The 53,859-nt window shown below is 56.2% G+C and carries 66 protein-coding genes and 1 tRNA gene (2 of these 67 running past the window's edge); 38 read left to right on the top strand and 29 right to left on the bottom strand.

Annotated features, from left to right (window positions below; translation table 11 throughout):
- Window positions 1-1,270: the 5' portion of an IS21 family transposase gene (istA, locus tag KBY85_RS03320; RefSeq protein WP_254960133.1), read on the bottom strand. It extends 86 nt beyond the left edge of the window; only the first 1,270 of its 1,356 coding nucleotides appear in the window; its start codon is at window positions 1,268-1,270; its stop codon lies beyond the left edge, outside the window.
- Window positions 1,271-2,533: 1,263 nt separating this feature from the next.
- Between istA and KBY85_RS03310 the strand changes: the two genes are divergently transcribed.
- Together KBY85_RS03310 and KBY85_RS03305 are read left to right on the top strand one after the other, a co-directional pair.
- Entirely contained in the window at window positions 2,534-2,824 is a 291-nt protein-coding gene (locus tag KBY85_RS03310) for a hypothetical protein (protein WP_254960131.1), read from the top strand.
- A gap of 42 nt (window positions 2,825-2,866) precedes the next feature.
- A complete protein-coding gene (locus KBY85_RS03305) occupies window positions 2,867-3,763 on the top strand; it encodes an HNH endonuclease (protein WP_254960130.1) in 897 nt (298 codons plus the stop codon).
- A gap of 224 nt (window positions 3,764-3,987) precedes the next feature.
- On the opposite strand, the gene KBY85_RS03300 is transcribed toward KBY85_RS03305, so the two are convergent.
- Complete coding sequence (locus KBY85_RS03300; protein WP_254960129.1) at window positions 3,988-4,203, bottom strand: hypothetical protein; 216 nt, start codon at window positions 4,201-4,203, stop codon at window positions 3,988-3,990.
- 118 nt (window positions 4,204-4,321) lie between these two features.
- On the opposite strand from KBY85_RS03300, the gene KBY85_RS03295 reads away from it, so the two are divergent.
- The 5 genes from KBY85_RS03295 to KBY85_RS16045 all read left to right on the top strand — a co-directional run bounded on the left by KBY85_RS03295 (window position 4,322) and on the right by KBY85_RS16045 (window position 12,110).
- Entirely contained in the window at window positions 4,322-6,220 is a 1,899-nt protein-coding gene (locus tag KBY85_RS03295) for a type I restriction-modification system subunit M (protein WP_254960128.1), read from the top strand.
- Complete coding sequence (locus KBY85_RS03290; protein ID WP_254960127.1) at window positions 6,213-7,382, top strand: restriction endonuclease subunit S; 1,170 nt, start codon at window positions 6,213-6,215, stop codon at window positions 7,380-7,382. The genes KBY85_RS03295 and KBY85_RS03290 overlap by 8 nt, the downstream gene beginning before the upstream one ends.
- On the top strand, window positions 7,382-10,351 hold the full coding sequence (locus KBY85_RS03285; RefSeq protein ID WP_254960126.1) for a type I restriction endonuclease subunit R: 2,970 nt from the start codon (window positions 7,382-7,384) through the stop codon (window positions 10,349-10,351). The genes KBY85_RS03290 and KBY85_RS03285 overlap by 1 nt, the downstream gene beginning before the upstream one ends.
- Window positions 10,348-11,055 carry a M48 family metallopeptidase gene (locus KBY85_RS03280; RefSeq protein ID WP_254960125.1) on the top strand — a complete coding sequence of 236 codons (708 nt, stop codon included), beginning with the start codon at window positions 10,348-10,350 and terminating at the stop codon, window positions 11,053-11,055. Before KBY85_RS03285 ends, KBY85_RS03280 begins: the two co-directional genes overlap by 4 nt.
- A gap of 587 nt (window positions 11,056-11,642) precedes the next feature.
- Window positions 11,643-12,110, top strand: a complete 468-nt coding sequence (locus KBY85_RS16045) for an SHOCT domain-containing protein (RefSeq protein ID WP_396121806.1) — start codon at window positions 11,643-11,645, stop codon at window positions 12,108-12,110.
- 629 nt (window positions 12,111-12,739) lie between these two features.
- Here KBY85_RS16045 and KBY85_RS03275 read toward each other — a convergent pair.
- Both KBY85_RS03275 and KBY85_RS03270 read right to left on the bottom strand, forming a co-directional pair.
- Window positions 12,740-12,949 (bottom strand): hypothetical protein, encoded by a 210-nt coding sequence (locus tag KBY85_RS03275; protein WP_254960124.1) that lies wholly within the window; start codon window positions 12,947-12,949, stop codon window positions 12,740-12,742.
- Window positions 12,950-13,150: 201 nt separating this feature from the next.
- Window positions 13,151-13,402: a helix-turn-helix domain-containing protein gene (locus tag KBY85_RS03270; protein WP_254960123.1), complete on the bottom strand. Its 252-nt coding sequence runs from the start codon at window positions 13,400-13,402 to the stop codon at window positions 13,151-13,153.
- Between the two features lie 390 nt (window positions 13,403-13,792).
- Here KBY85_RS03270 and KBY85_RS03265 point away from each other — a divergent pair, with 390 nt between their 5' ends.
- The 4 genes from KBY85_RS03265 (at window position 13,793) to KBY85_RS03250 (ending at window position 15,124) form a co-directional block, all read left to right on the top strand.
- The gene (locus tag KBY85_RS03265; protein ID WP_254960122.1) at window positions 13,793-14,140 is read left to right on the top strand and encodes a hypothetical protein; all 348 of its coding nucleotides are present in this window, start codon (window positions 13,793-13,795) and stop codon (window positions 14,138-14,140) included.
- 127 nt (window positions 14,141-14,267) lie between these two features.
- On the top strand, window positions 14,268-14,483 hold the full coding sequence (locus tag KBY85_RS03260; protein WP_254960121.1) for a hypothetical protein: 216 nt from the start codon (window positions 14,268-14,270) through the stop codon (window positions 14,481-14,483).
- A gap of 9 nt (window positions 14,484-14,492) precedes the next feature.
- Window positions 14,493-14,741 (top strand): hypothetical protein, encoded by a 249-nt coding sequence (locus KBY85_RS03255; RefSeq protein ID WP_254960120.1) that lies wholly within the window; start codon window positions 14,493-14,495, stop codon window positions 14,739-14,741.
- Window positions 14,741-15,124: a hypothetical protein gene (locus KBY85_RS03250; RefSeq protein ID WP_254960119.1), complete on the top strand. Its 384-nt coding sequence runs from the start codon at window positions 14,741-14,743 to the stop codon at window positions 15,122-15,124. The genes KBY85_RS03255 and KBY85_RS03250 overlap by 1 nt, the downstream gene beginning before the upstream one ends.
- Window positions 15,125-15,140: 16 nt before the next feature.
- Here KBY85_RS03250 and KBY85_RS03245 read toward each other — a convergent pair whose 3' ends face one another.
- Complete coding sequence (locus KBY85_RS03245) at window positions 15,141-15,401, bottom strand: Nif11-like leader peptide family natural product precursor (protein ID WP_254960118.1); 261 nt, start codon at window positions 15,399-15,401, stop codon at window positions 15,141-15,143.
- Window positions 15,402-15,945: 544 nt separating this feature from the next.
- On the opposite strand from KBY85_RS03245, the gene KBY85_RS03240 reads away from it, so the two are divergent.
- On the top strand, window positions 15,946-16,122 hold the full coding sequence (locus tag KBY85_RS03240; RefSeq protein WP_254960117.1) for a hypothetical protein: 177 nt from the start codon (window positions 15,946-15,948) through the stop codon (window positions 16,120-16,122).
- A gap of 1,872 nt (window positions 16,123-17,994) precedes the next feature.
- Complete coding sequence (locus tag KBY85_RS03235) at window positions 17,995-18,342, top strand: hypothetical protein (RefSeq protein WP_254960116.1); 348 nt, start codon at window positions 17,995-17,997, stop codon at window positions 18,340-18,342.
- A gap of 114 nt (window positions 18,343-18,456) precedes the next feature.
- Here KBY85_RS03235 and KBY85_RS03230 read toward each other — a convergent pair whose 3' ends face one another.
- Window positions 18,457-20,145 (bottom strand): primase-helicase family protein, encoded by a 1,689-nt coding sequence (locus KBY85_RS03230; protein ID WP_254960115.1) that lies wholly within the window; start codon window positions 20,143-20,145, stop codon window positions 18,457-18,459.
- Between the two features lie 358 nt (window positions 20,146-20,503).
- Between KBY85_RS03230 and KBY85_RS03225 the strand changes: the two genes are divergently transcribed.
- Entirely contained in the window at window positions 20,504-20,701 is a 198-nt protein-coding gene (locus tag KBY85_RS03225; RefSeq protein ID WP_254960114.1) for an AlpA family transcriptional regulator, read from the top strand.
- Window positions 20,702-20,740: 39 nt separating this feature from the next.
- Here KBY85_RS03225 and KBY85_RS03220 read toward each other — a convergent pair whose 3' ends face one another.
- From KBY85_RS03220 to KBY85_RS03210, 3 genes are all read right to left on the bottom strand, one after another.
- Complete coding sequence (locus KBY85_RS03220; protein ID WP_254960113.1) at window positions 20,741-22,024, bottom strand: site-specific integrase; 1,284 nt, start codon at window positions 22,022-22,024, stop codon at window positions 20,741-20,743.
- Window positions 22,025-22,208: 184 nt separating this feature from the next.
- Window positions 22,209-22,293: transfer RNA gene (locus tag KBY85_RS03215), tRNA-Ser, on the bottom strand.
- Window positions 22,294-22,329: 36 nt separating this feature from the next.
- Window positions 22,330-23,301, bottom strand: a complete 972-nt coding sequence (locus KBY85_RS03210) for a ComEC/Rec2 family competence protein (RefSeq protein ID WP_254960112.1) — start codon at window positions 23,299-23,301, stop codon at window positions 22,330-22,332.
- Here KBY85_RS03210 and KBY85_RS03205 point away from each other — a divergent pair.
- From KBY85_RS03205 to KBY85_RS03185, 5 genes are all read left to right on the top strand, one after another.
- Entirely contained in the window at window positions 23,286-24,701 is a 1,416-nt protein-coding gene (locus KBY85_RS03205) for an AAA family ATPase (protein WP_254960111.1), read from the top strand. The two genes, KBY85_RS03210 and KBY85_RS03205, sit on opposite strands and share 16 nt — an antisense overlap.
- Before the next feature lie 207 nt (window positions 24,702-24,908).
- Window positions 24,909-25,340, top strand: coding sequence for a hypothetical protein (locus KBY85_RS03200; protein WP_254960110.1), 432 nt, complete (start codon window positions 24,909-24,911; stop codon window positions 25,338-25,340).
- Window positions 25,337-25,831 carry a hypothetical protein gene (locus tag KBY85_RS03195; RefSeq protein WP_254960108.1) on the top strand — a complete coding sequence of 165 codons (495 nt, stop codon included), beginning with the start codon at window positions 25,337-25,339 and terminating at the stop codon, window positions 25,829-25,831. The genes KBY85_RS03200 and KBY85_RS03195 overlap by 4 nt, the downstream gene beginning before the upstream one ends.
- A 458-nt stretch (window positions 25,832-26,289) precedes the next feature.
- Window positions 26,290-26,628, top strand: coding sequence for a hypothetical protein (locus tag KBY85_RS03190; protein ID WP_254960107.1), 339 nt, complete (start codon window positions 26,290-26,292; stop codon window positions 26,626-26,628).
- A gap of 19 nt (window positions 26,629-26,647) precedes the next feature.
- On the top strand, window positions 26,648-27,121 hold the full coding sequence (locus KBY85_RS03185; RefSeq protein WP_254960106.1) for a hypothetical protein: 474 nt from the start codon (window positions 26,648-26,650) through the stop codon (window positions 27,119-27,121).
- Here the strand turns inward: KBY85_RS03185 and KBY85_RS03180 are convergent, their stop codons facing one another.
- The 4 genes from KBY85_RS03180 to KBY85_RS03165 all read right to left on the bottom strand — a co-directional run bounded on the left by KBY85_RS03180 (window position 27,122) and on the right by KBY85_RS03165 (window position 29,276).
- Complete coding sequence (locus KBY85_RS03180) at window positions 27,122-27,790, bottom strand: hypothetical protein (protein WP_254960105.1); 669 nt, start codon at window positions 27,788-27,790, stop codon at window positions 27,122-27,124. It lies immediately after the preceding gene.
- Window positions 27,791-27,941: 151 nt separating this feature from the next.
- Window positions 27,942-28,151 (bottom strand): hypothetical protein, encoded by a 210-nt coding sequence (locus tag KBY85_RS03175; RefSeq protein WP_254960104.1) that lies wholly within the window; start codon window positions 28,149-28,151, stop codon window positions 27,942-27,944.
- A gap of 73 nt (window positions 28,152-28,224) precedes the next feature.
- Complete coding sequence (locus KBY85_RS03170) at window positions 28,225-28,677, bottom strand: hypothetical protein (RefSeq protein ID WP_254960103.1); 453 nt, start codon at window positions 28,675-28,677, stop codon at window positions 28,225-28,227.
- 263 nt (window positions 28,678-28,940) lie between these two features.
- A complete protein-coding gene (locus KBY85_RS03165) occupies window positions 28,941-29,276 on the bottom strand; it encodes a hypothetical protein (protein WP_254960102.1) in 336 nt (111 codons plus the stop codon).
- A gap of 296 nt (window positions 29,277-29,572) precedes the next feature.
- Between KBY85_RS03165 and KBY85_RS03160 the strand changes: the two genes are divergently transcribed.
- Complete coding sequence (locus KBY85_RS03160) at window positions 29,573-30,202, top strand: recombinase family protein (RefSeq protein ID WP_254960100.1); 630 nt, start codon at window positions 29,573-29,575, stop codon at window positions 30,200-30,202.
- Between the two features lie 284 nt (window positions 30,203-30,486).
- Here the strand turns inward: KBY85_RS03160 and KBY85_RS03155 are convergent, their stop codons facing one another.
- From KBY85_RS03155 to glyQ, 10 genes are all read right to left on the bottom strand, one after another.
- Window positions 30,487-31,017, bottom strand: coding sequence for a hypothetical protein (locus KBY85_RS03155; RefSeq protein WP_254960098.1), 531 nt, complete (start codon window positions 31,015-31,017; stop codon window positions 30,487-30,489).
- Window positions 31,018-31,307: 290 nt separating this feature from the next.
- Window positions 31,308-31,721 (bottom strand): hypothetical protein, encoded by a 414-nt coding sequence (locus tag KBY85_RS03150; RefSeq protein ID WP_254960096.1) that lies wholly within the window; start codon window positions 31,719-31,721, stop codon window positions 31,308-31,310.
- Window positions 31,718-34,471 (bottom strand): VapE domain-containing protein, encoded by a 2,754-nt coding sequence (locus KBY85_RS03145; RefSeq protein ID WP_254960095.1) that lies wholly within the window; start codon window positions 34,469-34,471, stop codon window positions 31,718-31,720. Before KBY85_RS03145 ends, KBY85_RS03150 begins: the two co-directional genes overlap by 4 nt.
- Complete coding sequence (locus tag KBY85_RS03140; RefSeq protein ID WP_254960094.1) at window positions 34,464-34,802, bottom strand: hypothetical protein; 339 nt, start codon at window positions 34,800-34,802, stop codon at window positions 34,464-34,466. The genes KBY85_RS03145 and KBY85_RS03140 overlap by 8 nt, the downstream gene beginning before the upstream one ends.
- Window positions 34,795-35,058 (bottom strand): hypothetical protein, encoded by a 264-nt coding sequence (locus KBY85_RS03135; RefSeq protein ID WP_254960093.1) that lies wholly within the window; start codon window positions 35,056-35,058, stop codon window positions 34,795-34,797. The genes KBY85_RS03140 and KBY85_RS03135 overlap by 8 nt, the downstream gene beginning before the upstream one ends.
- Window positions 35,059-35,060: 2 nt before the next feature.
- Window positions 35,061-35,378: a hypothetical protein gene (locus tag KBY85_RS03130; protein ID WP_254960092.1), complete on the bottom strand. Its 318-nt coding sequence runs from the start codon at window positions 35,376-35,378 to the stop codon at window positions 35,061-35,063.
- A gap of 341 nt (window positions 35,379-35,719) precedes the next feature.
- Complete coding sequence (locus KBY85_RS03125; RefSeq protein WP_254960091.1) at window positions 35,720-37,267, bottom strand: recombinase family protein; 1,548 nt, start codon at window positions 37,265-37,267, stop codon at window positions 35,720-35,722.
- Between the two features lie 23 nt (window positions 37,268-37,290).
- Entirely contained in the window at window positions 37,291-38,331 is a 1,041-nt protein-coding gene (locus KBY85_RS03120) for a ComEC/Rec2 family competence protein (RefSeq protein ID WP_254960090.1), read from the bottom strand.
- Between the two features lie 109 nt (window positions 38,332-38,440).
- Window positions 38,441-38,635: a hypothetical protein gene (locus KBY85_RS03115; protein WP_254960089.1), complete on the bottom strand. Its 195-nt coding sequence runs from the start codon at window positions 38,633-38,635 to the stop codon at window positions 38,441-38,443.
- The gene (gene glyQ / locus KBY85_RS03110; protein WP_106502163.1) at window positions 38,632-39,522 is read right to left on the bottom strand and encodes a glycine--tRNA ligase subunit alpha; all 891 of its coding nucleotides are present in this window, start codon (window positions 39,520-39,522) and stop codon (window positions 38,632-38,634) included. Before glyQ ends, KBY85_RS03115 begins: the two co-directional genes overlap by 4 nt.
- A gap of 493 nt (window positions 39,523-40,015) precedes the next feature.
- Here glyQ and KBY85_RS03105 point away from each other — a divergent pair, with 493 nt between their 5' ends.
- The 6 genes from KBY85_RS03105 to KBY85_RS03080 all read left to right on the top strand — a co-directional run bounded on the left by KBY85_RS03105 (window position 40,016) and on the right by KBY85_RS03080 (window position 43,966).
- A complete protein-coding gene (locus KBY85_RS03105) occupies window positions 40,016-40,630 on the top strand; it encodes a recombinase family protein (protein ID WP_315859961.1) in 615 nt (204 codons plus the stop codon).
- 148 nt (window positions 40,631-40,778) lie between these two features.
- On the top strand, window positions 40,779-41,153 hold the full coding sequence (locus tag KBY85_RS03100; RefSeq protein WP_254960087.1) for a hypothetical protein: 375 nt from the start codon (window positions 40,779-40,781) through the stop codon (window positions 41,151-41,153).
- 459 nt (window positions 41,154-41,612) lie between these two features.
- Entirely contained in the window at window positions 41,613-41,864 is a 252-nt protein-coding gene (locus KBY85_RS03095; protein ID WP_254960085.1) for a hypothetical protein, read from the top strand.
- 65 nt (window positions 41,865-41,929) lie between these two features.
- Window positions 41,930-42,541: a hypothetical protein gene (locus tag KBY85_RS03090; RefSeq protein ID WP_254960083.1), complete on the top strand. Its 612-nt coding sequence runs from the start codon at window positions 41,930-41,932 to the stop codon at window positions 42,539-42,541.
- A gap of 68 nt (window positions 42,542-42,609) precedes the next feature.
- Window positions 42,610-43,134, top strand: a complete 525-nt coding sequence (locus KBY85_RS03085; RefSeq protein WP_254960082.1) for a hypothetical protein — start codon at window positions 42,610-42,612, stop codon at window positions 43,132-43,134.
- 229 nt (window positions 43,135-43,363) lie between these two features.
- Window positions 43,364-43,966, top strand: coding sequence for a hypothetical protein (locus tag KBY85_RS03080; protein WP_254960080.1), 603 nt, complete (start codon window positions 43,364-43,366; stop codon window positions 43,964-43,966).
- Between the two features lie 10 nt (window positions 43,967-43,976).
- Here KBY85_RS03080 and KBY85_RS03075 read toward each other — a convergent pair whose 3' ends face one another.
- Window positions 43,977-44,192: a hypothetical protein gene (locus KBY85_RS03075; protein ID WP_254960079.1), complete on the bottom strand. Its 216-nt coding sequence runs from the start codon at window positions 44,190-44,192 to the stop codon at window positions 43,977-43,979.
- Window positions 44,193-44,460: 268 nt separating this feature from the next.
- On the opposite strand from KBY85_RS03075, the gene KBY85_RS03070 reads away from it, so the two are divergent.
- Window positions 44,461-44,934, top strand: a complete 474-nt coding sequence (locus KBY85_RS03070) for a hypothetical protein (protein ID WP_254960078.1) — start codon at window positions 44,461-44,463, stop codon at window positions 44,932-44,934.
- 31 nt (window positions 44,935-44,965) lie between these two features.
- Here KBY85_RS03070 and KBY85_RS03065 read toward each other — a convergent pair whose 3' ends face one another.
- Window positions 44,966-45,346 (bottom strand): hypothetical protein, encoded by a 381-nt coding sequence (locus KBY85_RS03065; RefSeq protein ID WP_254960077.1) that lies wholly within the window; start codon window positions 45,344-45,346, stop codon window positions 44,966-44,968.
- Window positions 45,347-45,768: 422 nt separating this feature from the next.
- Here KBY85_RS03065 and KBY85_RS03060 point away from each other — a divergent pair, with 422 nt between their 5' ends.
- Window positions 45,769-46,719 carry a hypothetical protein gene (locus KBY85_RS03060; RefSeq protein ID WP_254960076.1) on the top strand — a complete coding sequence of 317 codons (951 nt, stop codon included), beginning with the start codon at window positions 45,769-45,771 and terminating at the stop codon, window positions 46,717-46,719.
- Between the two features lie 419 nt (window positions 46,720-47,138).
- On the opposite strand, the gene KBY85_RS03055 is transcribed toward KBY85_RS03060, so the two are convergent.
- Genes KBY85_RS03055 through KBY85_RS03045 form a run of 3 tightly spaced genes read right to left on the bottom strand, consistent with a single transcriptional unit; the run spans window position 47,139 to window position 48,068 of the window.
- Window positions 47,139-47,342 (bottom strand): hypothetical protein, encoded by a 204-nt coding sequence (locus KBY85_RS03055; protein WP_254960075.1) that lies wholly within the window; start codon window positions 47,340-47,342, stop codon window positions 47,139-47,141.
- The gene (locus KBY85_RS03050) at window positions 47,335-47,568 is read right to left on the bottom strand and encodes a hypothetical protein (RefSeq protein WP_254960074.1); all 234 of its coding nucleotides are present in this window, start codon (window positions 47,566-47,568) and stop codon (window positions 47,335-47,337) included. The genes KBY85_RS03055 and KBY85_RS03050 overlap by 8 nt, the downstream gene beginning before the upstream one ends.
- Before the next feature lie 53 nt (window positions 47,569-47,621).
- Window positions 47,622-48,068 carry a hypothetical protein gene (locus tag KBY85_RS03045; protein WP_254960073.1) on the bottom strand — a complete coding sequence of 149 codons (447 nt, stop codon included), beginning with the start codon at window positions 48,066-48,068 and terminating at the stop codon, window positions 47,622-47,624.
- 445 nt (window positions 48,069-48,513) lie between these two features.
- On the opposite strand from KBY85_RS03045, the gene KBY85_RS03040 reads away from it, so the two are divergent.
- The 10 genes from KBY85_RS03040 to KBY85_RS02995 all read left to right on the top strand — a co-directional run bounded on the left by KBY85_RS03040 (window position 48,514) and on the right by KBY85_RS02995 (window position 53,074).
- Window positions 48,514-48,780 carry a hypothetical protein gene (locus KBY85_RS03040; protein WP_254960072.1) on the top strand — a complete coding sequence of 89 codons (267 nt, stop codon included), beginning with the start codon at window positions 48,514-48,516 and terminating at the stop codon, window positions 48,778-48,780.
- Window positions 48,773-49,078 (top strand): hypothetical protein, encoded by a 306-nt coding sequence (locus KBY85_RS03035; protein WP_254960071.1) that lies wholly within the window; start codon window positions 48,773-48,775, stop codon window positions 49,076-49,078. Before KBY85_RS03040 ends, KBY85_RS03035 begins: the two co-directional genes overlap by 8 nt.
- Complete coding sequence (locus KBY85_RS03030; protein WP_254960070.1) at window positions 49,078-49,365, top strand: hypothetical protein; 288 nt, start codon at window positions 49,078-49,080, stop codon at window positions 49,363-49,365. The genes KBY85_RS03035 and KBY85_RS03030 overlap by 1 nt, the downstream gene beginning before the upstream one ends.
- A gap of 50 nt (window positions 49,366-49,415) precedes the next feature.
- Window positions 49,416-50,036, top strand: coding sequence for a hypothetical protein (locus tag KBY85_RS03025; protein WP_254960069.1), 621 nt, complete (start codon window positions 49,416-49,418; stop codon window positions 50,034-50,036).
- A 242-nt stretch (window positions 50,037-50,278) separates the two neighbouring features.
- Complete coding sequence (locus KBY85_RS03020; protein WP_254960068.1) at window positions 50,279-50,536, top strand: hypothetical protein; 258 nt, start codon at window positions 50,279-50,281, stop codon at window positions 50,534-50,536.
- A gap of 32 nt (window positions 50,537-50,568) precedes the next feature.
- Complete coding sequence (locus KBY85_RS03015) at window positions 50,569-51,267, top strand: hypothetical protein (protein WP_254960067.1); 699 nt, start codon at window positions 50,569-50,571, stop codon at window positions 51,265-51,267.
- Complete coding sequence (locus tag KBY85_RS03010) at window positions 51,264-51,476, top strand: hypothetical protein (protein WP_254960066.1); 213 nt, start codon at window positions 51,264-51,266, stop codon at window positions 51,474-51,476. Before KBY85_RS03015 ends, KBY85_RS03010 begins: the two co-directional genes overlap by 4 nt.
- Entirely contained in the window at window positions 51,473-51,778 is a 306-nt protein-coding gene (locus KBY85_RS03005; RefSeq protein ID WP_254960065.1) for a hypothetical protein, read from the top strand. Before KBY85_RS03010 ends, KBY85_RS03005 begins: the two co-directional genes overlap by 4 nt.
- Before the next feature lie 19 nt (window positions 51,779-51,797).
- Window positions 51,798-52,268 (top strand): hypothetical protein, encoded by a 471-nt coding sequence (locus KBY85_RS03000; protein WP_254960064.1) that lies wholly within the window; start codon window positions 51,798-51,800, stop codon window positions 52,266-52,268.
- Window positions 52,269-52,864: 596 nt separating this feature from the next.
- A complete protein-coding gene (locus KBY85_RS02995; RefSeq protein WP_254960063.1) occupies window positions 52,865-53,074 on the top strand; it encodes a hypothetical protein in 210 nt (69 codons plus the stop codon).
- Between the two features lie 214 nt (window positions 53,075-53,288).
- Here KBY85_RS02995 and KBY85_RS02990 read toward each other — a convergent pair whose 3' ends face one another.
- Window positions 53,289-53,859, bottom strand: partial view of a tyrosine-type recombinase/integrase gene (locus KBY85_RS02990; RefSeq protein ID WP_254960062.1) — the 3' end only. Its footprint extends 728 nt past the window's final position; 571 of the gene's 1,299 nt are visible here — the last part of the coding sequence; its start codon lies beyond the right edge, outside the window — the gene reads right to left on this strand; its stop codon occupies window positions 53,289-53,291.

Genomic DNA, 53,859 nt, shown 5'->3' with positions numbered 1-53,859 from the left:
CAGCGACGGCACCGTTGCCGCTCTGGGCTGCATCGATCGCCCGCTGAGGCACCAGGCCGGCCCAATGGCCGGCGATCACCTGACGAGAGCGCTGGTTGGCGATTTGGCGGGAATGACGCGCCACGATGCAGCCCGCTTGGCGGATCACCACCTGCTGGTTGCGGATCTGCACCGTGACGTTTTGGCTCACCAGGGCCGCCGGCACGCTGTACCAGTTGCCTTCCACTTGCACGCAGCAGTCCCTGGCGACACGACGGCTGAATTCCTGCTCCGCCAGGTACGACGGCTTGCCGTTCAACGGCAGCAGCGCTGCTGCCTCCTCCCTCTGAAACCTCTCCAGCGGTCGCTCACCGGTGGTGCCGTGGATGCGCACGTCGGCGATCTCGCGGTTCCACCACTCCAGATGGCTTTCCATTTGGCCCCAGGTGTCAAAGCGGTGACCGGCCAGTCCGCCACGTTTCACATAGCCGACCCCGCGCTCGTCCTTGCCTTTTGTCTGCGGTCGGTGCGGCCAGCAGGCTTTAGGTGTGAACCCCCAGTGGCGTGCAAAGGCAGCAAAGGTGGGGTTGATCACCAGCTCGCCCGTTCTGGGGTTGTTGAGCGTGACCAGCGCCTTGGCGTTGTCGACCAGCACCTGCTCAGGCACACCGTCCCAGTAGCGGAACGCTTCCTCCAGCGACTGCAACCAATGGCGTTGCTGCTGGTGGCGAAACACCCGCACCACCTGGCGGCGCGAGTAGCCGAGGGTCAGTACACAGATGTGCACTTTGGTGCGCACCCCGCCAATCTCTACCCACAGCTCACCAAAGTCAGCCTGCAGCTGTTTGCCTGGCCGGGTTTCGTAGCGCACCGTCGCTTGACGGCTCTGGCGCAGCGCTTCTCGCCACGTCTGCACCGCTCGCTCGACGGTGCGCAGGCTCACCCCGATTCCCTTCTGTTTCAGCAGCTCTTGCCGCACCACCTCGGCGTTGCCGTGGTGCTGCTCAAACGGCTGCTGCAGCCACTGGCGATGCTCATCAAGTCGCCCTGGACGGTTGAGGGTGCTGTATGGCTGCCACTCATCGAGCCGCAGGTAGCGATCCAGCGTGTTGCGGGACATCCCCAGCTCCGCCGCAATCCGCCGCCTGCTCCAACCGCGCTCTAGCAGCTGGCGCATCACCAGCACCTCCTCCGGCGTCTGCATCGCACCTTCCAGGTCGATCAAACCCCGTGATGCATGGCCCTGCCCACTCAAGGCAACGCCAAAGCCCACACCCGCCGTTGATGGCACTGCCTTAGCCCGCTCCGGCTCGAGCGGAACAAGGACAACCCCAGGTGGATTAGTCGATGGATCGTCTGAAAAGTGGCTCAGTTTTCGTGTCGCCTCTGGCTCAGTTTTCGATGTCGCCTGACAGGTGTTCATGCAGACACACTCAAGGCACCTCACCCACCTTCAGGACACCAACCAACCGCAACCTCCTGCCGAGCAACCCACTGAGAGCACCGCTTGGTGAGGTGCTCCCCTTGAGGAATCAGACCCTGATGAATCGGACAGGTCAGCAGGGTGACGCAGTGCCTGCCCACCTCGTAGCGGAAGTGCTGGCAGGTAATACAGACGCTTGAGGAGCGGGATGGTTTGAGGACATTCCACTCAAGGAACTCCCACTCCTCAGCGGGGGTCGCAGGTGGCACAGGGCGGACAGCAGGCATCACTGGCGGGTAGATACACCTGTACTAATCGCGGTCGGGTGGCGGGGTCAAGGAGTCCATTGAGTCCCTTATCGCAAAGGCATTCGCCAACAGAGGGAAACATCTATACCATTCTCAAAAGACCCAACAAGACCAGATGAAGCGCCTGTTGCTACTCGCCCTAACCGTTGCGACGTTGCTGACGGGCACGACTGTTAGCGCCCACTGTGACGGCAAGCACGGACATCAGGACACCACGACGCAGGAGAGCGGGAGGCAGCGAGGGTGAGTGCCCCCAACCACCAAAACCTTCGGGGGCAGAACCTCCTATTCCGCTGCTTGGAAACGGGGTTCACTACCACCGCGCCTGCTCTTGCTCGTTACCAGCAAAGACGCGGGATTGACCCATCACGCAGGGAACTGGTGGGTGAGCGACCTGCCAACTGGGTTCGCTCCGCACCAACCACACCCTGTGAGCACTGCGGGATGGTCGTGAAGGGCAACCAGTGGGCATTCAGGCAGCACCAGCAGACCAAGAGGTGTCAGAGGGCGCAGCAGAGGGAGTGATGAGCAACTCCCTTTGAATGTTGATGCCACGCCGCTGCTCTGTGCCAGAAAGAAGTGGTGAATGATGGTTTCACCTCATCAAAGAAGCGAAATAGTCATACAGCGGTACCTGAGGCGGGGCATCGAGACCACTGCTTCGGTTAGGAGGGGCAGTGCCCAGGGAGGATCAAGAAACATATTGACAAACTACCGTCGCAGAATTAGTATCGAACATAGTTATAAACTAATAATGAAACTAAGATTTTGGTTGACAGGTCAGGCGCTTACTGCTGTCGTTGCAATCGCTCCAATTAGCGCCATGGCGGGAACCATTGCATACGTTGGAGGAGGACTACTTAGCGGAAGCGTTGAAGCATGCCTAAAAAATATGAAGACAGCAGGGGACAAGAATGGATTTACAGAATCACAAGAAACAATAATGAGTGACAACAAGAAGGAGGGAGATTTCCATGCTGATCACAAAGATTCGCCAATGCACTTCACTGGAAGTTGTGCTCCAAATGCGGGAGTTTGGTCCATAGGTGTTAGCGGTATTGACAATGATAAGACTTTTGAAATGTACGGCAAAGTATGGAAGGCAATTCCATGAATATTTTTCATCGATGACTGCGATTCGGGGCACCATTAGAGAATGACCAGTCCCGAAGCGATCCAGGCGGAGCGCCAGAGGCGTTCAGAGATGTGGGATGCCGTTCAGCGCATCCAGCAGGAACGCCCACTCACTGCTGATGAGGTCCGTGAAATCGGTTGCTACAACGGCGCTCGTGGCATCTGGCGAGACAAGGGATCCACTGCCCACCTGAGCGAATCAGGCAATGGTGTCTGCGTGGGTATCAGCAGTAGGGGCAAGTACGAGGACGAGATCGGGGAGGAGACGGGCACCTACGACTACCCAGCAACCCAAGCAACGACCTACGACAAGGGGGACATTGATGCGATGAGGGCGGCGTTGTTCTTGGGGATGCCCCTCTTCCTCATCCGTGACACCAATGCCAAGGGGGATCTGGTCCGAGGCAAGGGACCAAGGCGGCGGGTGGATCGGGTGGAGTTCGTTGCTGACGACCCGTTGAGCAGGTCTCTGGTCTTCACCTTCTCAACAGGGGGCAGAAGTGACTACCTACTGCCTGAGGACGAAGAAGGGTCGTGCTTTCAGGTGCGGGAGACGAAGCGAAAGCACAGCAACTCCAAGAAACGCAGTCAGGCAGCGTTTCGGGCAGCAGTCATCAATAGGTATGGGGAACGGCGCTGCTGCCTTTGCGATGCCCCGCCAGAGGTCATAGAGGCAGCGCACATCGTCCCTGTGAGCGATGACGGCAGCGACTGGGGTGGCAACGGACTCCTTCTCTGCCGCAATCACCACGCCCTGTATGACCTGGGGAAGTGGTGCCTGGATCCAGAGCAACTGGAGGTGGTTCCCGCTTCTGGTCAAGACCTCAGCACTCTCCAGGTCCATCGCTCCAATGTCCGCCACCTGAAACAAGGTCCTGACCCAATGGCGCTTCAGTGGCGTTGGGAGAAGTGGTCTTGATGGACCACCTGAACTGGGGATACATCCAACTGGGTCTGGTCGCCCTGGTCTTTGGCGGTCTTCAGGTCTGGTGGATTAGCAGCATCTTTTGGAAGCGTGACCTGGCAAGACCACAAAGCGGTGGGGAGTTTCGCAAGTCACTTGAGCGGATCTGGAAGAAGGAACAGCGGCAGAGGTAGCAGCGCAATGGTTGCGGGTCTATCTGGAGCAGAGGGAAGAAGAACTCAGGCATCTAGAGGGGCATAACTCCCTAACTCGCTCTCACAGTCCTGGATATCCGCCAGCAGGTCACCCAGAAGTATCCGCACACTGGGCGCCTGCTCTGGGTTCCTTGAGGCATTGAGAGCAAGCACCGTGATGCGAGTGCTGATCTGTTCCAAGGTCAGCAGGGCACTCTCAAGAACCTCGCTGGAGGGAACGGAGGCAGTGAGGGCGGTCATCGTCAGAAGCGACTACTTCTCAGTGTTCCCACAGGCATCCACCAATAACTATGCGGGAACCGCATAACGGGCAAAACCCAGTCCAGCAGGCGAGAATGGGCGGAAGTGACCAGACCGAGTGACCGACTCAGCGACCTTCGCAACCCCCGAAGCAGACGAAGAAGAAACGGATGAAGACCTGGGTGGTCTGGATGACCTGCTGGCATCGCTGAGGTCTGATGAGGCACCTAAACCGAAGCGGGGCAGAAAACCCAAGGGCGGTGGCAATGGCGTTGCCCCTGAACCGACCTTCCAGATCGGGCAGAAACTAACCCTCTCCCAACTGGAGTCGTTCCTTTGGAAGAGTGCCGACATCCTGCGGGGAAGCATGGATGCCTCGGAATTCAAGGACTACATCTTCGGGATGCTGTTCCTCAAGCGTCTGTCCGATGCCTTTGATGAGGCAAGGGAGGGGGTGATCCAGTACTACCTGGATAAAGGCAAGACCCAGGAGCAAGCAGAAGAACTCGCCGACGACAAGGACGAGTACGACAAGACCTTCTATGTGCCAGAGAAAGGAAGGTGGGAGAACCTCAAGGACCTTAAGCACGACATCGGTGCCGAACTGAACAAGGCAACCGAAGCGATTGAGGAGCACAACCCAACACTGGAGGGGGTGCTGGTCTCCATTGACTTCAACATTAAGAACAAACTCAACGATGGCAAACTACGGGACCTGCTCTCCCACTACTCCAAGTTCCGCCTGAGAACGGAGGATTTTGAGCGTCCTGACCTCTTGGGTGCTGCTTACGAGTATCTGATCAAGATGTTCGCTGATTCTGCGGGCAAGAAGGGTGGTGAGTTCTATACCCCTGGTGAGGTGGTGAAACTGCTGGTGTCCCTGATCAAACCTCATGCAGGCATGAAGGTGCTGGATCCGACCTGCGGGTCAGGAGGGATGTTGCTCCAATCAAGAAACTACCTGTCACGACACGGGGAGAACGAGCAGAACATTCAGTTGTTCGGTCAGGAGATGAACCTGAGCACCTGGGCGATCTGCAAACTCAACATGTTCCTGCATGGGTTCTTCAATGCAGACATTCGCAAGGGGGACACTCTGGGCGAACCTCAGCATGTGGAGAATGGCGAACTGATGCGGTTTGATCGGGTGATTGCCAACCCTCCATTCTCCTTGAAGAACTGGGGGCGTGAATCTGCCGAACACGATGGGTATGGAAGGTTCCGCTACGGCATTCCTCCCAAGGATGCGGGTGATCTGGCATTCGTTCAGCACATGATCGCCTCACTCAATCAAGAGGGTGTCATGGGTGTGGTGGTCCCTCATGGTGTCCTATTCCGTGGTGGTCAAGAAGGTGAGATCCGTAAGGGCATCCTTGAAGACGATCTGGTGGAAGCAGTGATTGGTCTGCCTTCAGGGTTGTTCTATGGCACTGGTATTCCTGCAGCACTGCTGGTGATCAATAAGAACAAGGCAGTGGAGCGAAAAGGTAAAGTGCTCTTTATAAATGCCGAACTTGATTGTCAAGAAGGCAAGAATCAAAATATCCTCAGGGATTTGGATATTGATAAGGTTGTGGGATGCTTTGACGCCTACAACGAAATCAAGAGATTTTCACGGGTCGTGCCGATTGAGGAGATTCGGGAGAACGACCACAACCTGAACATCCGTCGTTACGCAGACACCTCACCACCACCTGAACCCTTTGATGTCCGTGGCATCCTTCATGGTGGAGTGCCGATCAAGGAAACTCAGAGTGACTACATCCAGGAGATTCTTGAAGGATTTGATGTGAGCGTGGTCCTGGTGCCGAAAGACGGGGAGTACCTGAAATTCAAAGATGACATCAAGGAGAAGTCCCAGATTCGCCAGCATCTGGGGAATGCTTCTGATGGGGTGATTCAGCAGTTTGAGCGGTGGTGGGAGAAGTACGGGGTCTCACTCGCCCAGATTGATGCAGAGGTCAAGGAATCAGAAGCAGTGATGCACGGGTTCTTGAAGGAGTTGGGTTATGAGTGAGCAGTGGAAACAAACGGAATTGGGAAAAGTTTGTGAAATTATTCTCGGACAATCCCCAAGTTCTGACACATACAATCAAGACAGGATTGGACTTCCATTCTTTCAGGGAAAGTCCGAATTTGGCACAAAATATGCACAGGCAAAGACTTGGTGCTCCGAACCGCTGAAGATCGCAAACAAGAACGATATTCTCATTTCGGTTAGAGCACCAGTAGGGGAATCAAATCTTGCCCCAGATTACTGCTGTATTGGAAGAGGACTTTCTGCCTTGAGGGCAGATCAAAAAAACCTGCTCCAAGAGTTTTTATGGCACCAAATTGAATTCAAAAAGAATTATCTCCAAGGAATTTCACAAGGAAGTACTTTTGACGCAATTTCAGGCAAAGATCTCAGCGAATTGGAGATAGACATCCCCCCCCTCCCCGAGCAGAAGAAGATCGCCGAGATACTCTCTGGGATTGACAAAAGCATAAGAAGACTGCGCCTCAAGAAAGAGAAGGTCAAATTCGCCAAGAGTGCAACTTCACGTCACATCTTCAAATCTCCGAAGGATTCAGAGCAAACAGCGACACAGGTCTCAGATCTTCAGTCACTCGCAAGCATTCCCATCTCCTATGGAGTGCTTGTACCTGACAACGTAACCAGGGACGAAGGAGTGCCAATGATCAAGATCCAAGACATCAACCAGGGCAAGATACAGACAGAGAAATTGTCCTATATCTCAAGAACTCTTCATGATAAATATGCGAAGACAGAGGTGAAGACTGGCGACCTGCTGATCTCGCTGATTGGTTCCATTGGCATTACGGCAAGAGTGCCTGATGCCCTTCAGGGCGCAAATGTCAGTCGCCAATTTGCCGTAATTAGAACTTCCAGTCCAGGAATTTCCGATTACCTACATTGCTTCTTAGGGGGCGCAGCGGCACAGGAAAAGATTTCTTTTCTTTCTCAAGGAAATGCACAGAAAGCGCTCAATCTTGATTCGCTTAGGGGTCTAGAGGTTCCCCTCAAGTCCAATACTGAGATGGATAGGGTTGTTCGCATTTGCCAAGCACTTGACTTGACCATTGAATCAATTTCAAAGCAAATAGATAAGGCGGAGAAGATTCGCATTTCAGTTATATCTGACCTCCTTTCAGGTCGCAAGAGGGTCATCATCTAATGGCAGGAGACGAGCGCCAATTTGTAGAGGCACCTGCCCTTGAACAACTCAAGGGTCTGCGATGGTCTCATCTGGATGGAACAACGCTTGTCCCTGAGAAGTCAAATCACCGCTCATCACTCAAGGATGTGGTGCTCACACCCAACCTTGAACAAGGAATCCAACGCATCAATCCCTGGATCAGCGAAGACAACCTCCGCAAGGTCGTCCGAGAAGTCACCCTGATTCAGTTCTCCACCTTGATGGAGTCAAACAAGTGGTTCTGGGAACGACTTACCCAGTACTTCAGCGTTGATCAAGACCTGGGCAGTGGTCGTCGTGGTCAGACCCTCAAACTGATTGACTTTGACAACCCAGAGAACAACGAGTTCCTCTGCGTTGATCAGTTCAAGATCCAGGGACCATCCCAGAACATCATTCCCGACATCCTGCTGTTTGTGAATGGATTGCCTTTAGGGGTCATTGAGTGCAAGTCGCCATTCGTGACCGATCCGATGGCAGAGGGGATCAACCAACTACGCCGTTACGCCAACCTCAGAAATCCAAGCGACACAGAAGGGTGCGAAAAACTCTTCCACTACAACCAGGTGATGATCTCCACCCATCGGGACGGAGCAAGGGTTGGGACCATCTCATCCCCAGTGGAGTACTACCTGGAGTGGAAGGACCCATACCCCACGGATGCCAAGGAACTGGGGTCCCCTGCCAATGCCCAACAACTCCTGATCCAGGGACTGCTGAAACCTCAGAACTTCCTGGACATCATCCAGAACTTCACGCTCTACGAAACAGAAAGCGGTCGCACGATCAAGAAGATTGCCCGTTACCAGCAGTTCAGGGCAGTCCAGAAGACCATTGAGCGTCTCAAGGCACCAGGCGAACGCAAGAGCAAGGGCGGGGTCATCTGGCACACCCAGGGTTCAGGCAAGTCCCTCACCATGGTCTTCCTCACCCAGAAGATCCGTCGTGACCCACTGCTACGGGACTACAAACTCGTCTTCCTGACGGACCGCACCCAACTAGACGGGCAACTGACTGCCACCTTCCGAAACGCTCAAGGAGAATCTGTCCTCAACGCTTCTTCGGTCAGTCACCTCAAGGAACTGCTTGCGAGGGACGCTTCTGATCTGGTCACCGCCACGATTCAGAAACTGCAGGAAGGGGACTTTGGGTACTCCTGTCTCAACGACTCAGATCGGATCATCGTGCTGGCAGATGAGGCACACCGCACCCAGTACGGAACCTTGGGTGCTGCCATCAACACCGCCCTACCCAATGCCCCCAAGATTGCCTTCACGGGTACTCCCCTGATCACCACAGAGAAGACCACTGGGGAGTTCGGGACCTACATAGACACCTACACGATTGAGCAAGCGGTCGCTGATGGTGCAACCTGCCAGATCCTCTACGAAGGACGGGAAGCAACCACAAAGGTCACAGGCGATTCGCTGGATGCCCTGTTTGATCGCTACTTCCAGGGCAAGACCCCAGAGGAAAAAGCAGCGATCAAGAAGAAATACGGCACCGAACGGGCAGTGCTGGAAGCACCCCAACGAATTGAGTGGGTGGCACTGGATTTGGTGGAGCACTACCGCAAGACGATCCTCCCCAATGGATTCAAGGCAATGATCGTGACCTCCAGCAGGGAGGCAGCACTGACCTACAAGCAGAAACTGGACCAGATACCAGGAGCACCCGAATCAGCAGTGGTGATTTCAGGTGACCACAACGACCGCCTGGAGATGCAGAAATGGACCAATCCTGCTGATCACAAGAAAGCAATTGAGAACTTCAAGAAACCCATATCAGAACACCCGCTATCCATCCTGATCGTCAAGGACATGCTGCTCACGGGGTTTGATGCCCCCATTGCTCAGGTCATGTACCTGGACCGCAAACTGACCGACCACACCCTGCTGCAGGCAATCGCACGGGTGAATCGGACCAAGGCAAATAAGTTCAGCGGGTACATCGTTGATTACTTCGGTCTGACCGACTACCTCGCTGATGCCCTCAAGGTTTTCTCCTCCACCGATGTCAAAGGTGCCCTCAGGAACCTGAAGGATGAGATCCCGAAACTTCAAGCAGCACACACCAGGGTCAAGCAACACCTCAAGGGTCTGAACCTCCAGGACATTGATGCCTGCATTGAGGCGATGGAGGACGAACTCAAGCGGCAGCAGTTTGAAGCGGATTTTCGGACCTTCTCCAAGCAGGTAGAGATCGTCTTACCTGACCCAGCAGCAACCCCCTTCCTGCCTGACCTCAAGGCACTGGGCAAGGTGGTCATCGGTTGCCGTAACCGCTATCGGGACGAGCAATTGAACATCGTGGGATGCGGGGAAAAGGTCCGTGCCCTCATTGAAGAGCATGTCCGAGCGACGGGCGTTGATCCACGAGTGCCGCCCACCAAACTCTTTGATGTGGAGTTTGAGCAGGTTCTCGCCTCCCAGACCAACGACAGAGCAAAGGCGTCCGAAATAGAACATGCCACAAAGCAGGTCCTGAAGGAGCGGATGGACGATGACCCCGAGTACTACCAGTCCCTGGCACTGCGTCTGGAGGAGATCATCCAAAAATGCCAGCAGAAATGGGAGGAACTGGTCCAGCAACTACTGCTGTTCCGTGACGGGATGGAGCAGGAGAAGACCCAGCAGAACGAGGACCTGGGACTGAGCGAGATAGAGGGACCCTTCTACAGGTCCCTGATGGCAGAAATCACCAAGGCATCAGGGGACGCAACCATGGACGAGGAAACTCACCAAAAGGTGCTGGATCTCACCAAGGAACTGGTGACCAAATTCCAGGAGGCAACTCAAATCGTCGGGTTCTTTGACAAGTGGGATGAGGTGACCCGAATCAAAAAGCAGATCAAGCACTCCATCCTGGATCAACCCTTTGGCGACAAGGCACTGGTTGATGCCGTGACCGAAAGGTTCATGGTCTTGGGCAAGAGGCACTTCAGGTGAGTGCTATCCCTGACGAGGTGTTAGGTCTGCGGGTGGAGGTTGTCCGATCCATCAGGCGGACTGCTGCTCTCCACATAATTGGAAGAGACTTGCAGGTGAGGGTCCCTGATCATGTGGGCGATGAACGGGTGGCAGCGTTCCTCAAACGGAAACGCCCCTGGATCAGAAGCAAGGTCGCAGAGATCCAACTCCTCCCCCCACATCGCACCAAGGAACTGGTCAGTGGTGAATCCTTCCCATACCTGGGACGGAACTACCGCCTCAAAGTTCAAGAGGGTCATCAGGTGGGGGTATGCCTCTCAGGTGGTTACCTCAGAGCAACTATCCGCCCAACAGAACAGGATGAGCATCAGGCACTAAGGATTCAGCAATATCTGCAAAACTGGTATCGGTCCAGGGCACTTGAACGTCTGCAAGACAAAACCAACCGCTATGCCAAGCAGATCGGGGTTTCACCAGCAGGAATCAATGTCCGCAACTTCAAGTCCCGTTGGGGGTCCTGCGACAAAAAGGGAGAGGTGGTCTTCAACTGGAACATCATCAAGGCACCGCACAGCATCGTGGATTATGTGGTGGTCCATGAGTTGTGCCACCTCATCCATCCGAACCACTCCAAGGACTTCTGGCAGTTGGTCGGTCGCTTTGATACGGACTACCTTGGGCACAGGCAATGGTTGAAGGAGAAAGGGGCGGGGTTGCTGTGAAGAACATAAAGAGCGTCTTCGTTGTAATGCGAGCATTATTATATTTTTTGTGTGCAATCCTTTACCTTGCCTTCTCTGGCAGCATTTCCCCCTGGATCCCAGCAATCACATTGCTGTATTGGTTTTTTAGAGGCACCTACGGACGACTTCGTGACGGCACTGGATATATCGCAACTACTTCTTATCAGATCGCCAATGCATCCGTAGTCTGTGCTAACGCAATTGTCTTGGCAGGTGCAATACATTCCGTCACCGAAGGACAATTTTACCAGAAGATGATTACAAGTATTCCCAATTACTGGGGCAGTCATCAACACATTCTAGGGTATCCAGCGGAAGCACTTGTCTTGACCTGTACTATATTGCTTCCATTTTCAGCAATGGTATTTTCAGGTGGTGCCATCACTTTTGTAGTCAAGTGCAAATGGTATGCGTCGTGGAAATTTAGGAGAGCGAAATCCAGATTTTTCAGGTACTAAACCCAAGCACTGCTTGAATCACAGCAATCCAGGACAGGGCGATCAAGGCAGGAAGATCAGTTCCAGATCCTGTAAGATTACGGGGAATACCTGTAATCTGCAATCGGCATGTTCACCCCATTACAACGACGAGCACTCTGCAACCCATTGCTTATAGGAATTACATCTGGATTGTGGGGTCCAATCCCAGTGTATTGGGGGATTCGTTTAAGGTCTTGGAGAATGTCGTTAATCCCACTTGCATTAACTTCACTATGGATTTTTTATGTTAATTCTAATTTTACCGAAATAACTGCGGAACAAAAAACCATATACCTATCCTGCGGTCTTGTAATATCAGGATTTTCTTCTTATATAGTTGCTCGCAGGATCAAGAATGAGTCATTCAAGAATATAGAGAGTAAATCCCCAAAGCAAGAAATGACACATTTAAGTCAAGTTGAATCAGGAGGCAGTCCCACATCATTGATTGATAAAATCAGTGTTGATTTAGAAAGAGTTCAAGAGATGAAGGACTCGGGACTAATTACAGATGAAGAATATTCTGCTATGAGATCAAAGATACTAGGGATTTAAGACTACAGAGTTTTTTATTAAACCTTCTTTGATCGGAACCTCGACTACTCTCAGTGTTGCACCCCGTTCTGCTGATGCAACCACTGTCAGAACCCACTACTGATTCGGTTTTATCCGAGAATCCATCAAGTCCTTGATGGGATCCAGAAAATCCAGCAGGTTCCCAGATTCATCAACGAGACGGTGAAGGGGACTGAAATTGACTGGTCCATATCGTGTATAATCGGAATATTATTCCATTATTCTTGCAAAATGACTTCAACTATCAAGGCATCAATTGGTTTTGCTTTAGCAATTGCTGGTCTGGGTTGAATTGGAGTAGGTCTATTGTGTCGCATAGGACCTAATACTAGTCCTTTGATTTTTAGGGATCCTGCTTTCTCACTCTTGCGTTCATTAAATGGGGTCTATTCATCACATTGTGTAAATCAACAGAACCAATAGAAATACAGGAAACCTTAAAGAATCCAGCAAGTCCAGCATCCATCCATCAGGATCCACCAATCGGTGCCTCTTGCCAGTGGTCTTGGCACGGTTCTGTGCCGTCTTAAAGGCACTTGGTTGGTGATGCGTTGAGGAGTAGTGATGCCACCAACCGAATTGGTCTTGGTATTGGATGCTTACTTTCATTATTGATTTAAGTCCAAACTGAATATCTCCATTTCATCTCCTTCAGGTTCTAACCATTCTGCAAACTCTTGAACGATGGCAAGGATGTCTTCCTCATCCAGCAATCCATCAATAATTCGTGAAATACTCCAATCCACGATTTGAGAAACAATCTCTTCCGTTGTGGGAGGGGTTTGCTTCCATTGCTTGCTGGAGAGAGGAGATTCCATCGTTCAAGCAGCAGGTTAAGCAGGATTTGGAGACCTTCTCAAGATTCTGGTGATTTGCACTAGGTGGAAGGCACCTCCGTTAGAGGTCTTAATACCTGTACCGATCCACACCCCCTCTGTGAACCGTCCTGGAGTGATGGGTGGGATATTTCCGAATTTCGGAATAGATGGGATTTGATAGCGGATAAGTTGCTGTCGTAACTACTCCTCAACAACCTCAAGCAAATCCTCAATCCCACAATCCAGCACCGAAACGATCTTCCCCGCCAGATCCAAGGAAAGTGCTGATGCCGCCTTCTGATCGTTCCGTGCCAGTCGGGTAATGGTCGTTGCTGCCACTCCTGCCGCCACTGCCAGGGCATTCATCGTGATTGCCTTCTCACCCGCCTCCGCACGACGCAGATTTGCCTTGGCGAGTGCCTTGGCGAGGGTAAGACGAACTTGCTTTGCCATAAGGAGCACAATACCTCAAGCACCCTGAAAGGGCAAAGCAGTGCTTGCTGACTATACTCCCGTGCCAGGCACAGTTACCAGAGTGTCAGGCACCAAACCTAAGCACTGCTTGAACCACGACAAACCCCACCAGAGCGACCAAGGCAAGAAGCGATGGAAAACCAGTTGCGACCATACCGACTCCGCTTACGACCCCATTTCTAAAGCAAATCTGAAATGATGCCGTATCGATACATACATTGGAATCCATCGGGGCATTTCGCAGGTTTCTGAGCGTAAAGCACCTCTTGCTCAGTTCCTTGTGCTATGATTACTGCGTTGAGAGCAAGAGGTTCATCAGAAACCCGCCCTCTCAACCCACTCACCAGCAACCCACAGAGGTTCAGACCAATGCCAACCGATTTCTCCACCATTGACCTTGCGACCCTCAATGCCGCCCAGGGCGTAATGGTTGCTGCTCTTCGTGACCGCTGCTGTCAGTGGGAACAGGATTCTGCTGATGCTGCTGCGGGCGGGAACCTCAGTGCTGCCTCAATGATTCAGCACTGGGCGTTTGCTGCTGACCTGCTTTCCACCACCATCAGCACTGAATTCACGAATCTGTTCTCCCAGGCACTCAATGCCCGCTTTGGTGACCTGACCCCGACCACTCACCGCTCAGTTGCCGATCAGGTGCTGGATGCGGTTGCCCTGGAGGTGGCAGCAGCACAGGAGGTGCCAGAACTGGTTGCCGTTTGATGATTTTCAAGTACTAAGCACCACACCTTGCTGATTTGGTGCTATGATTTCAGTGTTGAGGGGCAAGAAACTCAAAGCAGTTCGCCCCTCCAACCCTTTTCCAAGAAACCCACAGAGGTTCCCTCCGATGCTTCAGCAATCCATTCCCCGCCACTGGCACTTCACAACCCCTGAGCACGAGGGTCTTTCCATTCGCCTCTCACGCTTCACGGGTGAGTTTGACCTTTCCCGCCGAACCCAGGTTGATGAGATGTGCTGGCAGACAACCATCCTCTCCAGTCACCAGACCCTGGAGCAGGCAGTCACCGCCGCTGATAAGCAGGTGCTGGTGGCGTCACGATGAAAACCTTGAGTGCTGCTGGTGCTGGTGGAATCCCCTGCCACACTTCATTCACTCGCCCCAGCACAAATGAACGACCATCCCGATGCTCCCAAGCAGTTCGGCATCCGCCTCAGTGAGGACACGATGAAACTGGTCTCTGAAATCCAGCATCACCGCCAACGCACCAATCAACCCATCACCCTCGCTTCCATCGTGGAAGACGCCATTCAGTGTCACTACAACCGCTTGGTGAATGAGGGTGCCATCAAAAATGACTGATGACTCCACCGATCTCACCGTCTGACCTTCAGCGGGTTCTCAAGACCCTGCCGCCAGGAGCACCAGATCCATTTCCCCACTTGGCAGATCTCAATGCCGACCAACTGATTCAGCGGCGGGTGGAGGTCGCAAGCACCATCAAGACCCTGGAGCAGGAGCGGCAGGTGATTGACGCCGAACTGCTGAGCACCTTTGGCGATGCCGAACTCCGCTTTGGTGTTCGTGCCCCTGGTGGGTGGGTTCTCAAGCAGCGGTCACGAACCAGTTGGGACTATGCCCCTGAAGTTCGGGATGCCATCAAAGGTCTTCAGGGTCAGGCACAACGGGATGGGAGGGCACAACCGCTTGTGAGCACCTATCTCTGCCTGACCCAGGAGACCTGAAACTCACTGCCGAGGATTAGACGCCAAAGACCTGCTGCAGGTGGGCGATGGGATTGGCACCCTCCTCGCCACCAACAACCCAAAACTCAGTGCTGCCGCTTCTCAGCAGGGCACGGAAGTCATCAGCGTCAATCAAAATGCCGCAGTGCTCCGCTAAGACGACCATCTCTTCTGGGGTGGTGGCGGCATAGAACTCACGCCCCAACTCTGGGTCACTATCCATCCGATAGAGGAAGTGATCCAGGGCATCCAGTAGCGGTGAAGCGGAGCAATCCACTCAGGGTGCTCAAGAGGTAAATCCATTCTGAGCGAAGGCAGTATTTGGCAGCGAAAAACTTCACGGTACCAGCGTTAGACACTATAATTACAGTACTGAACTCCATAGAGAGTCGCTCTAATGCTCAAGACATCCAGCAACGGAACTCAGGCACCGACTGCCATCAAGTTCTCCCTGCGACCCACTGCCGAAACCCTGGCGGACTTGTCCCGTCCCATTGACCCACGGCACCTCAAGACCAGGAAGCAGGGGACAGCGACCCTGACCTACTGCCCTTGGAACACCATTGCCCGTCACCTTCACCATCGTGCCCCTGGTTGGTGTTGGGAGGTTCAGTCGGTTCAGGAGGTTGGCGGTGCTGTGGTGGTCACTGGGCGATTGACGATCCCTACTGCTGATGGAGATCTACTCCACTACTCAGCGGTTGCTTCGGAACCATTGGAGTCGGCATCCAAGGCACCTGCTGCTGAGGTTGCTGCTTCCTCTTGCTTGAGGAGGGCGGCAGCATTGGCGGGTCTGGGGTTGGAGTTGTGGGGTTGAACCAATGAGTATCAAGATCATCATCCAGTGGCAGGACCAGTTCGGCAAATGGCAGCAGTACCAGACCGTTCACCACGAAGGCAACGCCTATCAGATCGCAAAGCAACGGGCACGATCCACCGGTAAGCGACATCGACTGGTGGATCAATCAGGGGCACTTCTGGACTTGATTGATCCATAAGACCCCGTAGAGATGCCTACAAGGTGCTGAGGTGCCCTGCAGTCATGCCCTTGCCCGCTGTGCCCGAATGCCATCTCTCATGCCTATATGCCTCTTCTGGGGCAGAATTGAGGGTACTAATCAGACCGCTGAAATTCATCACTATTTCATGATAAATCATGCTACGCATGATTCACTACGTGAGAATTTATTATTCAGTTTTCAAGTTTCACAAGTCTATTGTAATGCAATTTACCGCTAATGTCAACACAGGACTTGACAAGATCTCATTTTGGCAGTAGAATAGGTTTGTTCCCGTTGAAGATAAGGACTGCGTACTTAAAGAACTCTAAGATATGCTAAGACTCTTAGGGACCAAATACCTCAAGATGCAATAGAGGAATGCCTAAGGCAATGCTCGAAGAGCATTCTATAGAGTTTTGAATAGAATCAAGACAGAATCAATCCAGAAATAGCAACCAAATAATAGTCCCTGGAAATGCAATATTCCGATTAATGCTAAGCACGATAAGTCTGTATTGCATCGTCAAGTCACTCAAATACTCAGGTTGCCTATATAATCTGTATAGACAAACTTATCAGACTCACTGGATTCGACAGAGGGAGAATCAAGTCCCTGGTATTTCATAAGACTGGTAGAGGTGGGTCTAATGCTCTGAGGAATAAGGAGTGCAAAGAATTCGCTGAGTTTCAAAAAACTCAAAGACCTCCAAGACTCAATACAACCCCAGAGACCGCTACAAGACCTCCAGTAATACTGAGACTAACCAGAAGACAGGAACATACAAATGACACTAACTACAACGAGGATCAATCATAAGCGACCTGCGAAAGCAGATTCCCGACCGAAGGGAGGGAATGCTCAACAACCTCTTCAGGATCATCAATACCGTAAAGCACTTGAGACCTACATTCAGTCCCAGTGGAACAATCAACAACCCGATTGGTTCATCACTATTCAATGGACGCCAGCACCTTATACCTTTATGCTAACATCACATCACGCTAGACACTTCAGGAACATCTTCTTAACCAGTATTTACTCCTGTTCCCTGAAGAAACTTCCACGACCAGAAGATCGCTGCAGATTAATATGGTTCCATGAGCGAGCAGAAGATCCTGAAGGTCGCCTAATTTACCACTCCCATCTGCATCTTATCGACCATGTAGAGACCAACTTAACCGCCTTGGATATTCGTTGGATCATCGATACAAAAGTGGCACCAGGGTTCAAATGCTTCAAGAACCTCCACCGTAGCAAAAATCCAGCGATCAAAATTAAACCTTGGAACAGGAGTCGTCACGGTAACTATAACCTTAAGGACTACTACACCTATAAGTACAACCAAGATGCTGATCTGGTCTTGGACTACGAACTATCAGACCTTATCACGACTAAATAGAAGCACACCAGCAATTCATCCTATGAGCAACCGAAATACCAATGCCCCTTTTGAAACCGTTAACTTCTATTTTGGCGAACAGCATCTTGACACCCTTGAGGAATTTGATGAACTCTCTCGCGTACTCAAGCGATCCAGAACTGGCACCTTACATTATCTCCTGACCCACTATAAGTGGTATCACAAGCACAACCTAGTCTCATTAGGATAAGACAATGCGGTCAGAAAAGGAACATATAGAGGCAAGCATCAACTTCATCAAACAGCAACTGGATTCACTGGAGCACTACCTGCCAGAGACATATTCATATCTCATGGAGGAAATGGACTCCCAGCAACGGAACCTAATAGAACTAAAAGTTAAAGACTTTTACAAGAACCTATCCCTTGAGCACCAGAACCAGAACCCTGACTTGCCGAATCAATCAACAAGTGACTCCAGTGCAAAAGACCCCTATGAGGTTAATAAATGAAACCATCATCACTCCAGCGGATTCTGGAGATTTACCGCAGTTCCCAATACCGTACCACTGGATCAGGTCGTAAAGTTCAGTGGGACGAACCAGGCGAAGATGATACTCCTGAAGTCCAACAGCACAATGCCTTCCTGGCGAGGAGACTTAAACAGAAGCAGGACGCAAAAGAACGCCTCAAATCCAAAGGTGCTGTGCCCTCCAGAGATGGTAAACCAATTTTTGAAGGCAGTGGGGATGTCCAGCAGTTCACACTATCCTTTCGCCGTCATTATTACTCAAGTCGCCCGATGAGGTTTAAGGAATGGATTGAGGTCGTGGCAGAGTTGCTGGACGACCTCTGAGGTTTATTCGTGTTTGGCAGTCAAAATCGAACTAGTATCATGAGTCTACAAAAGTAGTGTCACGGGTTCAAAAAATTCTGGCGGGAAATTTTTTCCGCCAGAACCTCATTCAATTCAGGATTGCTCCATCAAGAGTTCCAGTGCATTCTTCTCTACTGCACCACCATCTTTACTGACCCGGAAGACCGTAACTCGATCATCCTTTTGATAAGACCCGCCGCTCTTCTTGATGCTCTGATCGAGTCCTAATGCAACCCAGCGATTCCATCGTTCACCACTTAACCGCTGCTTATCAATAAGACCGTGCTTATGGGGGTTGAAGAGGTAACCATTCTCTTCGGCGATTTCCTTCAACAATCCCAAAAGCATTGAATCTGTCTGTGGTGCCCCTGGAACACGCTCTCGCACCTGGGCATAGAATTGCTCACAAAATACTTCTTCACCACCTTCTGACGCCTCCTGGAGCACACCCAGCAGCATATCTAGTAGATCCTTTCGACCGCAACGACGAATCAAGTTAACTCGCTTGTGAATCTCACTCTCCTCGTCAAATTTAGGCAGACTCTGCTTTAGATAAATCTGAATGCACTCAAAGATGAACTGGTAGAACTCGCTCCAGTCACTATCACTCCAATCTTCACCGCAGAGTTCCATACCGCCGTGAACATCAGCAGGCGTTGTGCCATCCTTCTCCAGCAATTCACGGTAGAAGGGCGATACCTCCACCAGCACCTGACGACGGCGATGAGATGTATCTGAACCAGGGATCGGATGGTTAGTTGTGATCACAATCTTCGGTGCCCGATGTCCTGGAATTGAGGTTGGGTTGTGCCCCAGTCGTCGAATATGAAAATCTCCCGTGATATGCGGGAAGATGTCATCGAAGGTGAAATTCTCAGCGGCATCATCGAAATTTACTAGTTCATGTGTTTCATCAACTTTCCCGAATGCAAAGCGATCCTGTGTTGATCTCTTGAATGCCTTTCCATTCAAGTTGATCGTGCGAACTACCTCTGAGAGGCATCGAACTAGCAGACTCTTACCTGTGCCGCCGTGACTGCCGCCGATCAGATTCTCATCGTCCAGACGGTCAATCAGAATGACGCACTTACGCTGGGATTCACGATGGCAACGATGACAGAGATACCCTATGACTACCTGTAGACGCTCAAATGATCTCTGGTCAATCTCACCATTTGCGTCACTGGAGAGATTAGCGACAAAGGATCGAAAGTGATGGGATCCAACGCTGCTCTCACTCTGGATGTACTGCCTGGTCGAGATGCTGTTATTCCAGACAATTGAATTGTTCGGCAATGAAGCATAAGGAACCGCTGTTGTCACCTTGTCACTTGTGACTTCAACATATCCATTGGAGAATAATCTGTAGGACGAATCCTTGGAATCTTGCAGAATCTTTTTCCCATCAAGATACGGCACGGAGGTCAGGACACTCTTGCCAAAGAACCGTGCCTTTTTGAAGTGAATACGCTGGTACACATTTCTATATCCTGATTCTTCCAATACCTTGCGGATGACAGTTTCAAACTGCTGCTCATCAATCGCTTCAACGCGATTCTCAAAGAAATAGATCAGTTGGTGTCGAGGTACACCCTTCGACTCCTGATCTGGAAGACTAAAAATCCCAGTAGCAGGGAGGAAGTCATTCAGATAACGAACGATATTGTCTTCGCCAAGTTCTTGGAGATTGCCGTCCTCATCTTCGTCCCAGAAACGAATAGCAGGATTTGTTCGAACACGCTCAGCGATGTCGCGAATTTGAGAATAAAGTAGTGTTTTCATTTAATAATATTTTGATCAACCAGTCGATTATATCCTCATTGGTTGCTTCTTGTCAAGCGGAGGTTGACCATCGTGCGACCTTATGGCACTTGGCGGATTACGGAATGGCAGGTGACAAGGTGACCAGGTGACAACCATGCATTGGAGACTGCATTGGATACTTATAGGTCTATTCGTTTCAACATCAAACCAATCACCTGGGCGAATCTGTGCCAGCGTCCTCTTTGCAGTTGCTTCTTCTTGAATAAAGCGATGGCAGGTTCGCCATAGCATTTTCCATCCTAAGTGCCAAGAGTATCTTGCTGCTTTACAAATTACCCTTCTTGGGGTATAATAAACCTATCAGCATTCAATAATCATGAAAAATTTGCAACAAAAACTACTCCGACTCCCTGAGGTCAAAGCAACGACAGGACTCTCCAAATCCTCCATCTACTCCCGCATTTCCGAAGGCACTTTCCCGAAACAGATTCCACTTGGTCCACGCCTTGTGGTCTGGGTGGAGTCCGACATTCAAAACTGGATTTCTGAGCAGGTTTCAGCAGCAAGGGGATAGTATCCAACTTTTTATGCCTAAGTCGGGCAATAGTGAAAATCAGACATTTAAACCCTGAGCGAGAAGAGCATCTGACCAGGCATTCATAAACTTTCGCCTTTCATCCAGAAAATCGTGCCTGTCGTAAATGCCTTGTATTTTGTCCTTTACTTTCCATCCACCTTGGAGTCGAATCACCTTCTCGTCAAATCCAAGTACCTCTTGTCCATAGGTCAGGAAGCACGTGCGTAAACCGTGGGCACGAAAAATCCCTTTGTACCCAAGGTCTATGAAGTGGTTATTGATAGACGAGGTATTTATATGCTTCGACTGGGTACGTGGAGAAGCAAAAACAAAGTCAGTGCCACCATTTAGTTTCTCCATTTCTTTCAAGAGTTCCTTGATGGGTTCTGTAAGTGGAACCAGGTGGTTTTTTTCTCCATTATCCCAGGTCTTCATACGAGAGGCAGGAACTAACCACAGGTTCCTTTCTGAATCAACCTCATCCCACCTCATTCCTGAAATCGCACCAACTCTCAACCCAGTCAAAAAAGTCAACAAGCATCCAGCACGAGTAGTGGATTCACCATTTGCTTTGTTTTGGGCAAATACCTCAAAAAACTCAGGCAGTTGCTCCCAGAAGGGATATGGGTGGTGCTGAACCTTGTGGGATGACTTGTCCTTAGGACTGGTGACATTGAGAGCAGGGTTCTGGTCCCTGCCCATCCATCCCTTACGAATCGCATTCTCAAAAACCCCCTTGAGCACCATCTGTTGCTTGGTTGCTGAAGTAGGTGCTTTTCTTCTGATCCTGCCCAAGTAGTCAACCATCAACTCGCGACTGGTCTTTCCTCCTGGATGCTGGTAGTCCCAAGCAAGTTGTTCCACAGGTGTCTTTGCTCCGAACTCAGGCAGGACCTGATTCCAGAGGAGATTCCTGTATTCCTTTTTCCCCTGGTTGTTTGCCGAGGTCCATTCGGAGAGGTAGGACTCACACGCCTGCTCAAAGGTGGGTGAGGTTGTCCTCTGAACAAGTGCCTTTTTCTGATCCCTCTTCCTGTCCCTTGGGTCTCTGTTGTGAGTCTTGCTCCAGATCTTGATTGCTGACCACTCATCCTTTGCTTCCTTAAGGGACCATTTCCCTGGACCTTTCCCGTAGACCCCAATACGGACATCAACAACTGGGTTGTCTCGTCCAGGTGGGAACCTCATTCGTCCAACAAAGGACTTGCCACCTCCTTTGCTGATGGGTTCTACCAGCAAGCACAACGAGTCCCCACACGATGGTTTCTGTCTTTTGTCCGTTGCCTTGAGAGCACGAATCTGCGAGTCTGTGAGAGGCATTTCAGGATTCCACCCACACAGATTTTATCCACCCACACAACCCCTATTTCCACCCACGCTTCCACCCACACATTGTGCGGACATCACTGGTTCTAGGCGGATCCACCTGGACCGCCTACCCTCCATAAACCCAGATACAGCAAAGGGTCTGGACGAACCAGACCCTTTGAAAACTCTTGAGAAGCGGAGAGGGTGGGATTCGAACCCACGGAAGGTTTCCCTTCAAACGATTTCGAGTCGTTCGCTTTCGACCACTCAGCCACCTCTCCAAAGACCCGCTGGGTCTTGATCACTCTAAGGACCGGTCAGCCGAGGGTGGCCTGCAGGTATCCACTGGGACCGCTGGCCGCCCAGGCCGCTGGCAAGCCCGCCGGGACAGCGCCACTGAGCCACAGCCGCTTGGCGCCAAGCTCCTTGAGGTGGTGGCGCTCGCGGGCGGAGGGCGCAAAACCCAGCCAGACGCCATCAATTCGGCCGCGCAGCACGCTTGGCTCTGAGCCATCAGCGGCCAGCTGCCGCCAGGCCCAGAGCGCCTGGCGGTCGGGCAACAGCAGCCAGCGCCAACGGCCCAGCTGCAGCTGGATGGCCCGGCTCTCGATCGCCACCGGTGCGGCGCTCAGCCCAGGGCTAGCCAGCCTTTGACCAGGCTGAAACGGCAAACTGCCATCGGCACTGGCCATCACCAGGCCCGCCTGCCCCTGCCAGCAGTTCGGTTGCTCGGGCGCCAGCGGATCTAGCAGTAGGGCCCAGTCGTAGCGCTGCACCCCCAGGCCCCGGGCCAGCTGGCTGGCCTGGCTGCAACTGAAGCCATCACCAGAACTGCTGACCAGCACCGCCCGGCCCTGGTGCCGCGCCACCAGCAGATCCAGCCGCCCCTGGTGCACCAGCAACAACTGGTCGCCGCTTAGCAAGCTGAACTGCACCACCACCACCAGCGCAAACAGGGCACCACCCAAAAGGCGCCAGCGCCGGGCCAGGGCAGGCCAGGCCAACGCCAGCAGCGCCACAGTGAAGAGCAGCACCAGGCCCGGGGCGGGGCGCCCCAATTGCCACTGGGCCATGGGCAGCGCCGCAAACACCTTGACCACCGCCACCAACACATTGGTAAGCCAGGCCACGGGCGCGGTGGCCAGCGGCAGCAGCGGCGGCAGCAGCACCGCCAGGCAGGCCAGGGCCATCGCCCCGAGGGTGAGGGGGGTGAGCAGGGGTGCCACCACCAAATTGGCGGGCACCGCATAGGTGCAATGTCCAAACAGCCGAAATGGAAGCCACCGCATCAGGGCCAGCCCTCACAGACGAGCAGGCCGCGACCGTCGATCAGCTGTTGCCGGCCCTGCGCAGGGGTGAGATCGGATCGTTGATCGGTCCGGCCGGCAGTGGCAAAAGCTTCACCCTGGGCTGGCTACTGCGGCAGGCGGAAGCCGAAGGGCTCCGCTGTCTGGTGGCCACGCCAACGCACAAATCGGCCCGGGTTTGCCGTGAGTTTTTGGCTGGCGCCGGCGCCGAAGCCAGGGTCTGCACCGTTGCCTCGCTGTTGAAGTTGCGGCCGTCACTGGATCGGGATGGCCGGATGCAATTCGCCACGCGTGGCGCCACTGAAGCGGCCGATGCCCTGCGGGGTGAAGCACCCCAGCTGGTTGTGGTGGATGAAGCGTCGATGCTGAATAACGGCACCGCCAACGATCTTTGGGCCCTGGCCCAGGAGGTGGAAGCCGGCCTGCTTTTGGTGGGTGATAGGGCCCAGCTGCCGCCGGTGAACTCGGCCATGGCCGCCCTGTTTCTGGATCCCCCCGGGGTGCGCTCTGAGTTGGTCACGGTGCGGCGCAATTCCGGCTCGGTGTTGCGTCTCGCCACGGCGCTGAGACAAGCCCAGCATCCATCCCTGGTGTGGCCCACGGCTTCCAGTCCTGCGGCCCAGGGCGGCAGCCGGATCGTGCTGCATCAGTGGCAATCGGGTTGGCTGGCGGCCGCGGCCAGGGCGATCTGCAGTGAAGCCTGGGATGCCGATCCAGACGGGGCCCGCGTCATTGCTTGGGCCAACAGGACCGCCGCATCGTTGGGCCAGCGGCTGCGGGAACAGAGGTACGGCACCGCTTCGGCCCGGGATTGGCAGATCGGTGAAATCCTGATTGCCCCGGGCGGCATCCAGTCCGAGGGCTCAGCATTAGCGGCGCCCCAGGCGGCGGCCTGCAGTGAGTTCAGGATCCTGGCGTTGGAAGCCCCCACCAGGCTTGAGCATCTGCTTAGCGTCCATCCCTGGCTCACTCCTACCAGGCAGCTGGAACGTGAGCTGGAGGTGGCGGCCGGCACCGATGCCCAACGTGCCCAGATCGAAAACATCGTTACCGGCGATGAGCTGGAGGTCTGGCTGGAACCCCCCGGCGGTGTGGCCGAATCCTGGGGGCATCAGTGCCGGGAGGTGCGCAACAGCATCCGCCAGCACCTCGATGGGGGTGATCGGAAAAAGGCCCTGGCCGAGGTGGCTGATCTGGAATCAATCGTGCCGGTGCTAAGGCAGGCGGCGTCCCTCACGTGTCATTCCAGCCAGGGCAGCAGCTTCCGCTCGGTGTTTGTGGCCGACGATCTCCGGCGCTGCGATGGGCCCGAGGCCCGGGCACTCAGCTATGTGGCCTGCAGCAGGGCTTCAGAGCAGCTGCATTTATTGCCCATGCCCTAATCCGCAGATCGCATCGCCGTTGCTGATGTCGCCCCCCTGGCCAGTGCCTGGTGGGGTTGCCGCGGTGGGGTGGCGAGGAAGGAGGTCGTTGGGCTCAGTGCTGAGGCATCTTCTGCGAATTTGATCTAGGCGAGTGTTTATGGCTAGATGTAACCAGGCCGGTGGCGATACCTGGGGGTGGGGGTGGCTCAGCGCAGAATCGCAGCTATGAGATTCCTGCCCATCGCTGCTGTTGCAGCCCTTGCTATCGGAGCTGGTCCCGCCAGAGCAGAAGAGACGTACAAGATCCGCCTATCGGGTCAAGGCGATGTATTCGTATCAGGTGGGAGCAACACCTATGCCGTGGTCAAAAAGCAGGCAGATGGCTCCTATTCGATTTATCACACAACCCTGAAGTCGAACTATTGGACCGGCGCTGGTGTCTGGTACGACCACGAGACCACGGCTTCACGCGCCTGCCCTCCAGTAGCTCCGGGCTGGGATAAGCCGAGCAACTGCATCGAAGGGAAGGGCGGGACTATCCGCCTTCCCGAGGGAGCAAAGCTGAGCGACTACACCCTTGAGATCAAGTACCTGGAGAACGGCGCAGAGCAGTACGTCAAGTTTCGGGTCGAGCAGGCCCCAACTCCTAAGTCATGAGATCCCTTCCCATTGCTGTTGTTGCAGCAATTCCCCTTGCGCTTGGCATTGGTGCCATCGCCAAGGCGGACTTGGGCGGAGCGGACATCACAGGGCCTTCTGGTCAAACCACGACTGGGCAAAGCTACGCAGCTCGGTGTGGACTAGATAAAACGGATTGCACGGTTAGTTTTGCCGGTGAAAAACTTGTAGTGAATGGAAGCGGTGGAATCCTCCGCGATCAGTACATCAATGTTGTCCTCAAGAAAGAGTGCAAGCAACGTGCTCTGTTGATGCCGTGGGTCACAAGTTGTTTCGCGAACCAACTCGACTGGGATTTCACTATTACCTATAGGTCCTCTGATGGAAACACAAAGGCAGCATTGATTTCATTTATGCCGCGCTACCTGAGTACGGGTGCTACTGATCGTGCGCAGGATTTCGAGAGAGACCTGGAGATATGGGCTCAGAAGGTACTTCGCCCTGTCGGGCCGTCAATAGAAGTGCGATAACTATTCTTTCAATTATTAATCCTTCCACCTAGTAATCGAGTCACACCATGAACAAGCTCATCGCCCCCTGACAAGCTCAACAACAACCAAGCATCTATTTTCCGCAGGAAACTTAACTTATGGCACTCACACCAGAACAAAAGCAAGAAGCCCATCAAAGAGGTCTGCGCCTAAGGGCTGAAAGAGAAGCGCGGGGAGAAAGTCAGAAGCCAGAGATAGTCTCCAGAGGTGTTGAATACGACCGTTTCAGGCGAATTGGACTAACTCACGAAGAAGCACTCCAGGAGGTTGAAAAGCGTCGCATCGCTGAAGAGATTTATTTGGCTAAGGGGGGAGGCAGTCTTGGCACTAGCAACGACAAGACCTACATAGGTCCTCGTGGTGGGCGCTACAGAATGAACAGCAACAATCGGAAGTCTTACGACGTTCGCTAACACCAACACACACCGAGGCACGTCATGAGAGTCACCCCCTACACCTATGCCACCGCCGCCATCCTGGTAATAGGGGCACTGGTCGCCCTATTCCCTCAAGCGTTCGCCCCAACGCCTCCACCAGCGCCAGTGGTGACTAGCCCGGCACCAGCGGCCACCAGTACCGGGCCAGCCCCTGACTCGGCGATTGAGCGTATAAAGAAGTGCGCCCGTGACCTCAAGGTGGAACGGCAGCGTTGGTATTTCGAGGAGACAGGTATGACCACCACCATCGATTCAGGCGCGGCTCAGGACTACGCAAATCTCCTAGAAGCCCAAGGGACTGCACCGAAACGGCCTCTTCCGTTCCGTCTCTGCGAATAGACAACCCACCTCCCTATTCATGGACAACAACGAACTAGCAAACCTGCAGCGTCAGCGCATTTCGGGGCGTCCAGGTGGTGCCGACTCTCTGTTCCGAGTTGATCGGAAGGGGGTGATTCGCTTTGCCACTGGTCAGAGGGCCCGAGCGGCTGAGATCCAATCGGTTGATGTCTCCATCCGCCGTAACACCGGAAGCTCGGTGCCTCTTTGGATGGGTTGGCTGTTGGCTGGCGTGATTGTCAATGGCGCCATGGGCGCGTCTACCGCTGGCAAGGAGTACAACGCGCTTCAGGGGTTTATCTGCGGGGTGGGCCTGATTGGAGGGCCTGTGGCGATCCTTGTCTGGCGAGGCCGTAAGGGAGTGTTTCTCGACGTGGAAGGGAGTGGATCCCGGATTGCATCGCTTGAGGTTGGGTCCCGGACGGCTGCAAACGAAGCGAGGGCCTATGCCCTGGCAGACGAGTTGATCGGAGTGGCTGAGGACAACGCTTGATCAGCTGACAGCCAAATGCCCCAGCCGCTCGGTTACCCACTGCTGGGGATTGAGGCCACCGCGCTTGGTGCTTGCCTCGAAGTCTGCTGCCAGGTCTTCACCGAGGACTAGGCGACGGGTGATGGGATTGCAAGCCTTGAGGAAGTTGCCAGGGGCATCTGCCTGGGTGGTCTTGATATCGAAGGCGGCCTTGAAATAGCAGCGGCCTGTTTCCTTTTTGCTGGTCTTGCTGCTGTAGAGACGGGCACCCTTGATGGCCTCCAGCTCCTCTCTGGTCTCGGCAACCATCACCGTGGTGATGAACCCTGGATCGCCGTCTTCTTCTTTAAGGAGCTGGGCGGTGGCGGTGATGGGCAGCACTGCGATCCGATAGCCGTAGCCCTCAGGGATGGCTGGCAAGTCCTCCCTCCTGGCGGCTTCCATCCCGTAGATAGCCAGCTCGAAGGGGGTGGTTTTGAAGTCCAGCCTCACGTCAAACCGCCAACCGCGGATCACATCAGCGCAAGCTTCATAGAGGGCCTCATTGCTCTGCCTCACGTCCTCATCGGTCGCCTCACTGGCGAGCTTGTCCACGCCAAACAGCTTTGAGCCTGGCGGCGGGGTGAGGGTGGCTTGAGGAGCTGGTGGCTCCTGTCGCTGTCTGCCCAGGAGGAAGTTGAAGAGGCCCATTGGGGTTCTGGGTGAATTGCTTGGGGGTTGGTTGCTTGGGCTGGTGCTGCCGTTTGCAGTGAGCTTCACCCAGCTGCTAGTCGAGCAGTAGCACGATGTGCTCCTCAAGACCAGGGATGGCTGGCTTTACTGCTCGTAACAGCTCAGGAGGTCAAGGCAGGTCAAAAAGCGCCAGGTCCGTCTCCGCCTGGTGGATCACCCCCACCAGTTCCTCGAAGACCAAGCGCACCCTTGGGGTGTCCCCAGGGCGATGCGCGGCGTGGAGGGCCAAGACCGTTATGGCAGTGGTCAGCTGCTCCAGGGTCAGCAGGGCATCCCGCTGGAGTTCCTGTGTGATGGCAGCGGTGGTGAGCTGGGACATCGAGTGTTGTGCGACTACCTACAGGGTTCCCACACGCTCAAGGGTTGCAAAGAAGGTGCAGGCCACCAATGCACTAGTTGCACAAAATATTGAAAACTGCTGTGAGCCGCCTATCTTCTTCCTTGGTAAATGCTACATAATCGTTGTGATTGCTTCCACTATTTTTATAGCTTTCTCGGGACCACTTGTACCTATCCCCATCCTCTAAATGCCCTTCGTGCCACCACTCACCTCCGACTTTCTTGTATGTGGCACTGTCACTTTCCCTGATCAAGCTATTAATGCACTGAGCACTGTAGACGTGGATTTTCCCTGACGTATTTCTCTCTACCAACCAGTACCGAGCATTAGCATAAGTCCATTTATTGTGATCAACAATTGAAGACATATCCACCTCAAGCTTTCGTGTGACATTGTCTGGCTCCTGTTCGGGATATCGAGTATAAACAGGCATCCAAGTCTCGGCCTTGGAGGGGGATACTGGGAGCAGGAGAGCTGCTGAAATAACTAAATGGAAGAGCTTCATGGATAGATGCAGTCGAAACACCACACATGCGCACAGCAACAGCAGCCATTTGGGGCGCTAATGGGCTAGATGTACCTGGCTAACTGCTGGGTAATTAGACAAATAACACAATAGGTGATTTTGGATTATGCGACTAGATGGCTATTTCTATACGTGGGCGCAGGCGTTCCCCCCTATGCCCGGGTGCGTTTTCCCTGGTAGCTGGCGGCCGGGGCGATGGGGCAGGCCCGCTTGCTTCTGACTGGGGTGGGGCAGGCGGCTGACTAGCGGCTCTTCGCCCTGCTTGCGGCCAGCCAGCCCAAGAGAGCCCTGAACACCTCAATCGGAGAAAGCCACCAGGGCGCCTCGGGGCTCGGCAGTGGCATAGCCCGCCGCTTCTCAGCCAGCAGGTTTTGCAGCTCTGGGTCGGTGGCCTGCCCGCCTTCGCTAACTGTTGCCTTGCGGCCATCCAGGTGGCTGTACTCGTACCAACTCAGTGGCTCGCCCGTGGTGGCGTCCTGGCCGTCGTACAGGGCGCTCGTGTACCAGCCGCCCAGTCCCTCGGCTTCGGCCATCCACTGGCGCCGCCCTTCGATCTGCTCTGGGGTGAACCTGGCCATGCCGGTCAGTGTCGCCCAGGGTGAAGGTGGCCGGCCCTGATCGTCGAGCTGCGCTCTCCTGGTGGGGTGATCGCCGCGGCCAGGGGTGCTGCCGAAGGGGGCCACTACAAGCGGTCGCAATTGGCGGCCTCCACAACCTGCCCACCTGCCACCGCCACAGCAGGGCTCAGCCACCCGCCGAAAGGGTCTCCTGCCGTAATCCGCCACAAGGTCCTGGGTTGTGGTGGTGCTAGGAATGGGGTGGGCCAGCGGCGTACCACCGCCCTGACCCGTGACCGATCTGCTGATACAGAGCGATGAGTGCAATTCTGACCGGGCCCGCCGCGGCCCAATCCCCTGCTGGTTGCCCTGCTGCGGCTCAGGGGCGTTCCATTGGCCTGGCCCGCGTGAGCACCAGGCACCAGTCCCTCGAAGCCCAGGTGGCCCAGCTACAGGCTGCCGGCTGTGAGCAGGTGTTCGCCGAGCGCATCAGCACCCGCGTGGCTGAGCAGGACCGGCCACAGCTGCAGGCTTGCCTGGCTGAGCTGCGCACCGGCGATGAGCTGGTTGTGGTGAAGCTCGACCGGCTGGGCCGCACCCAGGCCGAGGTGGTGGCCCGCCTCGCTGCCCTCCAGCAACAGGGCGTCCACGTGCGCACCTTGGACGGCCTCCTGAATACCAGGGCCCTCGGCACCATGGCGCCCGTATTCGTGGGCCTGCTCACCGGTCTGGCCGAGGTGGAACGGTCACTGATTCGTGAGCGCACCAGGGCCAGCGTTGAGCACCGCAGGGCCACAGGGGGCGATCTGGGCGGCCGGCCCCGCAGCTACACCGATGAGCAGGCCGAGCAGGTTCAGCGGCTCGCTGCCGAGGGGATGAGCGTGGCTGCCATCGCCAGGGCTACCGGGCTCAGCGAGACCACAGCCAGGCGGCTCACCAGGGCCTGATCGCCACAGCTGATCGCCGCGGCCATGGCCACAGGCTTCAGGCAATGCCCACCACCTGCCCGCTGCTCGCCCTCCTGGAGCCTGTGGCGGGCCTTGTGGCGTTAGGGGCAAATGCTGCGGCCAATGCCCTGCAGGGGGCTTCCTGGCCTTCCTGAGGACCACAGCCGGCCATCCCGTCACCAGGGGCGGCAGCGTTAAACGAATCGCTCAGGGGTAGGTAGGTGGCTGCCCTGCTGGTGGTGCGCTTCAGGCTCGACGCTCAGGAGATCCGTCGGCGCCAACGATCAGGCGGCTGCTGCCCTGGCGGCCTGTTCCCTGGCCAGCTCACCAAGGCGGCGTCGGCGAGTGCCGCTCACTCGGTCATCAGGCCGGCCACCTGCATCAAGCAGTTGTTGCCACTGGGCCCACCGCATCCGCTCGGCCTGCTGGGTTGTGCGCCCGTCGCTCACCAGGCACGGATGCAGGGCCCAGAACCACCAGCGGGGGCAGTCAGCGTGCCGACCCACCGCCAGTAGCTGGGCCTGCATCAACCGCTCGGTGGCGGCCATCACCGATTCCTCCGGCATCCCGGTGGCGTTGGCCAGGTTCGGCCACTCGGCCCAACACCGGCCGCCCTTCCACTCAAAAGCCTGGCGCAGGGCATCCAATACGGCGAAGTCCTGGGGCTCAATCTCCCCGGCTCTCAGCGCCTGCAGGGCAGGGCCACCACCAGGCAGTAATGGCACCAGCGCAAACGGCGGCCGGCCATTGGCTGTGGGCCGGCTACCGCTGGGCGAAGGCTTTTGACGCGGTTCCCCGGCCGGTCGAGCCCCCATCTCAGGCCCTGCCAATGGTGGTTTCACCCGTTTGGGCGATCTTGGCCTCCACCGGATGAGCGATAGGAGGATCCCCGCGCAACCTTCTCACCAGTGGGTAGCCGGTTTCTGTTGGGGGCAGCGGGCCACCGTTAGTTGAATCGCCGCGGCCAGGGTGTTGGCGGTGCTGGCGGACGGATACAGGCGCGGCCGCCCACCAGTTCCCCGGGCTATAGCTCTGGGGGTTACCCGAAAAGCGAGCTGGTCCCTTTTTGTGGGAAGGATTCACCCAGTCGCTTCGGAGGGGGGATTCAGGGGTCATTGGGCATGGCCCCCAACAACGCCGTCACCAACGCGGCACCCATCGGGGCGAGGCTGACGAGCTTGGTGCTTCCACAGCCGGTCTTCTGCAGGTGCAGCGCATTAGGGATTGGCGGCGGGCAAACCTTCAACGGCCCCCCTGGTGCTGTTCTGCGGACCCTCCCAACGCTGAGCTGGCGGATGGCGGCCCAGGTGGTGCTGGGTGGCCATCCACACCGGGCGGCCAGTTCGGTAACGCTGCAGCTGCCAAACCTGGCCAGGTTCACCAGCAGCAGGGTGGTGCGGGTGCTGCCTGTTTTGGCCAGCTGTTGCAGTGCCAGATCAACGGCTTCCAACTGGCGGGCCTGCGGGCCGTCCACCAGGGGGGCATGGGTCGCTGCAGAAACGAAGGCTGAGCTGGTCATGCGGCTTCACCGTGCTGGGCCAGCAGCTCAACGATCTGTGGCTGAGCCAGGAACGTTTTGATGGTTGCCCCATTGGCACCTCGGGGGAGTTCGCCCTGGGGGATCAGGTTGATCAACGCTGCAGGCGCAGCTGTGGGGTTGGCCAGCTTGAGGGTGATGGCGCTCTGTTGCCAGGGCTGGAGGGTGGCGAGGTCCATTTCGGCGGTGGCGATGGGGTCTGAAGGGGTGTTCTGAGGATCTCCTGTCCCGACCCGAATGGGACCGGAGTGTTCCAACCGTTCCATCCGTTCCGACCCGTTCCGAGCGGGCGTTCCAACCTCATCGGCTGCAGCGCAAGGGGTTTGCCCCCCGTACCAACCTGTACCGACACTTTCGTCTGGAGTGATCACAGCGCCACCGTCACCGTGTTCCACCCCTTCCACCCCCTCTTTATTACTTTTACTTCTACTTAAAGAAAAGGTTGGTACAGGTTGGAACGGATTGACCAGTCGCCTGTCAAGCCAAGGCGTCTCAGCTGTTCCAACCGGCCTCAAATCGGTCGGAACGTTGGCCCTGTCGGTTGGGTCAGAGGGCGAGGTCGGATCAGAGAGCCCTTCTGCTGCCGGCCTCTCCTTCAGTGGCACGGGCACGTAGCCAGACAGGGCCCTGCCGCCGCCATAGCGCCGCCGCTGTTGTTTCCATCGCACAGTGCCGCCATGGGTCAGGAAGGCTGAACCCGTAACGACCCTGGTCACTCGCATTTGGACGTCGCGATTGAAGTCCTCGATGCGTATCTGTAGGGCCTGCTCAATCAGTGCCTTCTGGGGGATTCCTCCATCGGAATCAATAGGGCGCCTCTCCAGCACGGCTGCAATGGCGCCTTCCCAGGGGTCGGAAAGGTTGGCTTCCTCAGCGCGGGCCGCGGCGGCGATGGCCAGCTCGTCACCAGGAGAGAGCCAGTTCTTCAGGCCCCAGTCGATCCAGGTCAACACCGTGGCCCAGATGCTGTCGCGGTTGGCTGCGATCCATTCAGGATCGAGCGGGCGATCTCCGGTGTCGATGAGCCAGACGCGGCGGTTGCCGGTGCTGTCATTCAGGAATTCGCTTTGGTTCGATGTGCCGAACAGGATTCCTCGGCGCTCGTGTGGCGTTGCCTGCTTTTCATACTTCTCTACATAGACATCACGTTCGCGGGTAATAAATCCCTTGAACTCTGCTGCTGTACTTCTTTGCAGCGTGTGCTCACATTCATCAAACTCGAATATCCAGGCCGAGTTGATCTTGGCCAGCACATCTTTGCTTTCCAGGTCTGAGACCTTGGTAGCGGAGTCGCACCAACCCGGAGGTGACAGGGCTTGAATGGAACTCGATTTGCCGTTGCCCTGCGCGCCGGTAAAGGCGACTATCTGGTGGTGCTTGTGCCCAGGGTTGAGACCCCGCAAGACAGCGCCGGATAGGTGGGCGGCGAGCATGTACTGGGAAAGGCTGTCGGTCGGGAGGATCGCAAAGGCCCGGCCCAGATCTTCCATCGAGATCAGACGCAGGCCAGTCCGTTCTCGCAGGCCCAGCAGATACCGCCGCACAGGGTTGTAGGGATTGGACTTGGCTACGAACTCAAAAGAATCAGCCGCGGCCTGCTTTGAAACTTCCAGCCCGTGCTGTTGGGCCAGGAATGAATCGGCCAGATGTAATCGGCTGCCCATAGGCGTCCCGTCGATTTCGCAATCTCGGGTCAGTTCGTTGAACTCCAGCCGATAGGCGTCCTGCAGGAAAGCCTGAAGCTCAGCCTTGGTGAGTCGAGACGGCTTATCGCCCTGCTGTTGGGCGAGCGAGTCCTGGTGCTGGGCGATGGCATCAGGGATGGCCTGCTCGATGGCGGCCACCCGCTCGGCAGGGGTGCCGGGTGCGTCATCAATGGAACCCAGGCCAGGGACGCCGGGCCATGCGTCACCTGCTGATAGCGCCAGAAGGGGAAGGCCAACAGCTGCCGCGGCCTGCTGAGAAAGGGCGGCACGGCGGCGCCCTTCGGCATCGTTATCGGCCAGGTAGATGATGCCGCTGATGCCGGCCTGCTTCAGGGTCAGATAGCGGGGCTGAATCTGCTCGGGTTTGTGCGCATGGCCGGGCTGGCTGATGGCGAGCAAACCGCCGGCCCTGAGCCAATCGGCGCATTTCTCCCCTTCGGCTTCTGTGACCCAGTGGCCGCGGCCATGCTGCAGAGCTTCGGCCTGCCGCCACAGGGGCCATGGATCGGGGCCTGCACCTTTTGCCCAGACAGCGGTGTCGCCGTTGCTGGCGAGGTGCTGCACCGGGAAGCCCTTCCCACCATCGGGGGTGCGCTTCACCGTCACCCGCTGGGCGGGGCTGTAGTCGAGCCGATAGTCATTGGGCAGGTGAGCTGGCGGCGCCGCCGGCAGGGGGCCAGGAAGCCGGGCCAGGTCAATGGATCCAGCAATGGCGGCCATAGCGGCAGGAGCCTCAATTCGGAATGGATTCGGTCGGTGGTGGGGGTGGTTGTTGTTGCTGTGGGTGCCGCGGCCGGCCAGGGCAAATTGGATCCAGCTGGGGTCGGAAGCAGGGCCGCGGCAGATCCATTGGCCGCCGTCTTTCCCTGTGACCTGGGTGCCGGCTTTTTCTGTTGGCGGGCTGAAGCTGCCCCCGATCCGGCAGAGGATCAGGTCATCGGAGATCCGGCAATCGCCATCTTTTGAGCGGGCACAGATCGGGCAGGGATTGCCCTTTCCGCTGTTGGCAAAGGTGCGGTTAGCCATCGGCCTGGCCTCCCTCTTGCGCTTCATTCGCCACGGGTGGCGGGTTGGTGATTCCGGTGCGCAGGAAGCTGCTCGGCGGCCGGGCTGCTGGCTGTGGTTCGAGCATCACCACCCCCGTCAGTGCGCACACGGTGCAGCTGATGTGGATAGGAGCCGGCGGGCCAGCGATTAGTGGGATCTCATCGGCCTCCAGTTCGAGCACACCGGCCGCGCCACACCGTGGGCAGTGGAATGTGATCGAGCCGGGCTTCCCCGTGCACCGCAGGGAGAAGGCCCACCACTGCGAAATCGCTGGCGGTGTGGGCCTGGGGCCGTAGCGACGGTCAGCCATTGGCGGCCACCTGCTGCTGCATGGGGGCCAGCACCTGCAGCTTCCAGCGGCGAATCAGCAGCTCGTAACGATTGGAGCCGAGCACCTCGGCCAGGTGCTGGAGGCTGCCGGCGTGATCGTGATCCCACTGCAGGCGAGCCAGCGATTCGGCCGCGGCCGCCAATGGGTAACGGTGCTCTAAGGGCGTTAGGGTCAGGCCAAGCAATTTCGGACCCTGCCCCTCTGCCCCGGTGGAGGGCTTTTTTATGGGGGCCATGGTCAGCTGGCCTCCGCGGTGGCGGCCTGCTGCTGCACGAGACGGGTAGCCTTCCGCCCCCTGATTTCGTTGGTGATGGTGGCCAGCTGGGCCAGGGATTCGGCCGCGGCCGCGTCGGTCAGGAGGGTCTTCTGGGTTTCGGCGAAATGGGCAATCGCCGCACGGAAGAAGTCAGAGCTGCTGGGGTATCCCAGGGCATCGCTGACGTAGTGAATGTGGGCGGCAATGGATGGACGGATGGTGGCGCCGATGTAGCTGCGGCCTTCTGCCGGAGCCTGTCTGACGGCAACACCAACCGGCCCAATAGCTGCAGAAGCCATGGGGGTGGGGTGATGAAGCCGCTGCGCCCATTCCGTGACCAGCCCATCCCACAGCGAGTAAGGACGTTCGGTATCAGGGAATCACTGGCCCCTGGGATCAGGGCGTGAAACCAACGGGGCATTGCTGCTGGCCGTAGTCCTGATTGGATATGAATACGCTACAGCTTGGGGCAGGGTGATGCAAGCCACCCACCAATGGCGCCCGCCACTATCTGCAGTGCGGGTTATTGGGGGTGGTTCGTTATTCCAGAGTCGGCGTTCTGGGGTGCTGGGCTGAATACCCCAGGGGCTGGCTCGGTAACCCTGATTTTTCAGTGATTCCATCTGCGCCGCCCAACCAGTCATCGCTCGGCTGAGGGCTCGCCTTCCACCATCGGGCCATCGGGCCCCCAAACGGCGATTCGCCACCTGATCTGTTTGATCCAAAGGTGACGATCCCGGGGCACGGTGTCCACCAACAGCCCACCGGGCTCGATCAGCAGGGCTAGGTCCTGATGCCGTTGTTGTTCGCTGCGGTCCATCCCGGGTGCGTCAGTCCAGCCCCAGCGGTCGGAGTGAATCTGGCCATGGAACGCTTCACCCCAGCCAGAGTCGATGGGTACATGGCGCAGGCGTTCATCGAGCAGGGCTACCAGTGCAGGGTCGGGCTCCACCGGGGTGCGCTGTTCGGCGGCGATCAGCTGGCGCAGCTCACGGATTCGCAGCTGGTCCTGATCGGTGCGGAATTGGGATGGCAGCTTTTCCCGGGCAGCCAACTCCTGCCGCAGTTCGATCAGCTTTGAGCTGGGGATGTGGTGATCGTCATCTGCCGCGGCCAGCGCCAGGGCGATGTGGCCCAGGTGATCGCCAAGCAACTGCACCACCAGGGCCTGTTCCAGAGCATCGGCACGGATGCCAGCCCTTCGGCTTGGGCATTGCTGCTGGCTGCACCTCAGATAGCCGTAGCTGCCCTGAGGCCGGCGGGCCACGCTGTAGGCCAGAACGCTGCCGCAGTGATGGCAACGGCACAGGCCAGATAGGGCCCGGATCTCCCGTGTCGGCCGCGGCCCACCTTCCTCTGGTGGCTGCGGGATATTGCGGCCCCATAGCCGGCGGTTTTCCTGCAGCTGTAGCTGGATCCGTTCGTATTCAGCTGGGGTGACCAACGCTGGCCAGCAGTCTTTGATCTGGATGTCGCCGGTCCTGGTGGCCATGTGGCCGAGCAGGTGCTTGCCCCTGAGCCAGAAGCCAACGGTCCTGCCGTGGCCCATCCGCCCATGGCGTTCATGCAGGAAGGTGGCGGCATCAGCCAGGCGCCATTGGCCAGCCAGGAACCTGTCGATCACGGTGCGACAGTCACCCCATGCAGGGGATGGCTCAACCCCGTGGCGGGTGCCTTCGATGCGTTGGAGATGGATCGGCAGGCTGGCTGCTGATCTGGCGGGGATGCCCTGGGAGTGGAGCCCGGCGTAACCGTTGCGGACGTTTTCAGCCAGGGCCCGGCTGTAGTGCTCGCCGAGCAGTAACTGCACTTTCACGCTGAGCCAGCCGGCCGAGGTGCTGACATCCACAGGGCCGGATCCCAGGCTGAGGAACTCCACCCCAGAGCGGTCGCAGGCTTCTGCCACCTGCAGCACCAGGCCGTCCCTGCGGGCGATTCGATCCAGCCTGACGGTGATCAATTTGTCGATCTCCCCGGCCTCGATGGCGGCCAGCAGATCGCGGTATCCCTTTGCCTTTTGGCGGGCGTCGAGATCGAAGCCGGAGACGGCCAAGTCCTCAAAGATCCTGCCGGCCCCGGCCTGCTTCAGCCGCTGCCGTTGGGATGCAGGGCTGTCGCTTTCATCCCGCTGAGAAGCCGAGCTAACCCTGAGGTAGCCGGCCACCCGTTGCGAGATCTCAGGCGCCAACAGTGTTTTCAGCAGTTCGGTTGTTAGGATACCGCCCAGAGGGGCACCACGCCGAAGTGCAGCAGCTGCAGCGGCAGGGTGTAAAGCGAGGCCGCCAGCGGCACCGCCGTGGCTACCGCCAACCAACCCGGCAGCCAGCGGCGCAGGCCCAGCTCCAGCGGCCGGGCCGACACCACCAGTGCAGCAGTCGCCACAACGCTGAGCTGGAAACCCACATCGAGCAGCCAGTCGGGCCGCGCCAGCAGCAACACCAGGGCGCTGGCGACCAGGATGCCCAAGGGCCTGCCGCGATAGCCGCACTCCACCACCCCCAGGGCCAGGCCCCCCATCAGCACTGCCCTGAGCACGGAGGGCTGGGGGCCTGCCAACAGCACAAATAGGCCCATCGCCGCGGCCGCCAAAGTGAGCCGCCCCAGCCGCGGCAAGCGCTTGCCCAGGGGCAGCACCACGCCCAGCAGCACCGACAAATGGAAGCCGGAAGCCGCCAGGGCATGGGATAGCCCCGCTGCCCGAAAGGCATCGCGCAGCTCCGCCGGCACGGGCACCACGGCGCTACCAAGCACCAAGGCAGCCAGCACGCTGCCGTTGTTTGGGCCGGCATGCTGCACCAGCGCCTGGGCCATGCGGCGGCGCAGGTCTGCCACCGGCGTTGCCGCACGCTGCAGCACCTCAAAATCCTGCACCTGCAGCTGGCTGAAGCTCCCCTGGCGCACCAGGCGCTCTGCCGGTGCGGCCAGCAGGGGATAGGGCGACACCTGGGGGCGCCGCAGGCGGCCCTGCACCTGCAGGCGCCAACCCTGCTGCAGCTCCGGGCACTGACCAAAGCGCAGTTCGGTGCGGCCCACGGGCAGCTGCAGCAAAGCCCGGCAGGCCCCACCACCGCCGCTGGGCACTGGACCACCGCTGGGCACTGGATCACTGAGCAGAACACCCCGCAGCGTCAGCTCCAGCGGGCCCCCGGCTGCCTCGAGTTGAAGCACTGGATCGCCGGCCGCCGGCTGGGGCGGCGTGAACGCCAGCCAGCCCACCCGCAGCAGCAGCAGGGCCAAAAGCAGGCCCCACAAAAGCGGCTTCAGGCGCGGCCCGGCTGCGCCGGCAGTGTTCGCCCCACCCCCACAACAGGCCACTGGCCACTCCGCATGAACCCAGCCAGGGTTCCCACGCGGTCTGGGGTTAGAGGCGAGGAATCTGCAGCAACAGCTCGCAGAGCTCCCGGCTCGGCATCTCCTGTCCCACTAGCGGTGCCACCAGCTTGGCCACCGGGCGCAGGCGACAGGGCCACACGGCCCGCTCACTTAAGCGCCCCAACTGGAAGCTGCCGCCGGCCAGCACCACCACCAGCAAGCAGCGCTGCAGCAGCCTCTTCAAGCCGCCACGGGGCGTTTGGCCTCAGGGAGCAGCGGAAAACCGAGGGCTTCCCTTTCGGCCAGCCAGGCCTCCGCCACCTGACGGGCCAGGGTGCGGATGCGGCCGATCGTGGCGGTGCGCTCCGTGACCGAGATCACGCCGCGGGCCTCCAGCAGGTTGAAGGTGTGGCTGCACTTGAGCACGAAATCCAGGGCTGGAGCGGGTAGCTGCTTGGCCACCAGATCTGCCGCCTCCGCCTCATAGATGGCAAACAGCTGCTGAAGCCGCTCGGGGTTGGAGGCTTCGAAGTTGTAGGCGCAGTGACCCTTCTCAAATGGCAGCCAGATGTCGCCGTAGGAGCGATTGCCATCCCAGCTCAGATCCCAGATGCTCTCCACATCCTGGAGATACATGGCCAGGCGCTCCAGCCCGTAGGTGATTTCAATCGACACCGGACGGCAATCGAGGCCGCCGCACTGCTGGAAATAGGTGAACTGGGTGACCTCCATGCCATCGAGCCAAACCTCCCAGCCCACACCCCAGGCGCCGAGGGTGGGGGATTCCCAGTTGTCTTCAACGAAGCGAATGTCGTGCTCCCGGGCGCGGATGCCCAGCGCTTCCAGCGAGGCCAGATAGGTCTCCTGGATGCCATCGGGGCTGGGCTTGATCAGCACCTGATATTGGAAATAGTGCTGGGCCCGGTTGGGGTTGTCGCCGTAGCGGCCATCGGTGGGGCGGCGACAGGGCTCGGGGTAGGCCACGGCCCAGGGCTCGGGCCCGATCGCCCGCAGCACCGTGTGGGGGCTCATCGTGCCGGCGCCCTTCTCGGTGTCGTAGGGCTGCAGGATCAGGCAGCCCTGGTCGGCCCAGAAGCGGTTCAGGGTGCTGATGATGTCCTGGAAGTTCATGTTTGCTTAACTCCTTGTAAAAACTGGGTTTCGTGGGCCTGAGGCTGTTGGTCCCTTGTTGGTCCCTGAAGCGCCAGCCTTGTCGCCGAGAGGGTTCTGGGGAGTTTACCGGCGCCCTCGGACGCTGTTTTTGGGCGTTTGTTGGTCCCTGTGCTGAAACGGACTAAGAGGCAAAGGGACCAACAACAACCCCCTGGGGCGCCACAGTGGGCTTTATGACTCCCCAAGTGGACGCCACGGTTGCACCCGACTTTCTGAAGGCAGGGGCAGCTTGCAAGCGCCTCAGTAGCCGGTGGGAAGAGGTGGCGGCACCGGTTGCGAAGGAAGACTGTCGGCTGGCAGTGGTTTAGCGCTGACTCTTAGGAGCTCTGTGCTGCACTGCTTGCGCGTGCCAACAGACACGAGCCTGGACGGGTTGACAGATGCTGCAAGGACAGGAAAAGAAAACGCTTCTAAAGTCAGTTCGTAAAGACCGTTTCAGTGCTGAGACAGCGTGGTGGGTCCTGGTTCAAAAACTGAACGGTTTAGTAACGCCTCTGTGAGCGGGCGGCGGCTCGGGTACGCACGCGTCAGTACCCAGGGGCAGTCGCTCGAACAGCAGTTGGCGGTGCTGACCGAAGCAGGGTGCTCGGTGACCTACGGAGAGAAGGTTAGTAGCACCGTTCCTTCGCACAAGAGGGAGGCACTGCAGCAGGTGCTGACTGCGGTACAGCAAGGGGACACCTTGGTTGTGGCGAAGCTGGACCGACTAGGCCGGACACAAAGCGAGGTGGTGGCCCGACTGGCAGCACTGAGCGACCAGGGTGTCTACGTGGAAACCCTGGACGGTCTGTTGAACACGAAGGCCCTGGGCAAGATGGCACCGCTCGTCATCGGACTACTGACCGGGCTTGCCGAGGTGGAACGAAACCTGATTCAGGAGAGGACAAGGGAGTCGGTTGAGCACCGAAGGAGAACAGGTGGAAAACTTGGTGGCCGACCTGAGCTACCAGAGGGCAGGAGGGCACTTGTGCGAAGGCTGCGAGAAGAAGGAAAAAGCTACAGACAAGTAGCTGAAACCTGTGGAGTGTCATTAGCGACTGCCCATAGGTACGGGAAGAGCAACTAGACCAATTGAGAGAAAGGAAGGGCTGCAAAAAGATACGGAGTGATACCACCAAGAGACAATCCGTGCTATATTTAAAAAAGATTAATATCTTGTGATGCTATTTCGTCAAAGCTGCCTCGTAATAGCTACGACATTTCTGAGTGCTGCAATGGTGGCAGCCGCAAATGCAAGAGTGTGCCAAAAGCCCGACGGGAAGCACTACGGGATCTCGGATGACGATAGGTGCGCACCCCCTGCAAAAGAGGCAAGGAGCCGCCCCGACACAGGCTTTCTCAATACACAGGCGGGGAGAGGGATGAACTACGACACGGCCAAAAAACAAGGGGATAAAAAAACAGCTGAGGCCGTCAAAAAGAAGGAGGCTCTTAACGAGTTTAAAAGACTGAAAAATTTAGCAGGTCACCAGTGGGCCCTGGACAAAGTATTTGACAAATACGGTGGGGGTTGGCTTAATAGCTCTGGAGTTCGGGATGAGATAGATAGGCTTGAGTCAAAAGAAGAGGCCAATGAGAGAAAAAAGTAGGATAAGTCGATAAATGACTTTTGGACCAAAAGAGGAAAGCAAAAATTAGGAGACTCTAATGATGGCGAACTTTCGGCAGCCTCGGGAATAAAGAGTGGGGCTGCTCTTGCAGCTCTTGAGGAGCTGGAAGCCACACGAGCAAAACTTGTTAACCAAGCTCTCCGCAAAAACCTCACTGGTCCAGCAGCTGCTGCTTATTTGAAGGATCAAATGCGCCCAACTATTATGTCCGTCATGAGTGACGCGGGTGCGAGTACTGTTGAAATTCAAAAAGCGATTCGTTATGTAAGCCAGGGAATCGATGAGAACTTAAACCCATAAAAGACTTAGGCGGCCCGTCTAGCGACCAGTTCATATTGAGTTATCAGTGCTCAATCGTCGAATGGGCCTAACTAGGTGTAACTTATCCAAAGGCTACTAGATGAGTTGGGAGCGCTGGGGATAGGAGTCCAGAGTCAGTTGAGAAACCCAGGACTCTACAACCGCTACTACGACGAACCAGCCAGCAAGCTGAGCCAGCTGCATCGGGCTCTCGATGCCCAGGTGCTCAAAACGTATGGGTGGTCTGCTGACGAAGACTTACTGAACAACCTACTGGACCTGAACCTGGAATTGGCTGAGCGGGAGGCTGAAGAGGAAGCGGTGGTTGGCCCTTGGGACCCGAACAAGCTCGGCAACAACCTGCGGAGTTTCTCTAGCTACAGCACATAGGTACGGGCGTTCTAGTTGACTCTGTCGCTAAAAACGAGTAGCAAAGGTAAAGCGAACAAACACACATGCCCGAACTCAGCCAGTACCAGAAGCAGAAACAGACCAACGAGCTGATCAAAGGTCTCGACAACGGGCAGAAGGCGGTTGTGCTCGACAAGTTGCTTGAGGAGTGGGTGGAGACCCTGCCGAGAAAGGGCAAGGACTACGGAGTCGGCGCCGGCAAAGGGAAGTGGGCCGAGCGGTTTGAGTGGTTGCAGGAGCACTGGGGCACCCAGTTCGACAACGGCAAGGGGTCCGTGGCACTGCGGAGAATGCCCGCCAGCGGCGTCCTAGAGCTGCTTACCCTGTTTGCCCTTCAAGCAGCAGACAGCGACGACGATGAACTCACCTTTGGGTCACTCGAGGACGGCAGTGAGCTGGGCGAAAAGGTGGCATCAGGCCTGTCTGCGATGAAGGAAGCTAGTGGCCCCCAGGTGGCCATCTCGCTGGGTGCCTTCAACGAGCTACAGAGGATTCGGAGGGAGTACCAAGAGGCGGGTGGTACATCCGACGCGGCGACTAGCACGAAGGTCCTTCAGAAAATCTTTGACCAGCTGCAGGCGATGCCCAGCGTGAAGGACGAGAAGGAGACTGCCCGCTACGAGAAGAGGAAAGCGGCTGGCAAGAAAGGGGGATAAGTCGGATGATTAGGCGTAAGCGCGTCTCTCAAGTTGAAATGATTATTGGGACAGTGGCTGTTGCAGCCATGGTGGCGACAGGATGCTCAGACATGATCAAGAAGGAGAATCTGGATAGTACAAGCGTGGTCTGCTTAAAGCCAGATGGAAAACATTATGGACTCCCTGAGGGCTCGAAGTGTGTTGCTCTTGCGGTAGAGACAAAAAGCAGACCTGATACTGGATTCCTTGGCCTTCAAAACAATGGAAAGGCTGTCAACTATGATACGGCCAAAAGCCAGGGCGATGCCAAGACCAAGCTCAAGAAAGAAGCGGATCGCCGCAGGGAGATAGCGATCTCTATGGAAAAGACCAAAAGAGAGGAGAAGGAGAAAGAAAGGCGGGAAAGGCAAGAGCAGATTAAGATAGAAGCAAACGCTAGGGCTAAAGCGGAGAACGCCATAAAAGAAACAGTAAAATCGTATCAGGAGAGTATGGCGAAGTACGGCGCCACAAAGGCGCAGATTAAGTTCGAGATAGACAGTTATTTGTCAGACGACTTAGCGCTAACTGATGAGATAGGGGGGGGGTTAAGCTTTCTCCCGAGGTGCTAGGTTCTTACAAGCGTCAAATGTACAGGGCGCTTGGGATCCAGTGAATACGTTTACGTGCCTGGTGAAGACGACGCTTTGTCGAAGGTATCGAACTCGAGAATTTCAACCGAAGATCCGCCATCAGGCGAGAGCTGTTACAAAGCTTGCTGCGAGAGAAGGAAGTCGACTTGCAAGAAAGGGGCCATCGCAAATGAGTATTGATAGTCTATGCAAGGTTGCTGTAGTTCTGATGGCAGCTCTGCTCGTATCGTGTTCAGGCCCAAGCAGTTCCGATTCCGAGAAGGAAGAATATGATAGGCAGACGATTCAAATGGCTGACAAGGCTTACAAGGTAGCCAGGGCCAATGGAAAGGAAGACTGGGAGGCAATGGGATTGGCCGTTGATGCGATTAAAGGCAGGGTCCCCGAGAATGAGAATTCATATATTGACAACAAAAGGGACTTCGTAGAAGCAAATGGGTTATTCGAGGGATGGGCGAAGTGGGAGCAAGAAAATCCTGTGGCGATAGAACAAAGAAAGAAAAACGATCTGGCCTCCGATCTTGAAGAGGCGCGAAGGAGCAAGGAAGAGATAGACGAGATCTCTTCCGCTACTGGAATCACCAATGGAGCGGTCCTTGGTGTTCTTCAGGATTTGGAGGAAACCAGAAATGAGATTGTGACCAAGCTGCTTGACAGTGGGAAAACAGGACCAGAGGTCTCTGCTTATCTGAAGGGTGAGATGCGCCCAACAATTGAGTCGGCAATTCTCAGTGTTGGTGGGAGTTCGTCTGATGTGCGAAGAGCAACTGCGTATGTCAATCAAGGTATAGATGCGAATTTGAACCCATGACAAAAAGGGATCAGCTCTCGTATAGCTCTTCCTTCTTGGCGTACTGAAGGTAGAGGACGGGAAAGGAGTCGGCCAGGTCAACGGCGAGGTCGCTGAGACAATCAACAACATTCCACGCTTCCGTAAAGGAGGCCAGGTCGGTGACCTCTGCCTCTAGCTCCACCCACTGCTCGGGAGACAGGTCGCCGTTGCCAAGAGCGGTGACGAGAGAGGAGGGAAGGGTCACAGTTCTCGTCGGTTAGGGGTTTGGGGGCACTGCACCTTGTGCTGAGAGCACAGAGTAGTGAGTGTCGATGCTGTCAGAAACTATCTGCTGCAACGACGGAGCAAGCCCGACTAACTCGTAGTGCTGTTGGATCAATGTGACCTTCGCAAGTACCTCGTCACTGAGGCGAACCCGCATCAGTTCCCCACGAGAGTCACGGTCACCCACTTCACCGGCCTTGAAGACTGTCGGGTAAACCATACTCTGGCCGAGTGAAAGTGGAACGGGCATGGACCTGGAGCAGGTTGTACGGGAACACAGGAAGACTCTGCAAGTCACCGCTAGAGCCGTCTCAGAGAAAGCCGCCTTCAATCTGGAACTCCCTTGCGGACTTGTGACTGACGGTGAAGTTGCCAGCACAACACTGACTGGACTGAGAAACCACCTGCCCTGCTCGGTGGCATTGGCCAGTGCTCCGGTTGAGCGCTTCCTGCTAATGAAGGAAGAACGCGGGTTTGACGGTGCGTTTGAAGCGTGCAGTACCGACGACAGTGACGGAGAAGCCTTTGTGAACGCCTGGGACGAGGCACAGAAGGACCTCGCAGCCGGAGTGGTTTGCACCCTCAACGACCTTGTCACGTTCGTCGAGCAGGCGAGGAAGGGGTGGGAGGAGAGCCCTCGACGACTGCTGGTGGTTGCCGTGCATGGGGGGAAGGTGGAGAGCGGAACCGTGCCGACGGACTGGGTGCTGAGAGGGGTGTGAGAGGCATCCCGCAGAGCACCCCTCAAGCCCCTCAGGCGGGTTCTGGTTCAGGATGCTGAAGGTCAACCTCGACGGTTAAAACGGCGAGAGCCAGGTCATCGGCAGAGCGAGACAAGTTCGGGAGTTCCACTGTGCGGTAGTCCGAGACAACGTTCAGGGCGTCAATGGCCTCCATAAAGACGGCAGAACAGGCTGAACTCGCATAGGTGGCACAGAGGTCAGCGGCGAAGGCCCACTGCTTACAGGTTTGGGCAGAGGAGTACTCACCGCGACTACCAGCGTCAAGAGAATCCTGCTCCCATTGGCATACCTGGTCGCGGAGAGCACGAACAACGACCTGTTGAACCTGGGTGATGGTCGCCAGATCAAGGCGGGTGGCAAAAGGGGCAGAAGGAGCGGAAGAGGTTTTCATGGTGGGTGACCTCAAGGGGTCATCAGAGGGTGAGGGGGGGGTGGGGAGGCCCCCCAACACTTGAACCTTAGGGTGAAGGGAGAGGGGAGCGAAAGGCGTTACAGCAACCAAACTGGATGCAGCAGCCGGGCACCGACAAACGCAGGGAGCAAGATACCAATGCTTCGCTCAACAACAGAAGTTATGCGTACACCAGTTTTGCTCGTGGTCTTGTTTGCGCTGTTTCCTGGCGACGCTGAGGCAGCCACCAGAAGAAAAATCACTGGAAGCAGCCCACAGCAGGTACAGGAGAACGCCTACAAGCAAGGATTCCAGTACCCAGTGGGCGACATGGAATGCTCGAGCCGGTGCTCTCAGTGGTGGGAGAAGGACTGAGACTTGCCTGCCTAGTGCTGCTTTATCCGCTCTTAGCTTGAATAAACATGAAAAACTCTTCTGCCCCCAGCAAGCGGGCAAAAAGAATACTGACTAGACCCAATCCGACTCAGTGGAGTCTTCTTGTTCCTACATTCTTAGCCTTCTTTGCAGGCAGTCTTTTTGGGGCATTTGGCTTTCTGTCTGCATTAGTAGCTGTTTTTGCTGCACCAGCAATCTTCATCGTCTTTAGCAAAAAAAAGGAAAGACCTCTATGGAAGAAAGCGGGAATAACAAGTGCCTTAGCAGGAGTGGGAATGCTTACTTCGTTCTTGGCGTCAGGTATCGGTTATGAAACGGTTTTTCGAGCACAAAATCCATCGGTTTATAAAGCAGAGATGGCAAAATTAGCTTCAGAAGGACGGGAAGCAACACTCAAAAGAAATGAGGCCTTAGACATTTCGAATAAGCCGATCCAGAGAGACGGTTTGTCAAATAAACAGTATGTGGTTTGCGAAGAATCTGGTGGGTCTTATGTTGGAGTGATTGCAGGAAGCTCATGCGAAGGGTCGGGGAAACAAGTGACTTCAGCCCCAAGCGCAGGTTTTCTGGGAATGAATAGAGAGAAAGTCGAAAAGTTTAACATGGCAGTAAAAGACAGCCTTGACAAAACAAACAAGGAACGAGAAAGACAAGATCAGGAGGCCGCGCAGCGCCAGGAGGATCTTGAAAAATGGGGGCCATTCTTTGCTGATTTCGAGGTACGGCAGCAAGCAAAGAAAATATGCAATGACTATGCTTTTAGCATGACTGGTCAAAAGAGGTCATGGTTCCTCGATAATCGAACAGACTTTGATATAAGGGTTGTCGGCAACAGAGTCTGGGTCGGAGGTCCGATCATTGTCAAGGTCAAAAATGGAAATATCGATGGAAGTGATATCCGTTATCAAAAAGGTGTTGACTGCTACTGGAGCAAGAGTGCTACATCGCTAGAGGGTGGCCAAATAACCGTCGAGTGAAGTCATTGTTGTGTGCTAACAGTCCTGAGAGATGCTCTCTGCTCGGGCTCATTCAACCTCCCACAACTCAAGACCAAGACCAGCCATCGCACAGCAACGGCGCAAGCACGATGAAGCAGCAGTCTCGACAGGGGGGGCGAAGGGGGTCCCGGACAACGACTCAGACGACACGTTCTCGTAGACCAAGGGGCCGTCAGATGTAGGAACAATGAGGCGGCCAGTAACAGTCACCCAGTCACCAACTTGTTGCACAGAACGCAACTCCCAGGAGTAGCCCGGTGCACGGTGCATCAGGCAACGGACCAAGGTGGACCAGGGGACGTACCTAAGGTCCTTACCGCCTTGTCGGCGGGTACGGAAGTGCCGTGCATCAATCGACTGAGCAAGAGCCGCAAGGACGTCGTCACGAGAGGCAAGGGTCATAGGGCTCCCTCGTCGCACAAGGCACGGTCAAACAGCCACTCTTCTGCTTCTGCCAGGGTCAGCACCTGAAACAGAGGCATACCGGAACGGAAGGCGAGGTAGTGGCAGTTGACAGGGCAGTACTGGAGGGCGAGGTCGGTGCCAGTTACGACCCAGGTATCTGACGTAACGCGCCGCCAATAAGGGCGGGACCTATCCATAGGAGGCAACGTCGTACAGCTCCCACAAGCAGGTGGCAACGCCGAAGTGCTGGTAGACCCCGACATCCACCTGGAGCTCATCGCAGAGGGTCAGGGCAACGTCACGAGCACGGTCCAGGTCAGAGGTGTGCTCAACGCAGTCGGGTCCTTCTAGGTAAGGGTGAAGAGCACTGACAGGGCGAACGGTGTAGTAGCGGCAGGGGGTTTCCATAAGGGGTGACTTCAAGGAGTCATCGAGGGGAAAAGGGTGCCCGCAGGATGCAGACACCCCGAGATCAATCAGAAGGGGATGTCGGCGGTATCGACGCGAGAGGTGGGTTGGTAGAGGGGACGGTCTCTGACTTCCTTTGCCGCCCACTGTCGGAAAGCAGGGAGCTGAGCGGTCGGAAGAAGCGAATCGTCACCCGATGAGAGAGCATCACGCCAGGCGTCAAGGTCTTCCCGTGAGTCGGGATGGCTAGGACCTACGACCGTTCCAGGTTGAAGGCGGACAGCACGCAGAAACAGTGAGCGAGTGCCGAGTTCGTCAACAAGACGGCGGCGGTCGTCAAAGGCCTCTGTAGCAGTGGCGTACTCGCCGTGGACGCTGTAACCACCATCAGAAGTCTTCTGGAGAACGACGTAGTTGAAAGGTCCTTGGATGTCGTTCTCCTTGATCCATTCAAGAGACCAGTACCTGGCGTCTTTGAGAGAGGAAATAGAACCGGGAGCAGTGAAGCGGGGCATCAAAGGTGCCTCAGAGGGTGAGAGGGGGTGGAGCGGAGAGGTGCTTCGAGGAGCATCGAACCGCCCACAACATCAATTTGGCTCAGGGGTGGGATGATGCAAAAGGGGTTGATACAGTTCTGGGACTGTATGGGTGAGGCACCGTTTACGGCGACGAGAGGCACCGGTGTCGGGTAAAAGTTACTGGCGGTTACCTGTATACAACCGGGGAGTTACCAGTGAAGAAAGTAGAAGGATCAGAGGTCGTTGACAGCCTTACCAACCTGACAACGAAAGAGGAGATGCACAACGACCCAAACATGGCGTACCGGATGCGGTGCAAACTCGGAACAAAATCCGTGCATGGCGAGTGCGTTGACAAAGATAAAATCGTGACGGTTGACCTCAACCCGAAGGTAGGGAAGGCACTGACTCAGTTCCGAGACGCTGTTGCCGGAGGTCGGCTGTGAAGGACTGGTTCGTGCTGCCACGACCCGGTGGTGTACCGAAATGGCGTCCTGGGGCGAAGGCGGTGAAGTGCGACAGCAACCTGCTTCGGGTGGTGACGGAGCGGGTTGAGGCCACACACCCCTCCCTCGCGTTCACGCAGAAGGCAGCATTGGAGTTGGCCTTAATCGACTGGCTTGAGGGCGGCAAAGCTGATGCGGTAGCACTACCCGACACAAGCGGTAAGCACCGTCCACAGGTGAAGCAGGTGACGAGCGGTGGTTAGCCAGGAAACCCTCGAAAACTCGGTGGAGCTGGCCCTGACCACTCTGGCCGTAGTCGCCTCAAGTGGAACCAACGACGAGAAGGTGAGGGCGGCCACCGCTCTGCTTCAGGGTGTGGGGTTGGCGTACGAGGTGCAGAGGAAGGAGGCCTTGTCTCTCCGTGTGCTGCCCCTGGTCGACGCTGTGACAAAGAACCTGAGCGGGACTCTGAGAGACGACGACAACTACGCACCGGCTTTTGCCCTTGAACCCACGCAACAGGCAAGTCTGCTAACTGCTTTTGTCAAGGAACTCAAGTGATGGCTGGCGGGTACTGGCACAACGGTCACTTCATCCAGGGGGCAACCGTCAAGACAGCCGGAACCTTCTCGGTCGGTGAACTGGAGCTGAAAGTGGCGGCGGCAGTTGCCAGGGCGAGGGAAACCGGAAAGGCACTGAGCGAGATGAAGGAGCTGCTAAGGCAACACCCTCAACTGCGGGCAGACGTACCTGGTCAGGTCTGGAACAGCGAAACAAAGGAATGGGACGGGGCCGAACACCTACTCACCCCACTGACAAAGCTTTACGCAGAGCAGCTGTGGGACTAACAACAACCCGAACTCACGGGTCTAACACTTACTAAGTATGGAGCAACAACGTGGGCGACTACAGCGAACAGGCCAGGAGGCTGGTTGAAGGTTTGAAGAAAGGTCCCGGTACAGAGGGACATGAGAAGGGCGGACAGTTTGAGGAGGTGCACCGTGAGGGCAACCGGGTACCCCGACTTGAGCAGCTGCGGCGGCTGAAAAGGAACGGGCGGAGGCTGACGGCTGAGGACTCCCTGGAGCTGCACGACCTGGAGATGGCTGAGCGGGCGAAGTTCTTTGAGGCAGCTGAACGGTGTCAGCGGAAAGACGGCAGCACCTACGGCACCAGGGGCAAGTGCAGGAAGGGCACCCTTGTGGCGGCTAACACCATTGACGCACTGAGAAAGCGGTTCGAGACGGCGAAGCAGGAGGCGAAGGCGACGGCAAAAGCAGTCGAGGCGAAGGGCGGTGCCAACGCCACACCGGAGGAAAGGGGGCGTTTGATTGAGGCGTGGCGGAAACTGAACGAGGTGAAAACGACACTTGAGAAGGCCGAGTGGGATCGCAAGGCGGATGAGCGGGAGGCCCAGGCCGCTGCTGACCGTGCCAAGCGACAGAAGCCAGGAATGCCAGGGAGAACTCAGGAACTGACCCGTGAGCAGATCATGAGTGCGGTGGGAACGGTTGACTGATCAGAATTTTGGACCATTCTTTACCGACAGGAGCCCCTTAAGGCGGCATAAATTTAATTGATGCATGGGCGACCATGTATTGATTGACATAACCCCTATGGGATCCGAAAAGAATAGCAAAAATGGTTAAATATTCTGATCAGTTGGTAGCACTTGGGTAAAACCACATAGACAGCAGCGTTGGGCAGGTTTACGAAGCCTTACACAACGCTATGTTCAATACAGCTACACGAGGACGATACGTGCCCACAGCAGAGAAGAAAGAAAAGCTGCGGAAGACCGTGTTGGGCGGTGCGATGACGACAAAACGACTGACTCAGGCACTGCCGGATGCGGAAAATCTCGGCCTTCATATGCACTTCCTGAACCAAAAATACTTCCCTCTTATCTGCTTCACGGACCCCGAAGTCGGAACGGTGGAGCAATGGAAGGAGAAGGCGAAAACCTACAAGCAGGAGCTGGTCTACATCATTAACCGACTCGAAGCACTGACTGCTTGACACCACCCTTACCAGCCCGACTGGAGAACGAAATGACAGAACAACAGAAGACAACCGACGCCACTCTGCAAGGTGACCTGAAAGAAATTGCTTTCAGAACACTGCGCGAGTGGCTTTGCTGCAACGACTTCAGAGGACGAATCCCTGTAGAGGAGGTACTTGACACCACCTGGATTGGTAGGGCCATCCAAGACCTGAAAGAACGAAAAGGGTGGCAGTGGTACAAAAGTGAGGAAGGCCGGTACCTCCAACAACTGAAAAAGGAGGTGGTTGACACCTGGGTCGAGAACGGTTGGGTGCAGTTGTCCTGCCCCCGGCTCGGCCGTCGTCGAGTCGCCGAGTACAGCAGCAATACCATCAGGAAGGCGATGGCCATGTGGAACAACGGTTGCCAGGGGTACGTGAGTGACAGCAGCTGGAGTTGGGCCGGGTCAGTGCTAGGTGAAAACAGTAACAAGAACAAACTATTCATCATCACCCTGACTGATGAGGTGTTTGGTGAGGTTTACCGCCAGATTGACCACAAAGACCTGGATGGGTCGACCAGAGAGGAACTGGCGGTCATCCTTGACCTGCCGAAGCGAGTGGCGAACCACTTCATGCGGTACCTGGTGCAGTCAGGCGAGTGGAAAGTGGTCTTGAGAAGCACTTCATCAGGAAGGAAACGGGTGCTGATTCGCCAGCACACACCACAAGCAATGGCCGGTAGCAACAGAGGAATAAAGCCATGAAAAGCACCGAACGCAAGGTGCTCAAGCTGGGCATCAGTGAACGCGACCTGCAACGGTTCATCCGAGTGCAGTCAGAAGAGCAGACACCGACGCTGGCCAAGACCCTGAGCCGACTGCTGGACGACTACGAGCGTGCCAACGGAGTCAGAACACCGCTACCCACCCTCCGAAAAGGACCGGCAGCAACACAGAGGCTTGCAAGACCATGACCAACGCACCTGACCCCTACCACCTGTACGCCGAACACCTTGCTGGCGGTGACGCCGCTGAGGTCGAACTGAAGGGTGAAACCTACCGATTTCAGTTTCACGGACCAACCACCGGAATCATGGACAACTGGTTGAAGGTTGAACGGGTGATCGACGGAAATACACACCGCTTCGGTCCGGGCCACTGCTCGGAGTTGGTGTGGCGCGCTTACTACCACGCTGAGCGCGGGTGGGAGAAACAACCCATGCCTGCCTACAAGGAGGTTCACCTTCGCGACCAATACGATCCACCCCTAACCTAGACACTTGAGGACTGACACTATGAACAACGACGCACAAGACCTAACTGACCCAACCGAACTTAATCGATACCTCGACTCACTATTCGAAGAGATGAAAGCAGAGGGGGACAAGGGAGGTGAAGACCCGAGGACCGAAGAACTACTTGCTCTTCTCGACGGTCCATTCAAAACTCTCCGTGATGACACATTCCCTGACCTGGATCGACTGCTTGTTTACGACCCAGAAGCCAAACCCGTGGTCCAGGCACTGACCTTTGACGAGGCGGCGGCAAGGTACAAGTGCGGAAGGGCTGGCAGCCGTTGGACCCGGGAGTGCCTTGAGAAGATCAAGAAAGACAAGCGGCAGTGCCTTCAGGAGACACTGGACAGCTACCACCTCAGGGACCAGGGGGACGAGGAAAGTGACCTGCCTTGCTCAACGCCTTGCCTCATCGTTCGAGGTCAGCAGTTCCCCTACTCGTGGGGGGTTGTGAAGGCTCACCTTGACTAAGGGTGAGTTCTGCCATGCCGGAGCTGGGCAAATAGAGAAGACATACAATCACGCAGAACAGAGGAGTATTGGATCACTAGGAGTAGGAGGCACCATGAAGGAGATGTAAACGACCGTAAACACCCGGACCCATGGAGCTACCCTCTATTGATAAGCGGCTAAGCAATGGCTAGCATTTCTCATGTAGCTGGCCAAGCGGTAATGGCTTTCAAGTCTGAGGAAGAACGACTTAAGTACGAAGCCGAGATGCAGGCCTTTCACGAGAGAACCCGTCGAGAGTACGGCCTAGCTTCTAATAAAGGCGCGCAGCGAAGCCCCGTCCGCATGCTTACGGAGGGAGAAAAAGTCAACCTCAACACGAACGCCAATACATCTGCTGGCGGTGGATGCGCGATGATCCTTCTTGGAGTCCCCTGCTTGCTCTTCCCACCTCTGGGTTTGTTCCTGATTGTTCTTGGCATTGTTAGCATGGTGTCTGCAGTTCGAGACGGGGCGCGACTAGAAGAGGACAGTCGCCGATTAGGCTGAGATTCGTCCGTCTTTCGTTGCAGTCTCTTTCGCACTGCAGCTAAATTCCCACAACCTGTTTACGACTCATGAAAAGCACCCTCTTTATCGCCCTGTCCCTTGCCTCGCTCACTGCTCCAGTTCAGGCTGCAAGCTGCTCTGACCTATCTGCAAAGCGTGCGAGCTATGTGCAGCAGGCCGAGGATGCTTACACTCGTCAGAGCTACGCGGTATCCAAGAAGCTAATGGAGCTTGCCGAGGCGAAGAGTGCCGAGCTCAAAGTCAAAGGGTGTCGCTGACAATTTCTCGTCACTCTGGGCAGGGGGACAGGTTGGCGTGGAGCTCTCAAAGCAACATGGACAGAACCGGCTGGTAGATGTTGCTGGCCAAAGCTGAAACACACAGCGAATACGTCGACTTTGAGACTTGCTAGTGCGTGACACATGACGCGGGCTTCGAGTGCGAAGCGGCGGTCCAAGTCTCAAAAACGGCTTCTCAGTTCGTATTAATTTGCTAGCCGGTCCCTGAGTCCTCCTCCTCGGACTCCCCAGCCAGCTCCAACGCGTTTACTGGCCTCCGCTCGGTCTCCCGAGCTCCGTAGGTCCTTGGCGTGGCCTCCGACGCCCGTCTGACGAGGTCCTGGCGGTCGTAGTGCTTCTGCAGCACTTCCACAGTGTGGTTGGCCAGGCGGGCGACCAGGTACACGTCCACTCCCTTCTCAAGCAGGTCGGTCACGAATGTGCTTCGTGTGCTGTAGAGGTTCAGGTGTGTCAGGCCTAGCTCTGCTCTCAGCACGTCCCAGGTTTTGCTCCACTGGGTGTACGGGTACGGCTTGCTTGTGGCTGGGTTGCCGAAGACCAGGTCTGTTGGCTCCAACGGTCTGAACCCGTTTTCTTTTCGGTACGCCTGAACAAACTCCAGCCAGGCCTTTAGGTACCTCCCCGCCAAGCTCGGTACTGTCCGGTCCCTTTTGTTCTTTGTGCCTGGAGCCTTGCGCACCGTGACAAGGGCCAGCAGTTCCTTCTCCCCTGTTTTCGTCGAGACCGTGCGGCCTTCTTGAAACTGAACCTCTGACCACCGAAGC

The sequence above is a fragment of the Cyanobium sp. BA5m-10 genome (assembly GCF_024346255.1).
In the GTDB taxonomy this organism is placed as follows: domain Bacteria; phylum Cyanobacteriota; class Cyanobacteriia; order PCC-6307; family Cyanobiaceae; genus Cyanobium_A; species Cyanobium_A usitatum.
This window is presented reverse-complemented; position numbering and strand designations above follow the sequence as displayed.

What these genes read in the sequence shown, in the direction of transcription:
- KBY85_RS03240 (WP_254960117.1), top strand. Translation starts at nt 15,946, where the DNA reads ATGAGTATCAAGATCATCATCCAGTGGCAGGACCAGTTCGGCAAATGG.
- KBY85_RS03080 (WP_254960080.1), top strand. Translation starts at nt 43,364, where the DNA reads ATGGCAGCTCTGCTCGTATCGTGTTCAGGCCCAAGCAGTTCCGATTCC.
- KBY85_RS03250 (WP_254960119.1), top strand. Translation starts at nt 14,741, where the DNA reads ATGACTCCACCGATCTCACCGTCTGACCTTCAGCGGGTTCTCAAGACC.
- KBY85_RS02995 (WP_254960063.1), top strand. Translation starts at nt 52,865, where the DNA reads ATGAAAAGCACCCTCTTTATCGCCCTGTCCCTTGCCTCGCTCACTGCT.
- KBY85_RS03300 (WP_254960129.1), bottom strand. Translation starts at nt 4,203, where the DNA reads ATGACCGCCCTCACTGCCTCCGTTCCCTCCAGCGAGGTTCTTGAGAGT.
- KBY85_RS03305 (WP_254960130.1), top strand. Translation starts at nt 2,867, where the DNA reads ATGACCAGTCCCGAAGCGATCCAGGCGGAGCGCCAGAGGCGTTCAGAG.
- KBY85_RS03235 (WP_254960116.1), top strand. Translation starts at nt 17,995, where the DNA reads ATGAAACCATCATCACTCCAGCGGATTCTGGAGATTTACCGCAGTTCC.
- KBY85_RS03290 (WP_254960127.1), top strand. Translation starts at nt 6,213, where the DNA reads ATGAGTGAGCAGTGGAAACAAACGGAATTGGGAAAAGTTTGTGAAATT.
- KBY85_RS16045 (WP_396121806.1), top strand. Translation starts at nt 11,643, where the DNA reads ATGTTCACCCCATTACAACGACGAGCACTCTGCAACCCATTGCTTATA.
- KBY85_RS03220 (WP_254960113.1), bottom strand. Translation starts at nt 22,024, where the DNA reads ATGCCTCTCACAGACTCGCAGATTCGTGCTCTCAAGGCAACGGACAAA.
- KBY85_RS03060 (WP_254960076.1), top strand. Translation starts at nt 45,769, where the DNA reads ATGAAAAACTCTTCTGCCCCCAGCAAGCGGGCAAAAAGAATACTGACT.
- KBY85_RS03260 (WP_254960121.1), top strand. Translation starts at nt 14,268, where the DNA reads ATGCTTCAGCAATCCATTCCCCGCCACTGGCACTTCACAACCCCTGAG.
- KBY85_RS03170 (WP_254960103.1), bottom strand. Translation starts at nt 28,677, where the DNA reads ATGAAGCTCTTCCATTTAGTTATTTCAGCAGCTCTCCTGCTCCCAGTA.
- KBY85_RS03230 (WP_254960115.1), bottom strand. Translation starts at nt 20,145, where the DNA reads ATGAAAACACTACTTTATTCTCAAATTCGCGACATCGCTGAGCGTGTT.
- KBY85_RS03005 (WP_254960065.1), top strand. Translation starts at nt 51,473, where the DNA reads ATGACCAACGCACCTGACCCCTACCACCTGTACGCCGAACACCTTGCT.
- KBY85_RS03175 (WP_254960104.1), bottom strand. Translation starts at nt 28,151, where the DNA reads ATGTCCCAGCTCACCACCGCTGCCATCACACAGGAACTCCAGCGGGAT.
- KBY85_RS03205 (WP_254960111.1), top strand. Translation starts at nt 23,286, where the DNA reads ATGGAAGCCACCGCATCAGGGCCAGCCCTCACAGACGAGCAGGCCGCG.
- KBY85_RS03100 (WP_254960087.1), top strand. Translation starts at nt 40,779, where the DNA reads ATGGTGGCAGCCGCAAATGCAAGAGTGTGCCAAAAGCCCGACGGGAAG.
- KBY85_RS03055 (WP_254960075.1), bottom strand. Translation starts at nt 47,342, where the DNA reads ATGGATAGGTCCCGCCCTTATTGGCGGCGCGTTACGTCAGATACCTGG.
- KBY85_RS03310 (WP_254960131.1), top strand. Translation starts at nt 2,534, where the DNA reads ATGGCGGGAACCATTGCATACGTTGGAGGAGGACTACTTAGCGGAAGC.
- KBY85_RS03070 (WP_254960078.1), top strand. Translation starts at nt 44,461, where the DNA reads ATGGACCTGGAGCAGGTTGTACGGGAACACAGGAAGACTCTGCAAGTC.
- KBY85_RS03000 (WP_254960064.1), top strand. Translation starts at nt 51,798, where the DNA reads ATGAACAACGACGCACAAGACCTAACTGACCCAACCGAACTTAATCGA.
- KBY85_RS03285 (WP_254960126.1), top strand. Translation starts at nt 7,382, where the DNA reads ATGGCAGGAGACGAGCGCCAATTTGTAGAGGCACCTGCCCTTGAACAA.
- KBY85_RS03015 (WP_254960067.1), top strand. Translation starts at nt 50,569, where the DNA reads ATGACAGAACAACAGAAGACAACCGACGCCACTCTGCAAGGTGACCTG.
- KBY85_RS03065 (WP_254960077.1), bottom strand. Translation starts at nt 45,346, where the DNA reads ATGAAAACCTCTTCCGCTCCTTCTGCCCCTTTTGCCACCCGCCTTGAT.
- KBY85_RS03150 (WP_254960096.1), bottom strand. Translation starts at nt 31,721, where the DNA reads ATGACCAGCTCAGCCTTCGTTTCTGCAGCGACCCATGCCCCCCTGGTG.
- KBY85_RS03145 (WP_254960095.1), bottom strand. Translation starts at nt 34,471, where the DNA reads ATGGCTAACCGCACCTTTGCCAACAGCGGAAAGGGCAATCCCTGCCCG.
- KBY85_RS03085 (WP_254960082.1), top strand. Translation starts at nt 42,610, where the DNA reads ATGGTGGCGACAGGATGCTCAGACATGATCAAGAAGGAGAATCTGGAT.
- KBY85_RS03130 (WP_254960092.1), bottom strand. Translation starts at nt 35,378, where the DNA reads ATGGCTTCTGCAGCTATTGGGCCGGTTGGTGTTGCCGTCAGACAGGCT.
- KBY85_RS03090 (WP_254960083.1), top strand. Translation starts at nt 41,930, where the DNA reads ATGCCCGAACTCAGCCAGTACCAGAAGCAGAAACAGACCAACGAGCTG.
- KBY85_RS03185 (WP_254960106.1), top strand. Translation starts at nt 26,648, where the DNA reads ATGGACAACAACGAACTAGCAAACCTGCAGCGTCAGCGCATTTCGGGG.
- KBY85_RS03180 (WP_254960105.1), bottom strand. Translation starts at nt 27,790, where the DNA reads ATGGGCCTCTTCAACTTCCTCCTGGGCAGACAGCGACAGGAGCCACCA.
- KBY85_RS03165 (WP_254960102.1), bottom strand. Translation starts at nt 29,276, where the DNA reads ATGGCCAGGTTCACCCCAGAGCAGATCGAAGGGCGGCGCCAGTGGATG.
- KBY85_RS03160 (WP_254960100.1), top strand. Translation starts at nt 29,573, where the DNA reads ATGAGTGCAATTCTGACCGGGCCCGCCGCGGCCCAATCCCCTGCTGGT.
- KBY85_RS03135 (WP_254960093.1), bottom strand. Translation starts at nt 35,058, where the DNA reads ATGGCCCCCATAAAAAAGCCCTCCACCGGGGCAGAGGGGCAGGGTCCG.
- KBY85_RS03010 (WP_254960066.1), top strand. Translation starts at nt 51,264, where the DNA reads ATGAAAAGCACCGAACGCAAGGTGCTCAAGCTGGGCATCAGTGAACGC.
- KBY85_RS03265 (WP_254960122.1), top strand. Translation starts at nt 13,793, where the DNA reads ATGCCAACCGATTTCTCCACCATTGACCTTGCGACCCTCAATGCCGCC.
- KBY85_RS03275 (WP_254960124.1), bottom strand. Translation starts at nt 12,949, where the DNA reads ATGGAATCTCCTCTCTCCAGCAAGCAATGGAAGCAAACCCCTCCCACA.
- KBY85_RS03190 (WP_254960107.1), top strand. Translation starts at nt 26,290, where the DNA reads ATGAGAGTCACCCCCTACACCTATGCCACCGCCGCCATCCTGGTAATA.
- glyQ (WP_106502163.1), bottom strand. Translation starts at nt 39,522, where the DNA reads ATGAACTTCCAGGACATCATCAGCACCCTGAACCGCTTCTGGGCCGAC.
- KBY85_RS03210 (WP_254960112.1), bottom strand. Translation starts at nt 23,301, where the DNA reads ATGCGGTGGCTTCCATTTCGGCTGTTTGGACATTGCACCTATGCGGTG.
- KBY85_RS03030 (WP_254960070.1), top strand. Translation starts at nt 49,078, where the DNA reads ATGGCTGGCGGGTACTGGCACAACGGTCACTTCATCCAGGGGGCAACC.
- KBY85_RS03225 (WP_254960114.1), top strand. Translation starts at nt 20,504, where the DNA reads ATGAAAAATTTGCAACAAAAACTACTCCGACTCCCTGAGGTCAAAGCA.
- KBY85_RS03270 (WP_254960123.1), bottom strand. Translation starts at nt 13,402, where the DNA reads ATGGCAAAGCAAGTTCGTCTTACCCTCGCCAAGGCACTCGCCAAGGCA.
- KBY85_RS03140 (WP_254960094.1), bottom strand. Translation starts at nt 34,802, where the DNA reads ATGGCTGACCGTCGCTACGGCCCCAGGCCCACACCGCCAGCGATTTCG.
- KBY85_RS03200 (WP_254960110.1), top strand. Translation starts at nt 24,909, where the DNA reads ATGAGATTCCTGCCCATCGCTGCTGTTGCAGCCCTTGCTATCGGAGCT.
- KBY85_RS03045 (WP_254960073.1), bottom strand. Translation starts at nt 48,068, where the DNA reads ATGCCCCGCTTCACTGCTCCCGGTTCTATTTCCTCTCTCAAAGACGCC.
- KBY85_RS03155 (WP_254960098.1), bottom strand. Translation starts at nt 31,017, where the DNA reads ATGGGGGCTCGACCGGCCGGGGAACCGCGTCAAAAGCCTTCGCCCAGC.
- KBY85_RS03195 (WP_254960108.1), top strand. Translation starts at nt 25,337, where the DNA reads ATGAGATCCCTTCCCATTGCTGTTGTTGCAGCAATTCCCCTTGCGCTT.